Annotated in this window: 61 protein-coding genes (2 of these 61 only partly in view); 33 read left to right on the plus strand and 28 right to left on the minus strand. The window is 71.9% G+C overall.

Features of this window, described 5'->3' with window-relative positions; genetic code table 11:
* Positions 1-494: the end of a glycosyltransferase gene (locus tag LRP67_RS10445; protein WP_231270117.1), read on the plus strand. 604 nt of this gene lie to the left of the window's left edge; 494 of the gene's 1,098 nt are visible here — the last part of the coding sequence; its start codon lies beyond the left edge, outside the window; its stop codon occupies positions 492-494.
* Here the strand turns inward: LRP67_RS10445 and LRP67_RS10450 are convergent.
* Entirely contained in the window at positions 460-1,839 is a 1,380-nt protein-coding gene (locus tag LRP67_RS10450) for a sugar transferase (RefSeq protein WP_231270118.1), read from the minus strand. The two genes, LRP67_RS10445 and LRP67_RS10450, sit on opposite strands and share 35 nt — an antisense overlap.
* Before the next feature lie 281 nt (positions 1,840-2,120).
* On the opposite strand from LRP67_RS10450, the gene LRP67_RS10455 reads away from it, so the two are divergent.
* The 5 genes from LRP67_RS10455 to LRP67_RS10475 all read left to right on the plus strand — a co-directional run bounded on the left by LRP67_RS10455 (position 2,121) and on the right by LRP67_RS10475 (position 7,344).
* Positions 2,121-3,023 (plus strand): aminoglycoside phosphotransferase family protein, encoded by a 903-nt coding sequence (locus tag LRP67_RS10455; protein WP_231270119.1) that lies wholly within the window; start codon positions 2,121-2,123, stop codon positions 3,021-3,023.
* A gap of 56 nt (positions 3,024-3,079) precedes the next feature.
* Positions 3,080-3,730, plus strand: coding sequence for an MOSC domain-containing protein (locus LRP67_RS10460; RefSeq protein WP_231270120.1), 651 nt, complete (start codon positions 3,080-3,082; stop codon positions 3,728-3,730).
* A 109-nt stretch (positions 3,731-3,839) separates the two neighbouring features.
* Complete coding sequence (locus tag LRP67_RS10465; RefSeq protein ID WP_231270121.1) at positions 3,840-5,660, plus strand: long-chain fatty acid--CoA ligase; 1,821 nt, start codon at positions 3,840-3,842, stop codon at positions 5,658-5,660.
* A 43-nt stretch (positions 5,661-5,703) separates the two neighbouring features.
* The gene (hemW, locus tag LRP67_RS10470; protein WP_231270122.1) at positions 5,704-6,915 is read left to right on the plus strand and encodes a radical SAM family heme chaperone HemW; all 1,212 of its coding nucleotides are present in this window, start codon (positions 5,704-5,706) and stop codon (positions 6,913-6,915) included.
* A 9-nt stretch (positions 6,916-6,924) separates the two neighbouring features.
* Entirely contained in the window at positions 6,925-7,344 is a 420-nt protein-coding gene (locus LRP67_RS10475; RefSeq protein ID WP_231270123.1) for a TM2 domain-containing protein, read from the plus strand.
* Positions 7,345-7,523: 179 nt separating this feature from the next.
* On the opposite strand, the gene LRP67_RS10480 is transcribed toward LRP67_RS10475, so the two are convergent.
* The 4 genes from LRP67_RS10480 to LRP67_RS10495 are packed head-to-tail and all read right to left on the minus strand — an operon-like array spanning position 7,524 to position 10,270.
* Positions 7,524-8,372, minus strand: a complete 849-nt coding sequence (locus LRP67_RS10480; RefSeq protein WP_231270124.1) for a DUF3097 domain-containing protein — start codon at positions 8,370-8,372, stop codon at positions 7,524-7,526.
* A gap of 51 nt (positions 8,373-8,423) precedes the next feature.
* The gene (locus tag LRP67_RS10485) at positions 8,424-8,636 is read right to left on the minus strand and encodes a hypothetical protein (protein WP_231270125.1); all 213 of its coding nucleotides are present in this window, start codon (positions 8,634-8,636) and stop codon (positions 8,424-8,426) included.
* Positions 8,637-8,655: 19 nt separating this feature from the next.
* Positions 8,656-9,507: an MBL fold metallo-hydrolase gene (locus LRP67_RS10490; protein WP_231270126.1), complete on the minus strand. Its 852-nt coding sequence runs from the start codon at positions 9,505-9,507 to the stop codon at positions 8,656-8,658.
* A gap of 31 nt (positions 9,508-9,538) precedes the next feature.
* On the minus strand, positions 9,539-10,270 hold the full coding sequence (locus tag LRP67_RS10495; protein ID WP_231270127.1) for a hypothetical protein: 732 nt from the start codon (positions 10,268-10,270) through the stop codon (positions 9,539-9,541).
* Between the two features lie 150 nt (positions 10,271-10,420).
* On the opposite strand from LRP67_RS10495, the gene hrcA reads away from it, so the two are divergent.
* From hrcA to LRP67_RS10510, 3 genes are read left to right on the plus strand one after another with little or no spacing between them, the layout of a single operon-like run.
* A complete protein-coding gene (hrcA, locus tag LRP67_RS10500) occupies positions 10,421-11,446 on the plus strand; it encodes a heat-inducible transcriptional repressor HrcA (RefSeq protein WP_231270128.1) in 1,026 nt (341 codons plus the stop codon).
* A 47-nt stretch (positions 11,447-11,493) separates the two neighbouring features.
* Positions 11,494-12,663, plus strand: a complete 1,170-nt coding sequence (gene dnaJ / locus LRP67_RS10505; protein WP_231270129.1) for a molecular chaperone DnaJ — start codon at positions 11,494-11,496, stop codon at positions 12,661-12,663.
* Position 12,664: 1 nt separating this feature from the next.
* Positions 12,665-13,417 (plus strand): 16S rRNA (uracil(1498)-N(3))-methyltransferase, encoded by a 753-nt coding sequence (locus LRP67_RS10510; protein WP_231270130.1) that lies wholly within the window; start codon positions 12,665-12,667, stop codon positions 13,415-13,417.
* Between the two features lie 57 nt (positions 13,418-13,474).
* Here the strand turns inward: LRP67_RS10510 and LRP67_RS10515 are convergent, their stop codons facing one another.
* Positions 13,475-14,404, minus strand: coding sequence for a Gmad2 immunoglobulin-like domain-containing protein (locus tag LRP67_RS10515; protein WP_231270131.1), 930 nt, complete (start codon positions 14,402-14,404; stop codon positions 13,475-13,477).
* A 209-nt stretch (positions 14,405-14,613) separates the two neighbouring features.
* Here LRP67_RS10515 and LRP67_RS10520 point away from each other — a divergent pair, with 209 nt between their 5' ends.
* Both LRP67_RS10520 and LRP67_RS10525 read left to right on the plus strand, forming a co-directional pair.
* Complete coding sequence (locus tag LRP67_RS10520; protein ID WP_231270132.1) at positions 14,614-14,952, plus strand: HIT domain-containing protein; 339 nt, start codon at positions 14,614-14,616, stop codon at positions 14,950-14,952.
* Positions 14,949-16,154 (plus strand): hypothetical protein, encoded by a 1,206-nt coding sequence (locus LRP67_RS10525; RefSeq protein ID WP_231270133.1) that lies wholly within the window; start codon positions 14,949-14,951, stop codon positions 16,152-16,154. The genes LRP67_RS10520 and LRP67_RS10525 overlap by 4 nt, the downstream gene beginning before the upstream one ends.
* A 40-nt stretch (positions 16,155-16,194) precedes the next feature.
* Here LRP67_RS10525 and LRP67_RS10530 read toward each other — a convergent pair whose 3' ends face one another.
* Together LRP67_RS10530 and LRP67_RS10535 are read right to left on the minus strand one after the other, a co-directional pair.
* Positions 16,195-16,482: a DUF1905 domain-containing protein gene (locus LRP67_RS10530; RefSeq protein WP_231270134.1), complete on the minus strand. Its 288-nt coding sequence runs from the start codon at positions 16,480-16,482 to the stop codon at positions 16,195-16,197.
* Between the two features lie 8 nt (positions 16,483-16,490).
* Positions 16,491-16,769 carry a hypothetical protein gene (locus tag LRP67_RS10535; RefSeq protein ID WP_231244888.1) on the minus strand — a complete coding sequence of 93 codons (279 nt, stop codon included), beginning with the start codon at positions 16,767-16,769 and terminating at the stop codon, positions 16,491-16,493.
* Positions 16,770-16,872: 103 nt separating this feature from the next.
* Here LRP67_RS10535 and LRP67_RS10540 point away from each other — a divergent pair, with 103 nt between their 5' ends.
* The 9 genes from LRP67_RS10540 (at position 16,873) to LRP67_RS10580 (ending at position 25,189) form a co-directional block, all read left to right on the plus strand.
* Positions 16,873-17,892 (plus strand): PhoH family protein, encoded by a 1,020-nt coding sequence (locus LRP67_RS10540; RefSeq protein ID WP_231270135.1) that lies wholly within the window; start codon positions 16,873-16,875, stop codon positions 17,890-17,892.
* Entirely contained in the window at positions 17,889-18,338 is a 450-nt protein-coding gene (gene ybeY / locus LRP67_RS10545) for an rRNA maturation RNase YbeY (RefSeq protein WP_231244890.1), read from the plus strand. The genes LRP67_RS10540 and ybeY overlap by 4 nt, the downstream gene beginning before the upstream one ends.
* Positions 18,335-19,645, plus strand: coding sequence for a hemolysin family protein (locus tag LRP67_RS10550; protein ID WP_231270136.1), 1,311 nt, complete (start codon positions 18,335-18,337; stop codon positions 19,643-19,645). Before ybeY ends, LRP67_RS10550 begins: the two co-directional genes overlap by 4 nt.
* Positions 19,638-19,979, plus strand: coding sequence for a cytidine deaminase (locus LRP67_RS10555; protein WP_231270137.1), 342 nt, complete (start codon positions 19,638-19,640; stop codon positions 19,977-19,979). The genes LRP67_RS10550 and LRP67_RS10555 overlap by 8 nt, the downstream gene beginning before the upstream one ends.
* A gap of 58 nt (positions 19,980-20,037) precedes the next feature.
* Positions 20,038-21,402 (plus strand): FAD-binding oxidoreductase, encoded by a 1,365-nt coding sequence (locus LRP67_RS10560; RefSeq protein WP_231270138.1) that lies wholly within the window; start codon positions 20,038-20,040, stop codon positions 21,400-21,402.
* The gene (locus tag LRP67_RS10565) at positions 21,399-22,667 is read left to right on the plus strand and encodes a cyclopropane-fatty-acyl-phospholipid synthase family protein (RefSeq protein ID WP_231270139.1); all 1,269 of its coding nucleotides are present in this window, start codon (positions 21,399-21,401) and stop codon (positions 22,665-22,667) included. Before LRP67_RS10560 ends, LRP67_RS10565 begins: the two co-directional genes overlap by 4 nt.
* Before the next feature lie 13 nt (positions 22,668-22,680).
* Positions 22,681-23,451 carry a siderophore-interacting protein gene (locus LRP67_RS10570; protein WP_231270140.1) on the plus strand — a complete coding sequence of 257 codons (771 nt, stop codon included), beginning with the start codon at positions 22,681-22,683 and terminating at the stop codon, positions 23,449-23,451.
* The gene (gene era, locus LRP67_RS10575) at positions 23,444-24,388 is read left to right on the plus strand and encodes a GTPase Era (RefSeq protein ID WP_231270141.1); all 945 of its coding nucleotides are present in this window, start codon (positions 23,444-23,446) and stop codon (positions 24,386-24,388) included. The genes LRP67_RS10570 and era overlap by 8 nt, the downstream gene beginning before the upstream one ends.
* A 102-nt stretch (positions 24,389-24,490) precedes the next feature.
* The gene (locus tag LRP67_RS10580; protein WP_231270142.1) at positions 24,491-25,189 is read left to right on the plus strand and encodes a hypothetical protein; all 699 of its coding nucleotides are present in this window, start codon (positions 24,491-24,493) and stop codon (positions 25,187-25,189) included.
* On the opposite strand, the gene LRP67_RS10585 is transcribed toward LRP67_RS10580, so the two are convergent.
* The gene (locus LRP67_RS10585) at positions 25,170-25,829 is read right to left on the minus strand and encodes a response regulator transcription factor (RefSeq protein ID WP_231270143.1); all 660 of its coding nucleotides are present in this window, start codon (positions 25,827-25,829) and stop codon (positions 25,170-25,172) included. The two genes, LRP67_RS10580 and LRP67_RS10585, sit on opposite strands and share 20 nt — an antisense overlap.
* A gap of 209 nt (positions 25,830-26,038) precedes the next feature.
* Between LRP67_RS10585 and LRP67_RS10590 the strand changes: the two genes are divergently transcribed.
* The 3 genes from LRP67_RS10590 to LRP67_RS10600 all read left to right on the plus strand — a co-directional run bounded on the left by LRP67_RS10590 (position 26,039) and on the right by LRP67_RS10600 (position 29,503).
* On the plus strand, positions 26,039-26,677 hold the full coding sequence (locus tag LRP67_RS10590) for a hypothetical protein (protein WP_231270144.1): 639 nt from the start codon (positions 26,039-26,041) through the stop codon (positions 26,675-26,677).
* 226 nt (positions 26,678-26,903) lie between these two features.
* Positions 26,904-28,199 (plus strand): HNH endonuclease signature motif containing protein, encoded by a 1,296-nt coding sequence (locus LRP67_RS10595; protein WP_231270145.1) that lies wholly within the window; start codon positions 26,904-26,906, stop codon positions 28,197-28,199.
* A 122-nt stretch (positions 28,200-28,321) separates the two neighbouring features.
* Positions 28,322-29,503 carry a zinc-dependent alcohol dehydrogenase gene (locus tag LRP67_RS10600; RefSeq protein WP_231270146.1) on the plus strand — a complete coding sequence of 394 codons (1,182 nt, stop codon included), beginning with the start codon at positions 28,322-28,324 and terminating at the stop codon, positions 29,501-29,503.
* 4 nt (positions 29,504-29,507) lie between these two features.
* Here the strand turns inward: LRP67_RS10600 and LRP67_RS10605 are convergent, their stop codons facing one another.
* The 7 genes from LRP67_RS10605 to LRP67_RS10640 form a co-directional block, all read right to left on the minus strand.
* Positions 29,508-30,569, minus strand: a complete 1,062-nt coding sequence (locus LRP67_RS10605) for an NAD-dependent epimerase/dehydratase family protein (RefSeq protein WP_231270147.1) — start codon at positions 30,567-30,569, stop codon at positions 29,508-29,510.
* Between the two features lie 240 nt (positions 30,570-30,809).
* Positions 30,810-31,868: a YihY/virulence factor BrkB family protein gene (locus LRP67_RS10615; protein WP_231270148.1), complete on the minus strand. Its 1,059-nt coding sequence runs from the start codon at positions 31,866-31,868 to the stop codon at positions 30,810-30,812.
* The gene (locus tag LRP67_RS10620) at positions 31,865-32,014 is read right to left on the minus strand and encodes a hypothetical protein (RefSeq protein WP_231270149.1); all 150 of its coding nucleotides are present in this window, start codon (positions 32,012-32,014) and stop codon (positions 31,865-31,867) included. Before LRP67_RS10620 ends, LRP67_RS10615 begins: the two co-directional genes overlap by 4 nt.
* 42 nt (positions 32,015-32,056) lie before the next feature.
* Complete coding sequence (locus LRP67_RS10625) at positions 32,057-32,869, minus strand: septum formation family protein (RefSeq protein ID WP_231270150.1); 813 nt, start codon at positions 32,867-32,869, stop codon at positions 32,057-32,059.
* The gene (locus tag LRP67_RS10630) at positions 32,869-33,684 is read right to left on the minus strand and encodes a septum formation family protein (RefSeq protein ID WP_231270151.1); all 816 of its coding nucleotides are present in this window, start codon (positions 33,682-33,684) and stop codon (positions 32,869-32,871) included. Before LRP67_RS10630 ends, LRP67_RS10625 begins: the two co-directional genes overlap by 1 nt.
* Before the next feature lie 62 nt (positions 33,685-33,746).
* The gene (locus LRP67_RS10635; RefSeq protein WP_231270152.1) at positions 33,747-34,232 is read right to left on the minus strand and encodes a flavodoxin family protein; all 486 of its coding nucleotides are present in this window, start codon (positions 34,230-34,232) and stop codon (positions 33,747-33,749) included.
* Positions 34,233-34,241: 9 nt separating this feature from the next.
* On the minus strand, positions 34,242-34,388 hold the full coding sequence (locus LRP67_RS10640; protein WP_231270153.1) for a DUF1059 domain-containing protein: 147 nt from the start codon (positions 34,386-34,388) through the stop codon (positions 34,242-34,244).
* 112 nt (positions 34,389-34,500) lie between these two features.
* Here LRP67_RS10640 and LRP67_RS10645 point away from each other — a divergent pair, with 112 nt between their 5' ends.
* The 3 genes from LRP67_RS10645 (at position 34,501) to LRP67_RS10655 (ending at position 36,743) form a co-directional block, all read left to right on the plus strand.
* Positions 34,501-35,001 (plus strand): hemerythrin domain-containing protein, encoded by a 501-nt coding sequence (locus tag LRP67_RS10645; protein ID WP_231270154.1) that lies wholly within the window; start codon positions 34,501-34,503, stop codon positions 34,999-35,001.
* 76 nt (positions 35,002-35,077) lie between these two features.
* On the plus strand, positions 35,078-35,353 hold the full coding sequence (locus tag LRP67_RS10650; protein ID WP_231270155.1) for a response regulator transcription factor: 276 nt from the start codon (positions 35,078-35,080) through the stop codon (positions 35,351-35,353).
* Positions 35,354-35,381: 28 nt separating this feature from the next.
* Positions 35,382-36,743: a sodium:proton antiporter gene (locus tag LRP67_RS10655; RefSeq protein ID WP_231270156.1), complete on the plus strand. Its 1,362-nt coding sequence runs from the start codon at positions 35,382-35,384 to the stop codon at positions 36,741-36,743.
* A gap of 3 nt (positions 36,744-36,746) precedes the next feature.
* Here the strand turns inward: LRP67_RS10655 and LRP67_RS10660 are convergent, their stop codons facing one another.
* The 3 genes from LRP67_RS10660 to LRP67_RS10670 all read right to left on the minus strand — a co-directional run bounded on the left by LRP67_RS10660 (position 36,747) and on the right by LRP67_RS10670 (position 38,610).
* Positions 36,747-37,460 carry a sigma-70 family RNA polymerase sigma factor gene (locus LRP67_RS10660; RefSeq protein ID WP_231270157.1) on the minus strand — a complete coding sequence of 238 codons (714 nt, stop codon included), beginning with the start codon at positions 37,458-37,460 and terminating at the stop codon, positions 36,747-36,749.
* Between the two features lie 201 nt (positions 37,461-37,661).
* Complete coding sequence (locus tag LRP67_RS10665; protein WP_231270158.1) at positions 37,662-38,222, minus strand: methyltransferase; 561 nt, start codon at positions 38,220-38,222, stop codon at positions 37,662-37,664.
* A 208-nt stretch (positions 38,223-38,430) separates the two neighbouring features.
* Positions 38,431-38,610, minus strand: a complete 180-nt coding sequence (locus tag LRP67_RS10670) for a hypothetical protein (protein WP_231270159.1) — start codon at positions 38,608-38,610, stop codon at positions 38,431-38,433.
* A 238-nt stretch (positions 38,611-38,848) separates the two neighbouring features.
* On the opposite strand from LRP67_RS10670, the gene leuA reads away from it, so the two are divergent.
* Positions 38,849-40,591, plus strand: a complete 1,743-nt coding sequence (gene leuA / locus LRP67_RS10675; RefSeq protein ID WP_231270160.1) for a 2-isopropylmalate synthase — start codon at positions 38,849-38,851, stop codon at positions 40,589-40,591.
* Between the two features lie 102 nt (positions 40,592-40,693).
* Here the strand turns inward: leuA and LRP67_RS10680 are convergent, their stop codons facing one another.
* The 5 genes from LRP67_RS10680 to LRP67_RS10700 all read right to left on the minus strand — a co-directional run bounded on the left by LRP67_RS10680 (position 40,694) and on the right by LRP67_RS10700 (position 46,206).
* Positions 40,694-42,178 carry an FAD-dependent oxidoreductase gene (locus LRP67_RS10680; protein ID WP_231270161.1) on the minus strand — a complete coding sequence of 495 codons (1,485 nt, stop codon included), beginning with the start codon at positions 42,176-42,178 and terminating at the stop codon, positions 40,694-40,696.
* A 52-nt stretch (positions 42,179-42,230) separates the two neighbouring features.
* Positions 42,231-43,814, minus strand: coding sequence for an NAD(P)/FAD-dependent oxidoreductase (locus LRP67_RS10685; RefSeq protein ID WP_231270162.1), 1,584 nt, complete (start codon positions 43,812-43,814; stop codon positions 42,231-42,233).
* A 7-nt stretch (positions 43,815-43,821) separates the two neighbouring features.
* Entirely contained in the window at positions 43,822-44,262 is a 441-nt protein-coding gene (locus tag LRP67_RS10690; RefSeq protein WP_231270163.1) for an SRPBCC family protein, read from the minus strand.
* Positions 44,259-45,215, minus strand: coding sequence for a TIGR03557 family F420-dependent LLM class oxidoreductase (locus LRP67_RS10695; protein ID WP_231270164.1), 957 nt, complete (start codon positions 45,213-45,215; stop codon positions 44,259-44,261). Before LRP67_RS10695 ends, LRP67_RS10690 begins: the two co-directional genes overlap by 4 nt.
* A gap of 145 nt (positions 45,216-45,360) precedes the next feature.
* Positions 45,361-46,206 carry a sigma-70 family RNA polymerase sigma factor gene (locus LRP67_RS10700; protein WP_231270165.1) on the minus strand — a complete coding sequence of 282 codons (846 nt, stop codon included), beginning with the start codon at positions 46,204-46,206 and terminating at the stop codon, positions 45,361-45,363.
* 172 nt (positions 46,207-46,378) lie between these two features.
* On the opposite strand from LRP67_RS10700, the gene LRP67_RS10705 reads away from it, so the two are divergent.
* The gene (locus tag LRP67_RS10705) at positions 46,379-47,341 is read left to right on the plus strand and encodes an iron-containing redox enzyme family protein (RefSeq protein ID WP_231270166.1); all 963 of its coding nucleotides are present in this window, start codon (positions 46,379-46,381) and stop codon (positions 47,339-47,341) included.
* Positions 47,338-47,553 carry a CDGSH iron-sulfur domain-containing protein gene (locus tag LRP67_RS10710; protein WP_231270167.1) on the plus strand — a complete coding sequence of 72 codons (216 nt, stop codon included), beginning with the start codon at positions 47,338-47,340 and terminating at the stop codon, positions 47,551-47,553. Before LRP67_RS10705 ends, LRP67_RS10710 begins: the two co-directional genes overlap by 4 nt.
* A 2-nt stretch (positions 47,554-47,555) precedes the next feature.
* On the opposite strand, the gene LRP67_RS10715 is transcribed toward LRP67_RS10710, so the two are convergent.
* Entirely contained in the window at positions 47,556-47,723 is a 168-nt protein-coding gene (locus LRP67_RS10715) for a hypothetical protein (RefSeq protein WP_231270168.1), read from the minus strand.
* Between the two features lie 48 nt (positions 47,724-47,771).
* On the opposite strand from LRP67_RS10715, the gene LRP67_RS10720 reads away from it, so the two are divergent.
* The 4 genes from LRP67_RS10720 to LRP67_RS10735 all read left to right on the plus strand — a co-directional run bounded on the left by LRP67_RS10720 (position 47,772) and on the right by LRP67_RS10735 (position 51,847).
* Positions 47,772-48,629 carry an alpha/beta fold hydrolase gene (locus LRP67_RS10720; protein ID WP_231270169.1) on the plus strand — a complete coding sequence of 286 codons (858 nt, stop codon included), beginning with the start codon at positions 47,772-47,774 and terminating at the stop codon, positions 48,627-48,629.
* 16 nt (positions 48,630-48,645) lie between these two features.
* Entirely contained in the window at positions 48,646-49,374 is a 729-nt protein-coding gene (gene recO, locus LRP67_RS10725; RefSeq protein ID WP_231270170.1) for a DNA repair protein RecO, read from the plus strand.
* 9 nt (positions 49,375-49,383) lie between these two features.
* Entirely contained in the window at positions 49,384-50,166 is a 783-nt protein-coding gene (locus tag LRP67_RS10730; protein WP_231270171.1) for an isoprenyl transferase, read from the plus strand.
* Positions 50,167-50,260: 94 nt separating this feature from the next.
* Positions 50,261-51,847 (plus strand): cell wall metabolism sensor histidine kinase WalK, encoded by a 1,587-nt coding sequence (locus tag LRP67_RS10735; protein ID WP_231270172.1) that lies wholly within the window; start codon positions 50,261-50,263, stop codon positions 51,845-51,847.
* Positions 51,848-51,854: 7 nt separating this feature from the next.
* On the opposite strand, the gene LRP67_RS10740 is transcribed toward LRP67_RS10735, so the two are convergent.
* The 3 genes in view from LRP67_RS10740 to LRP67_RS10750 are tightly spaced (each overlapping or abutting the next) and all read right to left on the minus strand, a layout consistent with a single transcriptional unit that may run on beyond the window.
* Positions 51,855-52,259 carry a Fur family transcriptional regulator gene (locus LRP67_RS10740; RefSeq protein WP_231270173.1) on the minus strand — a complete coding sequence of 135 codons (405 nt, stop codon included), beginning with the start codon at positions 52,257-52,259 and terminating at the stop codon, positions 51,855-51,857.
* Positions 52,246-53,250: a metal ABC transporter permease gene (locus LRP67_RS10745; protein ID WP_231270174.1), complete on the minus strand. Its 1,005-nt coding sequence runs from the start codon at positions 53,248-53,250 to the stop codon at positions 52,246-52,248. Before LRP67_RS10745 ends, LRP67_RS10740 begins: the two co-directional genes overlap by 14 nt.
* Positions 53,247-53,767 carry the 3' portion of a metal ABC transporter ATP-binding protein gene (locus LRP67_RS10750; RefSeq protein WP_231270175.1) on the minus strand. Its footprint extends 289 nt past the window's final position, so 521 of the gene's 810 nt are visible here — the last part of the coding sequence; its start codon lies off the right edge, out of view — the gene reads right to left on this strand; its stop codon occupies positions 53,247-53,249. Before LRP67_RS10750 ends, LRP67_RS10745 begins: the two co-directional genes overlap by 4 nt.

The following is a 53,767-nucleotide window of genomic DNA, read 5'->3' on the forward strand; positions in this document are numbered from 1 at the left end:
AGGCGGACCTGCTTGCGGCCTGGGCCTCCGTCCGCGCTCGCGTCCCCGACGCGCGGCTGGTGCTGGTCGGCGACGGCCCGGACCGGCGCCGCCTCGAGGAGTCGGTCCGGCCCGGTGACGGGGTGGACCTGGTGGGTGCGCGGACCGACGTACCGCTCTGGCTGGCCGCCGCGGACGTGGTGGCAGTGCCCTCGCGCTGGGAGGGCATGGCCCTGGTCCCGCTGGAGGCGATGGCCGGTGCCCGTAGCGTCGTGGCCACCGACGTCACCGGCGTGGCCGACAGCGTCCCGTGCGGGGCCGGCGCCGTCGTCGCGCCCGGGAGCCCGCTGGCGCTGGCCGGAGCGGTGGTGACGCGGCTCCTGGACCCCGAGCGCGCGGACGCCGAGGGCCGCGCCGGCCGAGCCCACGTCGAGGCCCACCACGACGCCGCCGCCTCCGCGCGGACGGTGGCCGAGGTGACTACGCGGCTCGCTGCGGCTCCTCCGGTGGGGTGAGAGCGAGGATCCTCGGCGGCGACGACTGAGGCCGGATGACGGCGCGGACGGTTCGGACGATGATCTTGATGTCGCCCCACAGCGACCAGTTCTCGATGTAGTAGTTGTCGAAGCGGACCCGGTCGCTGATCGAGGTGTCGCCGCGCAGGTCGTTGACCTGGGCCCACCCGGTCATGCCGGTGGGCACCCGGTGACGGTCCTCGTAGCGCTCCTGGGACTGGGAGAACTCACGGACGAAGTGGGGCCGCTCGGGCCGCGGGCCGACCAGGCTCATGTCGCCGCGCCACACGTTGACCAGCTGCGGGAGCTCGTCCAGGCTGGTACGCCGGATGAACCGGCCCACCGGGCCGAGCCGCGCATCGTGGTCGATCGACCAGGTGGTGGCCCCCTCATCGTGTGTCGCCGGGCGCAGTGAGCGGAACTTGAACAGCGTGAAGCTGCGCCCGCGCAGGCCGATCCGGGTCTGCCTGAAGATCACCCCGGGCCCGGTCTCGAGGCGGACGGCGAGGGCGAGGACGGCCATGACGGGCGCCAGCAGCACCATCGCGACGGAGGCCACGGTGAGGTCGAGCGCCCGCTTGAGGAGCAGGGTGTGGGCTCGGCGCCCGCTGCGCCGCAGCCGGGTGACAGCGACGTCGCGGATCAGCTCGGTGCGGTGGTGGTCCACGCCCATCATCTCGAAGAAGCGCGGGACGACGAACACCTGGTGGTCGCTCTGCACGGCGTGGCGCACGGCGTCGACCGTGTCCCCGTCGGGCGGCCCCGGGAAGGCGAAGACCACGTCGTTCACGCCGAGGTCTGCCATCGCGTCGCCGAGGGAGCCGACACCGCCCAGGAGCGGGACCGGCAGGTCCCGCGCCCGGAGGTCGGGTCCGCAGTCGATCATGCCGACCGGGGTCAGGCCGTACTCGCGTCGCGACAGGAAGGCCTCGGTCAGCCGCCGTCCCACGACCCCGGCGCCCACGACGATCACCGGGTGGGCGGTACGCCCGCTGCGCCGTGCCACGTGCGTCACCGTGTAGACGACGCCCCGGAGCAGGACGAGGAAGCCGAACACGCAGCCGGCGAAGAGCGCCGTGGGCGCCCAGGCCGGTCGCCCAGCGAGCCCGCCGAGGGGGGCCGCCGCCAGCAGGGTGACCGTCGCGACCAGGCTGGCCAGCGCGAGCCGCGGCAGCTCCTCCAGCACCGACAGCACCAGCCGAGACCGGTGCAGGTCACCGGCCCGGCTGACGACGGTGGCGGCGAGCGCGGCGGCCACCACCGCCATCGCACTGACATGGTCGCGCACGACCAGCGCGGCGAGCGCGACGGCCACCGGGTCCACGAGAGTGAGCAGTGGTCGCATGCTGCGTAACCACGGCAGGCGGTCGATCGTTCGTAAAGGCACGGTGGAATCCCCCCCAGGACTCAAGCCGCAGACCCCCGACGGGCCGCGGGCATGGGCCCCGGCCCCCCGATCCACATCAGGGGCTTGCGTGACTCGAACGGACTACAACACGTAGTCAATTCGGACTAGTACCCAGTCAACGCGGCATCCCGCGTGTTGTCACATCGTGACGCCTTCTGTCCACATCGCGGACGGATGTCCGGTTCGCCCCTGGCCGGCCGGATGGCACCATCGGGAGCATGGCGACGGTGGAGGTGCCCGCGCCCTTGGCCACGCGAGCCCGGCTGAGCCCGTCGTGGGCCGCCTTCGTCCGGGCGCTGCCGCGTCTGGTCGGCGACCTCCTCGACGAGTGGTCATTGACACCGGACGGGGATCCCGAGCACGGTCGATGCGCGCTGGTGCTGCCGGTGCGCACGTCCGCGGGAGCGCCGGCCGTGCTCAAGGTGGGCTGGCCCCACGAGGAGGCCGAGCACGAGGCGCTGGTCCTCCAGCACTGGCACGGCGAGGGTGCGGTCCGCCTGCTGCGGGCCGACCCCCGCCGCTTCGCGCTGCTGCTGGAGCGGTTACACCCGAGCGACCTCGCCGACGTCTGGGACGTCGAGGCCTGCGAGGTCGTCGGCGGCCTCTACCGACGACTCCACGTCCCGGCGCCGCCGCAGCTCCGCACGCTCACGTCGTACGTCGGTCGCTGGACCGAGCGCCTCGCCACCCTGCCCCGCGACGCTCCGGTGCCGCACCGGCTGGTGGGGCAGGCGGTGTCGCTCGGTCGCGCCTTCGTGGCGGACCCCGCCAGCGACGGCACCGTGATCCATGGGGACCTGCACTACGGCAACGTGCTCGCCGCCGACCGCGAGCCGTGGCTGGTCATCGACCCCAAGCCGGTGAGCGGTGACCCGCACTACGAGGTGGCGCCCCTGCTGTGGAACCGCTTCGACGAGCTCACCGGCGAGGTCCGCGGGGGAGTGCGGCGCCGCTTCCACGCCACGGTCGACGCCGCGGGGCTCGACGAGGACCGCGCCCGCAACTGGGTCGTCGTACGGACGCTGCACCAGGTCCTGTGGGCGTTGGAGGAGCGACCCGGGGCCCCTGACCGCGCCTGGCTGACCGCCTGCGTGGCCATCGCCAAGGCCGTGCAGGACTAGGAGCGTTCACCCGCCCGAGCGATGGTGGGCAGTCTTGCGAGGGGGACAATGGGCGCATGGCTCTGCTCCGCTCCCTGAACGTCGGTCGGCCCCGGGAGGCCGCCTGGGCCGGGATCGGGCGGACCTCCATCGACAAGCAGCCCGTCGCCGGCCCGGTCGAGATAGGACGCTACGGCCCGGCCGGGGACCAGGTCTCGGATACGCGACACCACGGCGGACTGGAGAAGGCGGTCTATGCGTTCGCCCGCGAGGACCTCGACGTGTGGGCCGCCGAGCTCGGCCAGGAGATCCGCGACGGACAGTTCGGGGAGAACCTCACCACCGTGGGCATCGACGTCAACGATGCTCAGATCGGCGAGCGCTGGCGCGTCGGCGAGGCGGTCCTCGAGGTCACCACGGTCCGCAACCCCTGCAACGACTTCAAGACGTGGATGGGCCGCTCGGGCTATGACAACACTGCCTGGGTCCGGCGCTTCGCGGCCGTCGGCCGACCCGGGCCCTATCTACGCGTCGTGGTGCCCGGCGTCGCGCAGGCCGGCGACCCGGTCACCGTCGTCCACGAGCCGTCGCACGGGGTGACGGTCTCGACCATGTTCCGCGCGCTCTACACCGACCCGACCCTGCTGCCGGAGCTGCTGCGGGTCGACGGGCTGGTGGCTCAGGCTCGGCGCAAGGCCGACGCCTACGTCGCCCACACGAGCAGGTGATCCGGAGCAGAGATTCCAGGGACGCGGGGCGAGATCCGCTACCAGTCGGTAGTGAAAGTGATCTAGGTTACTCCGAAACCTACCCGTCTCGGCTTCACCCAGGAGTGGCATGCCCGTCAACCACGACACGACCTTCGTCGACAACCTTCCTCAGAACGTGGCGGTGCAGTTCCTCGACCGAGTAGCCGCCAGTCCCGACGCCGAGGCCTTTCGCTACCCCGTGGGCGAGGAGTGGAAGTCGGTCACCTGGCAGCAGTCCGGCGAGCTCGTACGCCGGCTCGCCGCCGGGCTGCTCTCGCTGGGCCTCGAGCCGGAGCAGCGCGTCGGCATCGCGGCCAACACCCGCTACGAGTGGATCCTGGCCGACCTCGCGGTGATGTGCGCCGCCGGCGCGACGACCACCGTCTACCCGAACACCAACGACGAGGACACCGCCTACATCCTCGGCGACGCCGAGTGCCGCGTGGTCTTCGCCGAGGACGACGAGCAGCTGGCCAAGCTGAGGGCTCACAAGAACGAGCTGCCCCACCTCGGCAAGGTCGTGACCTTCGACGGCAAGGCCGACGGCGACTGGGTCATCACGATGGACGCCCTCGCCGAGCTCGGCGACGCCTACCTCGCCGAGCACCCCGACGCGATCGAGACGACCGCCAAGAGCATCGCCCCCGGCCAGCTCGCGACCCTCATCTACACCTCCGGCACGACCGGCCGGCCCAAGGGGGTGCGGCTCAAGCACGAGTCGTGGGTCTACGAGGGCTCCGCGATCAAGGTCCAGAACATCCTCGACGAGTCCGACCTGCAGTTCCTCTGGCTGCCGATGTCGCACTCGTTCGGCAAGGTGCTGCTGTCGGCCCAGCTCGCGTGCGGGTTCGCCTCGGCCATCGACGGACGCGTGGACAAGATCGTCGAGAACTGCGGCATCGTGAAGCCGACGTTCATGGGGGCGGCCCCGCGCATCTTCGAGAAGGCCTACAGCCGGATCCAGACGATGCAGGCGGCCGAGGGCGGCATCAAGGAGAAGATCTTCCACAAGGCGTTCGAGGTCGGGCTCAAGCACGACCGGCTCGTGCGCGAGGGCAAGTCCGTCCCGCCAGGGCTCCGGCTCCAGCACGGACTGTTCGACAAGCTGGTCTTCAGCAAGGTGCGCGAGCGGTTCGGAGGCCGCGTGCGGTTCTTCATCTCCGGCTCCGCGGCCCTCAACCAGGAGATCGCCGAGTGGTTCAACGCCGCGGGCATCGTCATCCTCGAGGGCTACGGCATGACCGAGAACTCCGCCGGCGCGACGGTCAACCACCCCGACGACAACAAGATCGGCACCGTCGGTCGCGCGCTGCCCGGCAGCGAGGTGCGCATCGGCGAGGGCGACGAGGTCCTCCTCCGCGGCCCGCACGTCATGGACGGCTACCACAACCTGCCGCAGGAGACCGCGGGCACGCTCACCGAGGACGGCTGGCTCCGCACCGGCGACAAGGGCAGCCTCGACGAGGACGGCTTCCTCACGATCACCGGCCGGATCAAGGACCTCTTCAAGACCTCGGGGGGCAAGTACATCGCCCCGTCGGCCATCGAGTCGAAGTTCAAGGCGATCTGCCCCTACGTCAGCCAGTTCATGGTCTTCGGCAACGACCGCAACTACGTCGTCGCCCTCGTCACCCTCGACCCCGACGCGATGGAGGGCTGGGCCGCCGAGAACGGCCTGGCCGACAAGCCGTACTCGGAGGTCGTGTCCTCGGAGAAGGCTCACGAGATGGTGGCCGGCTACGTGGAGGAGCTCAACAGCCGCCTCAACCGCTGGGAGACCATCAAGAAGTGGGAGATCCTCGACCACGACCTGAGCATCGAGTCCGGCGAGCTCACCCCGTCGCTGAAGGTCAAGCGCAACGTGGTCGAGAACAACAACTCCGAGCGCATCGCGTCGTTCTACAGCTGATCCGGCCGGCACCGGGTCACCGCCCGGGTGGGAGGATGGCCCGGTGCCGTCCGCCCTTCCTCCCGGTGACCCGGTGCCGCCGGACGGCGCCCTGCCGCAGGAGGCGCTGAGCGGCCTGGGCGAGCATCCCTTCGGCTTCTACGTGCACGTGCCGTTCTGCCGGGTCCGATGCGGCTACTGCGACTTCAACACCTACACGGCCGACGAGCTGGGTCCCGGCGCCTCCCGGGCGACGTACGCCGCCTCGGCGGTGGCGGAGGTACGGCGTGCCCGCCGCATCCTCGGCGCCGGGGACGCGCCGGTCGACACCGTCTTCGTGGGCGGTGGCACCCCGACCCTGCTCCGCCCCGCGGACCTCGGCGCCGTGCTGGACGCGATCGACGAGGAGTTCGGCCTGGAGCCCGGCGCCGAGGTGACCACCGAGGCCAACCCCGACAGCGTCACCCAGGAGTCGCTGGCCGAGCTGCGCGAGCGCGGCTTCACGCGGATCTCGTTCGGCATGCAGTCGGCCGTGCCCCACGTCCTGGCCGTCCTCGACCGCACCCACGACCCGGCGCGGGTGCCGGACGTCGTGGCGTGGGCGCGCGACGCCGGCTTCGAGCAGGTCAGCCTGGACCTCATCTACGGCACGCCGGGGGAGTCGCTGGCCGACTGGGGTCGCAGCCTCGACGAGGCGCTGGCGTGCGAGCCCGACCACGTGTCGGCGTACTCCCTCATCGTCGAGGACGGCACGGCCCTGGCCCGCCGGGTCCGGCGCGGCGAGCTGCCGATGCCCGACGAGGACGACCTCGCCGACAAGTACGACCTCGCCGACGACCGGCTGACCGCCGCGGGGCTCGGCTGGTACGAGGTGTCCAACTGGGCCCGCGACGACGCCGCGCGCTGCCGGCACAACCTCGGCTACTGGACCGACGGTGAGTGGTGGGGCGTGGGTCCGGGCGCCCACTCGCACGTCGGCGGCGTGCGCTGGTGGAACGTCAAGCACCCGGTGGCCTACGCCGACCGGCTGGCCTCGGGGCTGAGCCCCGCGCACGCGCGCGAGGTGCTCGACGACGAGAGCAGGCGCGTCGAGCGGGTGCTGCTCGAGCTGCGCCTGCGCGACGGCCTGGACCCCGGCGTGCTGGACGGGCCCGGACGGGCGGCCGTGCCGCGCCTGGTGGCCGACGGGCTGCTCGAGCCCGGCATCGGCCGGCTCGTGCTCACCCGGCGCGGCAGGCTGCTGGCGGACGCGGTCGTCCGCGACCTGCTGCCCTAGGGTGGCCGCATGACTCAGGGCCGCGAAAACCCCTACGACCCCTACGACCCGGAGCGGCCGCAGAGCGGTGACCCTCAGGGCACGCCGCCGCCTCCTCCGTACGGGCAGCCGCAGCAGCCGCCGTACGGGCAGCAGCCGCCGTACCCGGGCTACCCGATGGCCCCGATGGGGGTGCCTGGGGCGCCGTACGGCGTGCACCCGGGCACCGGGATCCCCTACTCAGACAAGCAGAAGCTCGTCGCCGGCCTCCTGCAGATCCTGGTGCCGTTCGGCGTCGGCCGCTTCTACATCGGCGACACCGGTGTCGGGATCGCCCAGCTCGTGGTCTCGATCATCACCTGCGGCGTGGGCTGCCTGTGGCCGGTCATCGACGGCATCCTGATGCTCGTCCAGGACAGCAAGGACGCCAACGGGCTGATGCTGCGCTGAGGCGCCCCTCGGTGGTCGAGGAGGGACGAAGTCCCGTCTCGAGACCCGGTGACTCGAGAAGGCGCCTGCCCTTCGGTGGTCGAGCAGGGACGAAGTCCCGTCTCGAGACCCGGTGAGTCGAGAAGCCTCGAGGCACTGAGTCCGCGCTTCTCGAGACGGGTCCCTCGGCCCTCGCAGGCTCAGTCAGAGCTGGCGACGAAGTCGATGAGTTCCTCGACGCGGCCGAGGAGAGCGGGCTCCAGGTCGTCGTAGGAGTGCACGCGCGACAGGATGTGCTTCCAGGCGCGGGCGATGTCGGCCTGCTCGGCGGCCGGCCAGCCGAAGTGGCGGCACACGCCCTTCTTCCACTCGACGTCGCGCGGGATCACGGGCCAGGCGGCGACTCCGATACGGTCGGGCTTGACGGCCTGCCACACGTCGACGAAGGGGTGGCCCACCACCAGCACGTGCCGGCCGACGGGGGAGGCGGCGACCTCCGCGGCGATCCGGCTCTCCTTGGAGCCGGGGACCAGGTGGTCGACGAGCACGCCCACGCGGCGCTCAGGGCCCGGCCCGAAGGCGCGCAGGTGGGAGACCAGGTCGTCGACGCCGTCGAGGTACTCGACGACCACGCCCTCCAGGCGCAGGTCGTCGCCCCAGACCTTCTCGACGAGCTCGGCGTCGTGGCGGCCCTCGACGAAGATCCGGCTGGCGCGCGCCACCCGGGCCTTGGCGCCGTGGACCGCGACGGAGCCGGAGGCGGTGCGGGTGGGGGCGGCCGGTGCGCTGATGCGTACGGGGGCCGTGAGGATCACCGGCTTGCCCTCCAGCAGGAAGCCGGGGCCGAGCGGGAAGGTACGCCGCCGGCCGCGCCGGTCCTCCAGGGTGAGGGTGTGCAGGTCCCGGTCGACCGCCACGATCTCGCCGACCCAGTCGGTGGTGACCTCCTCGACCACCGCGCCGAGGTCGGCGGGTGCTTCGACGGCGCGCCCGCGCTTCGGCTTGCGCCAGTCTCCGGACAGGACGTCGGTGCCGTATCGGTCGCTCACCCTCCGACGCTAGACGGGGTGGCCCGCCCGCGGCGGGCTGCCGCGCCGGTGTCAGTCGTCCTGTGACGTGTCCGACTGCGACGAGCCGGTCTCGTCGAGCTGCTCGGCGTCCTTGCCGCCGTCGAGCAGGTCCTCGACGGTCTCGTTGTCGCCGAGGCCCTCGGCCAGCGGGTTGTCCTCGCCGGGCTGCAGGTCCTCGGGGAGCTTGTCGTCGGAGACGCCGGCCTGGGGCCCGTCCTCGGGTTCGTTCTCGGAGTGGCTCATGCTCCGAACGTAACCCGGGTCACGCGAGCGGCAAACGCCGTTCGCCCCGGGTCAGCTGCGCATACCCCCGGCGTACGGCGTGAGTGAGCGCGGCGCGGGGGAAGGGCCACTCCTCGGCCGCCTCCAGCGCGTCCTCGGCACGGACGCCGCGCCCGGCCAGGTCGCGGATGCTCTGGGCGACCAGGCCGACCTGGTTGCGCTGGACCTCCACGTACTCCCGGTCCACCACGGCGCCGTGGCCGGGCACGACCACGCTCGCCGAAGTGGTCAGGCCGAGCAGGATGTCGAGGGTCCACGGCCACTCGAGCGGGTAGCAGTCGTCGCCGTACGCGGGCGGGGCCGACTCCTCGACGAGGTCGCCGGCGAGGAGGACGTCGCAGTCCGGCACCCGCACCACGAGGTCGCCGGCGGTGTGGCCGCGGCCGGGATGGACGAGCTCGACCACCCGGTCGCCGAGGTCGAGCACCACCGCGGAGGAGAAGGTGTGGTCGGCCGGCACGATCTCGGTGGCCAGGACCTCGTCGCGATGCGGGTCGTCGACGTCCTCGCGGTAGCGGTCCTGGGCGCGCTCGCCGGCCAAGACGGTCCGCTCCGCCGCTGCCTCGTGGGCGTGGATCGGGACGGCGCCGTACGCGCGGCGGACCTCGTGGTTGCCGAAGGTGTGGTCGAAGTGCTCGTGGGTGTTGATCGCCGCCGTGACCTCACCCACCCCGAGCGCCTGGACGTCGTCGACGACGCGCGCGGCGGCCTGCGTCGAGGCGTGGGTGTCGACGAGCAGCAGGCCATCCGAGCCGCGGACGAGCGTGACGTTGACGTCGAACCAGTCGTAGCGGGCGACCCAGACACGGTCGGCTACCTCGAGGAAGGGCACTGCGCCACCCTAGGCGCGGGTGCGGCGGACCTCAGCAGAGGCCGGCGCGCAGCTCCTCGCGCAGCAGGTCGCCCAGCTCCTCGGTCGTGGACGCGGCGCGCGAGAAGGACAGCGTGCGGGTGTGCGCGCCGTCGGGGTCGACCCAGTGGACGCCGACGCCGTCGGGGCGCAGGTCGGAGAGTGAGACGCCGACGACCTGCGCCAGGGGGGTGCCACTGGTGCCGGCGACGGCGCGCCTCAGCTCCTGCTGGTGGCACCGGTTGGCGTGCTCGACGCAGCGCTGGAGGTAGCCGCGGTTGAGCCGGTGCGCGGAGGAGCGGAAGTCGGGCAGCGACACCCGGAACCGCTCCTCGCGCTCGCCCCCGGTCCTGGCCAGCAGCGCGAAGCCGACCGACAGGGTGACGACGTCGCGGATCTCGCCGCAGCAGTCGCAGTCCTCGCGGCCGTGGTTGTGCAGCGTGCCTGTGAGCGTGAGCGTCGCGTCGCGGTCGGGGGAGCCGAGGGGGCCGAGCCCGCTCTCGATGGTGAGCTGGGCCCCGGAGCCACGACGGGCCGCCTGGGACAGCGCGGTGCCGGGGACGACGGAGAAGGCCGGGGTGCCGTCCAGGTCCTGCATGCCCAGGTCGGTGGTGCCCGCCACGACGTCCTGGACGCCGTCGACGACGAGGCTCGCCCCCGACGGGCAGGCGAGGACGCTGCGGGCGGCGGCGGCCAGGCGAGCGGGCTGGTCGAGGGCGGCGAGGTACGAGGTGTCCATGGTCATGACGCGCTCCTGAAGTGAGGTAAGGCAACCCTAAGTAGTTTTCCGGACCGGGGTAACCCCCGGTCCACTCAACGGAATGTGTCCGCAGTTCTCCGGGTGGGTAGGATTGGCACTCGGATCAACGGAGTGCCAGACGGGTGGGGAGGCGACATGCAGGAAGAGCGCAGGCTGGCCGTACTCCGCGCGATCGTCGAGGACTACGTCGCCACCGAGGAGCCGGTCGGCTCCAAGGCGCTCGTCGAGCGGCACGGCCTCGGCGTCTCGCCGGCCACGGTCCGCAACGACATGGCCGTGCTGGAGGACGAGGGCTACATCACTCAGCCGCACACCAGTGCCGGCCGCGTGCCGACGGACAAGGGCTACCGGTTGTTCGTCGACCGGCTGACGACGGTCAAGCCGATGAGCGCGGCGGAGCGACGCGCGGTCTCCACCTTCCTCGACGGGGCGGTCGACCTCGACGACGTCGTCCAGCGCTCAGTGCGGGTGCTCTCGCAGCTGACCCGCCAGGTGGCGGTCGTCCAGTACCCCACGCTCTCCCGCTCGACGGTGCGCCACGTCGAGCTGGTGGCGCTCGCCCCGCGGCGACTTCTCGCCGTACTCATCCTCAGCACGGGGCGGGTCGAGCAACGGCTCGTCGAGCTGGGCGCCGACCTGAGCGACGAGGTGCTGGCCGACCTCCGCAAGCGCGTCAACGCGGCCGCCTCCGGCGAGATCATCGCCGACGCCGTCACGGCGCTGCGGGCCCTGGCCGCCGAGCCGCCCACCCCCGACCTCGCCGGGTACGTCGGTCCGGTCACCGAGGCCCTCGCGGAGGCGATGAGCGACCACCGCTCCGACGAGCGGATCGCCGTCGGCGGCGCCGCCAACCTCGCCCGCTACGGCGACAGCTTCGACTCCGCCGTCCGGCCGCTGCTCGAGGCGCTCGAGGAGCATGTCGTGCTGCTCAAGCTGCTCGGCGAGGCCACCAGCGGCGGCATGGTGACCGTCCGCATCGGCGCGGAGGGCCCCTTCGAGCAGCTCGCCTCCACGAGCGTCGTGGCCACCGGCTACGGCCCGGCCGACGACGCCCTCGCCACGCTCGGCGTGGTCGGCCCCACCCGCATGGACTACCCCGGCACGATGACCGCCGTCCGGGCCGTCGCCCGCTACGTCTCACGCATCCTCGACGAGGATTGAGCGCAAGCCGCTCCCTCCCATCCAGCACCAGATTAAGGATCACCACGTTGAGCAAGGACCTGTACGAGCTTCTCGGTGTCGCCCGCGACGCGGACGGCGACACCATCAAGAAGGCCTACCGGCGCCTCGCGCGGCAGTACCACCCCGACGTCAACCCCGAGCCGGAGGCCCAGGAGCGCTTCAAGGAGATCTCCCTGGCCTACGAGGTGCTCTCGGACCCCCAGAAGCGGTCGGCCTACGATCGCGGCGGCGACCCCTTCGGCGGCGGGCAGGCCGGCTTCGGGCAGGGCGCGGGCTTCTCCTTCACCGACATCATGGACGCCTTCTTCGGCGGCCAGCCCGGAGCCGGGCAGGGGCGCGGTCCCCGCTCGCGCGTGCGCCGCGGCCAGGACGCCCTGATCCGGCTGGAGGTCACGCTGGCCGAGGCGGCGTTCGGCGTCGCCCGCGAGCTCAAGGTCGACACCGCGGTGCTGTGCGACGCGTGCCACGGCGAGGGCGCCGCTCCCGGCTCCCACCCCGTGACCTGCGAGACCTGCCGGGGCGCCGGTGAGGTGGCCCATGTGCAGCGCTCGTTCCTGGGCGAGATCCGCACGCTGCGCCCCTGCGCGGCGTGCCGCGGCTTCGGCCAGATCATCTCCGACCCGTGCCGCTCCTGCTCCGGCGACGGCCGGGTCCGCTCGCGGCGCACCCTGACCGTCAAGATCCCCGCCGGGGTCGACAACGGCACCCGGGTCCAGCTCAGCGAGCAGGGCGAGGTCGGCCCCGGCGGCGGACCCGCCGGCGACCTGTACGTCGAGATCCACGTCGCCGAGCACGAGACCTTCACCCGCCACGGCAACGACCTGCACTGCACGGTCTCGGTGCCGATGACCGCAGCCGCACTCGGCACCTCGCTGACCCTCCCCACCCTGGAGGCCGACCTCGAGCAGGGCGCCGACTCCGGCGTGGAGACCTCCTTCGAGCTCGAGATCGGCGCCGGCACGCAGTCGGGAACCCAGCAGGTGCTGCGCGCGCGCGGCGTCCCGGGCCTGCGGGGCGGACGGGGCGACCTGGTCGTGACGGTCCTCGTGGAGACTCCCCAGCGGCTCGACGCCCGCCAGGAGGAGCTGCTGCGCGAGCTCGCCGCGATCCGCGGCGAGGAGTCGCCGACCGGTCAGGTGCCCGCGGAGGCCCAGCGGTCGGTCTTCGGCCGGCTGCGCGACGCCTTCATCCACTGACATGTCGTTGCCGGTCCACCTGGTCCCGTCGCTGGACGGGGTGACGGCCGGTGCCACGGTCACCGTCGAGGGCGACGAGGCACACCACGCCGTCGCCGTGCGCCGTACCCGCGTGGGGGAGCGGGTCGTCATCACCGACGGCCGCGGCCGTTCGGTGACCGGGAGCGTGGCCGAGACCGGCAAGCGGCTGCTGTCGGTGACGGCGGAGGTTGTCCATGACCTGCCCGAGCCCAGCCCCTCGCTCGTGGTGGTCCAGGCACTGCCGAAGGGCGATCGCGGCGAGCTGGCGGTCGAGGTCCTGACCGAGGTCGGAGTCGACCGCGTCGTCCCGTGGGCGGCCTCGCGCAGCGTCGCGGTCTGGAAGGGCGAGCGCGCCGCGAAGTCCCTGTCCCGCTGGCGAGCCACGGCGCGCGAGGCGGCCAAGCAGTCCCGACGCGTCTGGCACCCCGTGGTCACCGAGCTGGCCACCACCGCCGACGTCGCGGCGCTCGTGGCCGGTGTCGACCTGGCCGTCGTGCTCCACGAGGACGCGGCCGTCCCCCTTGCCGGACTCGAGTTCCCTCTCTCCGGCACGGTGCTGGTCGTCGTCGGCCCCGAGGGTGGTCTCAGCGACGACGAGGTCGCCGCGTTCGTCCACGCCGGCGCCGTCAGCGTCCGCCTCGGCGCCGAGGTCCTGCGCACCTCCACCGCCGGCGTCGCCGCCTGCGCGGCGCTGCTGGCGCGTACGCCGCGCTGGGGATGGATACCCGGCTGACCGGGCGAAGTACCGGACGCGAGGGTGCGGACGCCGAGCCCGGCCCAGCGCCCGGGCTCACTTCACCGTGATGGTCTTCGTGTCGACGGTGGGACCGGAGCCCTCGCCGCCCGAGGGGTCGTCGGTGCTCGCCTCGAACGTGTACTCACCCGGCGCCAGCCTGGAGACGTCCACCTCGCTCTGCCACGGGTAGAGCTTGTCCATCCAGCCCTCGGCGGTGGCGAAGCCCTCGAGCACGACCTTCTCGCCCTGCCGGATCCGCCAGGGCACGGTGGCCTCGAAGGAGCTGGCCACGCCGCTCGCGGTGAACTTCCCGCTCACGGTGGCGCCCTCCTCGGGGGAGGTGACGCTGACCAGGCCCAGTACGTCGATCTGCGGCGCCTCGGTGAGGCCGCCGGCGGTGTCGATGCCGAAGAGCGTCGTGGGCTGGCCGTCGAGCTCGACGGTCACGGGGTCGCGCTTCTGCTGCACGCCCTGCAGCGTGTAGATCAGCTGCTGGGCGGCGAGCCGGGCCGCCTGCTGAGTCATGCCGCTGGGGGCCGTGGTGTAAGTGTCGTCGGCGAGCTCGACGACGAAGCCGCCGTCGCCGTAGGAGATGGAGGCGAAGCCGCCCGCGGGGAAGAGCGTGCCGTAGTCGGGGTCCTGGGCGTCGCCTGCCGCCATCAGCGCGGCCGCCTCGGCCAGCGGGTTGTCGGCCCTGACCTTGCGGAACTCCCGGAAGAGCCTCGGGCCCTGCGGGGTGTCGCCGCTGAAGTACACCGGCACGGTGACCGTCTCGGTCGAGCTGGACTCGGTCTCGGACGGCGAGGGCTCCACGCTCGGCTCGGTGCTCGGCTCCGGCGTCGGCGAGCCGGCCGCACTGGAGCTGTCCGATCCGCCCGGGTCGCTGGCGGTGGGCTCCGGATCGTCACCGCAGCCAGCGAGGACGAGGCTGCCGACAAGGCCGGCGAACGAGAGAGCGAGGAAACGGCTCCGAGGTGCAGTCATACGTCCATCCTGTCGGCGACGGCCGGTGATTACACGATGATCGGGCGCGTGTCGGTCTCCGGCGGCAACCTTGCCGCAGGCGGTGTCCGCACGCTTCGCACGGATCGCCACGCTGATGGGACGCGCCAGCAGGCGGGGAGGTTCCCCCACCTGCAGGGGCATCTTCCGTGCGAGCATGGGACACAGGAGCCGGAGAGAGGTGGCGGGTCGTGGACGACTGCCTGTTCTGCAAGATCGTCGCAGGGGAGATCCCCGCCGAGATCGTGCACGCAACCGAGCGCACGGTCGCGTTCCGCGACATCAACGGGCAGGCGCCCACCCATGTGCTGGTGGTCCCACGCGACCACTACGCCAACGCCGCCGAGTTGGCAGCCGGCGACCCAGAGGCCTCCGCCGAGGTGGTGCGTACGGCGGCAGCCGTCGCCGCCGCGGAGGGCCACGACGACTACCGGCTGGTGTTCAACACCGGCGCCGGCGTCGGTCAGAGCGTGTTCCACGCGCACCTGCACCTGCTGGCCGGGCGGCCGATGGCCTGGCCGCCCGGATGAGCCGCCGGCGGACGAGCCTGGTCGCCGCCGGCCTGCTCGCGTTGGTGCTGTCGGCCTGCTCCGGCGCCGACGACCCGGCACCAGAGGTGGCGGGAGAGCCCGCGACGACGGCGGCGGCCAGCGAGGCCCCGCCGCCGGCGCACCATGCCCCGGCGCCCCCCGCGAGGCCCAAGCCGCTGCGTGCCGGCGAGCGGCGGGTCACCATGACGATGCCCGAGACCTACACCCCGTCCGCGCCGACCGGGACCGGCACCGACGACTACCGCTGCTTCCTGCTCGACCCGCGACTCGCCCGCGACAGCTACCTCACCGGCACCAACGTCGTCCCCGGCAACCCCGAGGTGGTGCACCACGTGATCCTGTTCCGCGTGCCGCCCGACCAGGTCGCGGCGGCCGAGGAGAAGGACGCCGAGACCGGGGGGCTGGGCTGGACCTGCTTCGGCGGGACCGGCCTGGAGGGGGAGTTCCAGAACCCCGAGGACGCCCCCTGGCACGGCGCCTGGGCACCGGGCGGCGAGGAGACCATGGTCAAGCGCGGCCACGGTGTCGACCTGCCCCGCGGCTCCCGGGTCGTCATGCAGGTCCACTACAACCTGCTGGCCGGCGCCAGCCCGGACATGAGCTCCACCCAGATCCGGGTGCGCGCGCACGACCCGGGGATCACGCCGCTGCACACGTTCCTGCTGCCGGCGCCCGTCGAGATGCCGTGCCGTCCCGGCCACGACGCCTCGCCGCTGTGCGACCGCGACGCGGCGCTCGCCGACGCCCGCGACCGCTTCGGCTCCGCAGGCGGCGCCCTCGCGCAGGGCCTGCACTTCCTCTGTGGCACCGACGTCGTCCCCTCCGAGGTCACCGAGTGCACCCGCACGCTGGGCCGCGCGATGACCATCCACGCCGTGGCCGGCCACATGCACCTGCTCGGCCGCCGCATCACCATCGAGACCGACCCCGGCACCCCGGACGCCCGCACGGTCATGGACATCCGGCCCTGGAACTTCGACGACCAGGGCTCCCGCCCGATCAAGCCGGTCCACCTCGACGCCTTCGACAGGGTCAAGGTCACCTGCCGCCACGTCCAGTGGCTTCGCGACCGGCTGCCCGCGTTCGAGACCCAGCGCGAGGACCGCTACGTCGTCTGGGGCGAGGGCACCACCGACGAGATGTGCCTCGGCATGCTCTCCGTGGCCTTCGACGACGAGTGACCCGTCACCAACTGCACGAGCTCCCCGCTGGGAGTGGCGCTCAGACGTCGATGGTGAGACGGACGGACACGATGTCGTCCAGGGAGATGGCCTCGGCGCGGCGGACGGCGTCCTTGAGGGGTACGACGTAGCCGCCGTCCTTCGGCCACAGGGAGGTCGTCCAGCGGGTCTCGCCGATCGCCACGGCGACCGGGATCATGCCCCAGCCGTAGGTGACGGCCGACGCGGTCAGCGCGATCTCCTCGCACTCGTCCTCGGGCACGCTCACGAAGTGGTACGGCGCCGGCCCGCGCCACTCCCACACCTGCCCGTCGAACTCGAGCTCCACGGCGCCCCTCATCCCGGCAGCACGGCGTCGACGACGCGGAGCAGCGCGAAGAGGACCGGCAGCCCGAAGACCACGAGCAGGGCCCAGGCGGTGATGCGGTGGCGCCGCTTGCTGGCGTCCAGGGAGCCGGCGAAGTCGAGCAGCGCGCCGTCGGGGACGTGGTGGGTCAGCCCCATCGCCCGGGCGTGCGGCGGCAGGTGCTGCCCGGAGAACCAGTACGGCGGGGTGTCGTCGTCCCCGGCCCAGCCGTCGGCCCAGTCCTCGTCGAGCTCGTCGGGCTCCTGCATGGCTCCACGGTACGTCGATCAACCCGGTGGGCCGACGCACCACGCTCCCGTAGCATGGAGCTCGCTCCGCCCCCGACCGAAAGGCCGCCCGCCCAGGGCACCCATGACTGACAGCAGCACCGACCGGAACCAGACCAGGGACGCCACCCAGACGCGCCACACCGTCGTCGTCCCCAACAGCATCAACATGGTCAGCCTGCTCGGCCCCGGGGACGAGCACCTCGCGCTGATCGAGCGCTCCTTCTCGGCCGACGTCCACGTTCGCGGCAACCGGATCACGATGATCGGCGACCCCGGCGAGGTCGCGCTGGCTGAGCGGCTGCTCGACGAGCTCGTGACGATCATCCGCACCGGTCAGGGCGTCACCGGCGAGACCGTCGAGCGAGCGCTGTCGATGCTGCGCGCCGAGACCACGGAGCGCCCCGCCGACGTGCTGAGCCTCAACATCCTCAGCAACCGCGGCCGCTCGATCCGCCCGAAGACTCTCAACCAGAAGCGCTACGTCGACGCGATCGACAAGCACACGATCACCTTCGGCATCGGCCCGGCCGGCACCGGCAAGACCTACCTGGCGATGGCCAAGGCCGTGCAGGCGCTGCAGTCCAAGAACGTCAACCGGATCATCTTGACGCGTCCCGCCGTGGAGGCCGGCGAGAACCTCGGCTACCTGCCCGGCACGCTCAGCGAGAAGATCGACCCCTACCTGCGGCCGCTCTACGACGCCCTGCACGACATGGTCGACCCCGAGACGATCCCCAAGCTGCTCGCCTCCGGGACGATCGAGGTCGCGCCGCTGGCGTTCATGCGGGGGCGCACGCTCAACGACTCCTTCATCATCCTCGACGAGGCGCAGAACACCACGCCCGAGCAGATGAAGATGTTCCTGACCCGGTTGGGCTTCGGGTCCAAGGTCGTGGTCACCGGCGACGTCACCCAGACCGACCTGCCGGGTGGCATGCGCTCGGGCCTGCGGGTGATCCAGGGCATCCTCGACGACGTCGAGGACATCTCGTTCAACACGCTCACCAGCCACGACGTCGTACGCCACCGCCTGGTCGGCAAGATCGTCGCCGCCTACGACGAGTTCGACGCCCAGGGCGGCCTCCAGTCGGGTCCCCGATGAGCATCGAGGTCCTGAACGAGTCCGGCCACACCCTGGACGTCAAGCGGCTGGCGCAGCTCTCGCGCTTCGTCATGGACCAGATGCGGGTGCATCCGCTGGCAGAGCTGTGCATCAAGGCCGTCGACGAGGACACGATCGCCGAGCTCAACGAGCGCTGGATGGGCAAGGAGGGGCCGACCGACGTGCTCGCCTTCCCCATGGACGAGCTGCGTCCCGGCCTGGTCACCGAGGAGCCCGAGGAGGGCGTGCTCGGCGACCTCATGCTGTGCCCGGCCATCGCCGAGCGACAGGGCGCCGAGGCCGGCCACGGCACCGACGCCGAGATCGAGCTGCTCACTGTGCACGGCATCTTGCACCTGCTCGGCTACGACCACGCGGAGCCGGAGGAGCACGCTGAGATGTTCGGTCTCCAGGACACCCTGCTCGGCCGCTGGCGGGACCAGTGACCTCGGGCGATATCTGGCTGCTGGTCACAGCAGCGGTCCTCGTCCTCCTGGCCGGCCTCTTCACGGCCGCCGACGCGGCGCTGGCGTCGTTCTCCAAGGCGCGCGCCACCGAGCTGCTCGCCGAGCAGCGCCCGGGCGCGCGCGCCCTCGTGGGGATCCTGGAGGACGCCCCGCGCTACCTCAACACCGCACTGCTGCTGCGCCTGCTGTGCGAGATCTCGGCGATCGTGCTGGTCACCCTCCAGATCGACGACCTGGTCGACGGCTCCTGGCTGGCCAGCGTCCTGACCACCGTGGCGGTGATGGGGCTGGTGTCCTTCGTCGTGATCGGCGTCGCGCCGCGCACGCTCGGTCGTCAGCACTCCGAGAGCGTCGCGCTGCTGTCGGCCGGGGCGCTGGGGGTCTTCACCACCGTGCTGGGGCCGCTCCCGCGGCTGCTGATCCTCATCGGCAACGCGATCACCCCCGGACGCGGCTTCCGCGAGGGCCCGTTCTCCTCGGAGACCGAGCTGCGCGAGATGGTCGACATGGCCGAGGCGTCGGCGCTCATTCAGTCCGGCGAGCGCAAGATGATCCACTCGGTGTTCGAGCTCGGTGACACCTCGGTCCGCGAGGTCATGGTCCCGCGCAACGACGTGGTCTACATCGAGCACTACAAGAACCTGCGTCAGACGCTGTCGCTCTTCTTGCGCAGCGGTTTCTCGCGGGTGCCGGTCATCGGCGAGAACCTCGACGACATCCGGGGGTTCGCCTACCTCAAGGACATCGTCCGCCGCGACTTCGAGGCGCCGGAGGTGGAGTTCACCCAGCGCATCGAGGAGGTCATGCGCCCGGTCCACTGGGTGCCGGAGTCCAAGCCGGTCGACGCGCTGCTGCGCGAGATGCAGGCTCGGCGCCAGCACATCGCCGTCGTCGTCGACGAGTACGGCGGCACGGCCGGCCTGATCACGATCGAGGACCTGCTGGAGGAGATCGTCGGCGAGATCACCGACGAGTACGACGACGACGAGATCGAGGTCGAGACCCTGTCCGAGGGCACGGTGCGGGTCTCTTCGCGCTACCCGGTGGACGATCTCGACGAGCTCTTCGGCTTCGACGTCGAGGAGGAGGACGTCGACAGCGTCGGCGGCCTGATGGCCAAGCACCTCGGCCGGGTGCCGATCCCCGGCTCGACCGTCGATGCCCACGGCCTGCGCTTCGTCGCGGAGGACGCCGCTGGTCGACGCAACAAGATCGGCACCGTGCTCATCCACCGGGTCGAGCCCGACCCCATCACCGCCCACGAGCTGGAGACCGCCCATGAGTGACCTGAGCGTCGAGGACGCCAAGCTCGTCACCCTCGCCCGCGCGACGCGCGCGCGCATCGGTGCGGCCGAAGGCGCCGCGGTCCGCGACGGCGACGGCCGCACGTACGCCGCCGCGTCGGTGGCCCTGCCCTCGCTCGAGCTGTCGGCGGTCCAGGCGTGCGTCGCGATGGCCGTCGCCTCGGGCTCGAAGGGGCTCGAGGCCGCGGTCGTGCTCGGCGACGCCGAGGATCTGGCCGACCTCGACCTGGCCGCCCTCCGCGAGCTCGGCGGGCCTGGCGTCGTCGTCCACCGGGGCGACGTGCGCGGCAACATCCTCGCCACGACCCTGGCCTGAGCCGGGCCGGCGGTCGAGACGTCGGCCCTGGGGAGTGTGACCGGAGTAATCTGCGGGGGTGACTTCAGGGAGCGCCTGGGAGCATCACGAGCGGGCGGTGCGCCGGCTCGTGGAGTCGGCTGCCGCGATCCCGCCCGGTCAGCCGGTGCGGCTGGCGAAGCAGACGTCCAACCTGTTCCGCCCGCGGCAGGCCACCACGGCCCCCGGGCTCGACGTCTCCGGCCTGACCGGGGTGATCGAGGTCGACCCCGACGCCCGCACGGCCGAGGTGCAGGGGATGTGCACCTACGAGGACCTCGTCGAGGCCACCTTGCCGCACGGCCTGATCCCCTACGTCGTGCCGCAGCTGCGCACCATCACCCTGGGTGGCGCGGTGACAGGGCTCGGCATCGAGTCGACCAGCTTTCGCAACGGGCTGCCGCACGAGTCCGTGCGGGAGATGGACGTCCTCACCGGGTCCGGCGAGGTCGTCACCTGCCGGCCAGGGGACGACCTGTTCGACGCGTTCCCCAACTCCTACGGCTCTCTCGGCTACGCCACCCGCCTCCAGATCGAGCTCGAGGCGGTGCCGACGTACGTCGCGCTGCGCCACGTGCGCTTCGACGACGCGGCCCTGCTCGCCAAGACCGTCGCCGAGATCGTCGAGACGGGGGAGTACGCCGGCGAGCGGGTCGACGGCCTGGACGGCACGGCGTTCGAGCCCGGCGAGCTCTACCTCACCCTCGCCCGCTGGACGGAGTCCACCGGCGGCGCGACCCCGAGCGACTACGCAGGCCAGCAGATCTACTTCCGCTCGGTGCAGCAGCGCGAGACCGACCTGCTGACGATGTACGACTACCTGTGGCGCTGGGACACCGACTGGTTCTGGTGCTCCGGAGCCTTCGGGGCCCAGCACCCGCTCCTGCGGCGGGTCTGGCCCCGGCGCCTGCGCCGCTCCGACGTCTACCACCGGCTGCTGGGCCTGGACCGGCGCTTCGGCATCGCCGACCGACTCGACCGCCGCGCCGGCCGCCCGATGCGCGAGCGGGTCATCCAGGACGTCGAGGTGCCCGTGGCACGGCTGCCGGAGTTCCTGGAGTGGTTCGACGCCGAGATCGGGATGCGTCCTGTGTGGCTGTGCCCCCTGGTGGCGAAGCGCCCCTGGAGCACCTATCCCCTGGAGCCGGGACAGACCTACGTCAACGTCGGCTTCTGGGGCACCGTCCACGTCGGGCCCGAGGCACCCGGCGGCCCGCTCAATCGCGCGATCGAGGCCAAGGTCCACGACCTCGGCGGCCACAAGTCCCTCTACAGCGAGGCGTTCTACGACGCGGAGACGTTCGATCGCCTCTACGACGGCGCCAACCTCGCCGAGGTGAAACGCCGCTACGACCCGGACGACCGACTGACGACCCTCTTCGACAAGGCAGTGAGGAAACGATGACGACCATCAGGATCGCGGACACGATTGCGGGCCTGCTGCGCGACGGCATGCCCGTCCGCTTCACGGCGTACGACGGCAGCGCCACCGGCCCCGAGGACACCGGCATCACCCTGGAGCTGGTCAACGAGCGGGGCCTGTCGTACCTGCTGACGGCGCCGGGCGACCTGGGCATGGCCCGCGCCTACGTCAAGGGGGACCTCGTGGTGCACGGGGTCCACGAGGGCAACCCCTACGAGCTCATGACCCGGCTCAAGGACCGCACCAAGTTCCGCAAGGTCTCGCCCGGAGAGATCTTCTCGTTGGTGCGCGGCGTCGGCGTCGGCCACCTCAAGCCGCCGGCCCCGCCGCAGCAGGAGCACCTGCCGCGCTGGCGCCGCGCGGTCGAGGGTCTGCGGCACTCGATGGGCCGCGACGCCGAGGTGATCTCCCACCACTACGACGTCTCGAACGCCTTCTACCGGCACGTGCTCGGCCCTTCGATGGCCTACACCTGTGCGGTCTACCCGGAGCCCGGCTCGACGCTCGAGGAGGCGCAGTACGAGAAGTTCGACCTGGTCGCCCGCAAGCTCGACCTCCGGCCCGGGCAGCGGCTGCTGGACGTCGGCTGCGGCTGGGGCGGGATGGTCCGCCACGCAGCCAAGGAGTACGGCGTGAAGGCGCTGGGCGTGACGCTGTCGCGCCAGCAGGCCGACTGGGCCAAGGAGGAGATCGACCGCGAGGGTCTGGGCGACCTCGCCGAGGTGCGTCACCTCGACTACCGCGACGTCCTCGAGAGCGGCTTCGACGCGGTCAGCTCGATCGGGCTCACCGAGCACATCGGGGTGCGCAACTACCCGTCGTACTTCCGCTTCCTGCGCGACCGGCTCAAGCCGGAGGGCCGGCTGCTCAACCACTCGATCACGCGCCACCACAACCGCCGCGAGGAGACCGGCGCCTTCATCGACCGCTACGTCTTCCCCGACGGGGAGCTGATCGGCTCCGGCGCGATCATCAAGGAGGCCCAGGACGCCGGCCTGGAGGTGATGCACTCGGAGAACCTCCGCAAGCACTACGCCATGACGCTGCGCGACTGGAACCGCAACCTGGTCGACAACTGGGACGCCTGCGTCGCGGAGGTCGGCATCGGCACCGCGCGCGTATGGGGCCTCTACATCGCGAGCTCGCGGCTGGGCTTCGAGTGGAACGAGATCCAGCTCCACCAGGTGCTCGCCGTCCGCACGGCCGACGACGGTTCCGACGGATTCCCGCTCCGCCCCACTTGGTGACTAGCCTGAACGGGTGAGCACCCGGGCCAGGACCTACGACGCGCAGGTGCTGCGCCGCACCCCGCTCTCGGAGCACCTCGTGCGGCTGGTCCTCGGCGGGCCGGGTCTGGCCGAGTTCGTCTCGACCGGCATCCCCGACGAGTGGGTGGGGCTGGTCGTCCCCGGCCAGTTCCAGAGCCGCTACTACACCGTGCGCGGGTGGGACGGCTCCGAGCTCACCCTCGACGTGGTGCTCCACGCCACGGGCCTGGTGACCGAGTGGGCGGCGGGGGAGTGCGTGGGCGAGACCGTGACGCTGACCGAGCCCAAGGGCGGCTTCGCCATGCCGCCGGACGCCTCCTGGCTGATCCTGGTGGGCGACCTGACGGCGATGCCGGCGATGGCGCGGATCCTGGAGTCGGTGTCGGTCCCGGCTGACGTATGGGCCGAGGTGCCCGACGACCTGGGCGACTACCTGCCGAGGGTGGCATCGGTGCACTGGCTCGACGCACCTCATGACGGCGAGAGCCGACTGGCCTCGGTGGTCGAGAGCATCACGTGGCCGCCGGGGGAGGGCTACTTCTGGATGGCGGGCGAGTCCGCCCAGATGCGCGCCATCCGCAAGCACCTCATGCGAGAGCGTCGGATGCCGGCGACGGCGTACGACGTCATGGGCTACTGGCGCGGCGTCACCGCGCGGCAGCCGCGGGCGGTAGACCCGGGGCCTATCTGGCGCGCCGGCAAGGCCGCCGGCAGGACCGATGAGCAGATCTGGGCCGACTACGACGAGGCGAGCGATGGCTGAGCAGCACGATGAGACCCCACAGGCCGAGCACCGGAGTGGGTTCGTGTCGTTCGTCGGGCGGCCCAACGCGGGCAAGTCGACGCTGACGAACGCGCTGGTGGGGAGCAAGGTCGTCATCACCAGCTCGAAGCCGCAGACCACGAGAACCGTCGTACGCGGCATCGTGCACCGTCCCGACGCCCAGCTGATCCTCGTCGACACCCCCGGCCTGCACCGCCCGCGCACGCTGCTCGGCGAGCGTCTCAACGACCTGGTGAAGACCACGCTCGGCGAGGTCGACGTGGTCGCGGTGTGCCTGCCGGCCAACGAGAAGATCGGGCCCGGCGACCGGTTCATCGTCCGGGAGATGGCCAAGGTCAAGCGCACCACCAAGGTCGCCATCGCCACCAAGACGGACCTAGCCACCGCCGAGCAGATCGGCGAGCACCTGCTCGACATCCAGCGGCTCGGCGCCGAGGCCGGCGTTGACTGGGCCGAGATCGTCCCGGTCTCCGCCCAAGCGGGCGACCAGGTGGGCCTGCTCGCCGACCTGCTGGTCGGGCTGCTCCCGGTGGGCCCGCAGCTCTATCCCGACGGCGACCTCAGCGACGCCCCCGAGGAGGCGATCGTCGCCGAGCTGATCCGCGAGGCCGCGCTTGAGGGGGTGCGCGACGAGCTGCCGCACTCCATCGCCGTCGTCGTCGAGGAGATGGGCCTGCGCGAGGGACGAGACGCCGACAAGCCCCTGCTCGACATCCACGCCAACCTCTACGTCGAGCGGGACTCCCAGAAGGGGATCATGATCGGCCACAAGGGCGCCCGGCTCCGCGACGTCGGGAAGGCGGCCCGGCTGCAGATCGAGGCGCTCTTCGGCACCCCGGTCTACCTCGACCTGCACATCAAGATCGCCAAGGACTGGCAGCGCGACCCGCGCCAGCTGCGCAAGCTCGGGTTCTGAGCGCCGCGCTCGACACCGCCTTGACAGGCGGCCGCATGACGCCGGGGACTCGCGGGTACCTGCGGCTCACTGTCAGTCCGTTCGCGTGCGGGAGCTGTGCCGGTGGAACCCATTTCCGAGACCGTCAGGGCGATCGAGGAGCTCGGACCCTTCGTCGCCGAGGGCGAGCTGCTGGAGGTCCTGGGCGACCTGAGCCGCCAGGTGGAGGCGGTCGCCCCGCGCTGCGTGGGGATGAGCGTCTCGTCCCGCGAGTACGGCGTGACCTTCACCTTCGTGGCCTCCGCTCTGCAGGTGGCGTTCCTCGACGCCGTGCAGTTCCTCGACGGCGGACCGTGCGTGGAGTCCGTGGAGCGGGGGGAGGTGGTGGGCTACCGGGTCGAGAGGGCGACCGACGAGCAGAGCTGGGCGCTGTTCGCACGCACCGCCTCGGCCACCGGCGTCGCCTCCACCCTGACCCTGCCGCTGGTTCGGTCCGGCGCCATCGAGGGCACGGTCAACCTGTACGGCTCGACGGCGGACGCCTTCGACGGGCGCCACGAGCGCCTGGCCGGGGTGTTCGAGACCTCGGCGCAGCGACTCGTGACCAACGCCGACCTCTCCTTCAGCACCCGGCAGCTGGCCGAGGCGGCACCGCAGCTGCTGGAGGCTGAGTCGATGCTCGACCAGTCGGCCACGGTGGTCGCCGCACTGCAGCGGGTCGACGCCACGACGGCGCGCGACCGGATCCGCACGGCGGCGCGCCGTGCCGGCATCAGCCCCACCCAGCTCGCGGAGGCGCTGGTCATTCTCGGTCAGCGCTGACCGGTCGCCTCGGTGCGGGTGCGAACCCGTGCTGCAGCGCCCACACGACCGCCTGGGAGCGGCGGGACACGCCCATCTTGCGGTAGGCCGAGCGGATGTGGCTCTTGATCGAGTTGATGCTCAGGAAGGCCCGTCCCGCGATCTCGCGGTTGGAGAGCCCTTGCGCGATGAGCGCGACGACCTCGGCCTCGCGGGCGGTCAGCTCCTCCTCCTGCCCGGGCCAGGTGCCGCTGCCGTCGGCCCCGAGGTGCGGGCCGGGGGCGGGAACCACCTGCTCCCCGGCCGCGATCCGCTCGAGGGCCGTGACCAGCTCCTCGGCCGGCGCCCCCTTGGAGACGTACCCGTCGATCCCTTGGGCGAGCGCGGCCTCCACGAGGTGCGGGCTGGTGTGCCAGCTGTAGAGCACGACCTTGGCCCCGGTGTGGAGATGCAGTGCGCCGAGGTCGAGCTGCGGCCCCTCCGCGCGGGCGAAGGTGTCGACCAGTACCACGTCGGGAGCGCTCTCCACCTCAGAGCTGGTGGTGGCTTCGATCAGCGCGACGCGGCCGGCGTACGGTGCCAGCACGGACTGCAACCCGAGAAGGACCAGCTCGTAGTCGTTGACGAGCGCGACCCGCACGGGACCAGGTCCCACGGCCATTGCAGAGATCTCTGGGGTTCGTCGATTGTCCAGGAGCAGTGAGCCCCTGACCCGGAGGTGCGGCGTCAACCTCATGGCCAACGTATTGCAAAGGGGCCTCACTTGCATACGGCGCCCGGTGGTGAGCGGGCAACCACCCCTGGGGGTGGTCTCAGCCACCCCTTGGGGTGGTACCCCACTCCTAGAGAAGAGTGGCGAAGGAGGCGGTCATGTCCGGCAACGTGGCGGTGGTGACGGTGGCGGCCGGGGATCATCCCGGCCTGGAGCTGCACCACAAGGCCCTGAGCATCTGCAGAAGGCCCCCCGATCAACACGTCGTCGTCGCGGTCGACGCCCATGACCTGATCAGCTGGCAACCGCCGCGCGGCGTCGCCTCGCGCGTCGTCCCGCTGTCGCCGGCCCCCGAGGGCGTCCCGTATGCCGCCGCGATGAACGCGGGCGGGGGCGTCGCTCTGGCCGCCGGTGCGGATGTGCTGGTGTTCCTCGACCTGGCCTGCGTTCCCGGTGAGGAGATGGTGGCGGCCTACGAGCGCGCCGCGTGCCAGGACCCGGCCCATCTGTGGACCGGTCCGGCGTCCCGCCTGGGGCCGCCCCCCGACGCCGGCTACGACCTCTGCCGCCTCGACGACCACGTCGAGGGGGCCGGTGAGGGAGCCGGCGAGGGGGACCGCCGGCTGTGGCCGCGACTCTCGCTCGCCCTCCATCGCAAGGCCTGGGCCCACCTCCACGGCTTCGACGAGAATCTGATCGGACACTCACCCGTCCCCGACCTGCTGCACCGCGCCGCCACCGCCGACCTCTACCTCCGCGAGGCTCCCGAGGCCCGCGGCTACCTCCTTCCCACCTGACCCACCGGTGGTCGAGGTGCGAGGAGCGCCAGCGACGAGCCTCGAGACCTGGTGACCCAACAAGCCGCCCGGGGTACGACGGTCGGGCGGCGGGGGTCTCGAGGCTCAGGCGCCAGGGCGCCTTCACACCTCGACCACCGAAGGGGGTCGAGAAAGTGCTCAGAACCCTGTGGACAAAGGACATTCTCGGCCTTCGACTGTCGGTGGCGGGTGCTTGAGTAGACCCATGATCACCCCCGGACCCGACCAGAGCAGGCAGCTGCTCGACGGTGTCCGCGCCGAGACCCAAGCAGCCACCGACGCCGAGCTGCGACGGGTCCACCTCGTCCACGACTGGTGCTCGCTGCATGAGACCCATGACGAAGACGACGCCGCGTTCGGCGACCACGGCATCCCGCTCGCCGGACCCGGCGCACCCTGGGTGTCGGAGTTCGCGGTCATGGAGCTCGGCGCCGCGCTGGGGATGTCCACCGACTCCGCCAAGCGCTACGTCGGCGCCGCCCTCGAGATCCGATACCGCCTCCCCAGGATCTGGGCCCGCGTCGAGGCCGGTCAGCTCGGGTTCTGGAAGGCCCGGTGGATCGCCGAGCACACCATGTGCCTACCCGCGGCGGGTGCGGCGTTCGTGGACCAGCAGGTGGCCTACTGCGCGCACAAGGTCTCCTACGCCGAGGTCGAACGACAGATCACCACCGCGATGGCCAGGTTCGACCCCGAGCAGGCCGAGAAGCTACGCCGCCAAGCCGCCGACGGACGCAAACTCGACATCCACACCCACGACATGTCCCTCGAAGGCACCATCGACGTGTCCGGGACCCTCGATGCCCAAGACGCCCTCGACCTCGACACCGCGATCAACCGCCTCGCCGCGCACCGGAAGGCCGCCGGGTCCACCGAGTCGTTGGACGTACGACGCGCCCAGGCCGCCGGTGACCTCGCCCGCGGGCAAGACACGCTTGCCTTCGGTGATGAGGACAGCGAGGGGGGTTTCGAGGCTCGCTGCGCTCGCACCTCAACCACCGAGGGCATCAAGATCACCCGAGTGATCGACCTGCACGTCCACCAGGCCGGGGTGTTCGGGGACCCGAACGCCACCATCGGCCGGACCGGCCGGAAGCCGGTGCTCCTCGAGACCATCCGCGAGTGGTGCGGGGCACCCGACACCGTCATCAACCTCAAACCCGTCAGAGACCTCGCTGAGCACGTCCACGTCGCCGGCTACGAGCACCCGGCCCGGCTGGTCGAGCAGGACGACCTCATCGACCACCACTGCGTGTTCCCCTGGTGCACCCGACCAGCCGAGCGGTGCGACCACGACCACGTCACCCCCTACCAACGCGGCGGACCGACCTGCTCGTGCAACTCCGCACCCCTGTGCCGAGGACACCACCGCCTGAAGACCCACGGCCGCTGGACCTACGACGTCCTCGACCGCGGCACCTACCTGTGGCACTCACCCCACGGCCACACCTACCGCCGCGACCACACCGGCACCGAGCCGGTCCTGCGCCAGAGACCCTGAGCGCCCCACACCCCGCCACCGGCGGGGCCGAAGGCCTGTCCGGGCCCGATCGTGGGCATGGCGGGGCCGTCTGTCGGGTACCGGCATGACTCGTCCGCGAAACCCCGAACGAGGAGAAGTTGATGAAGGCAGTGACGTGGCAGGGCCCGAAGGACATGCGGGTGGAGGACGTTCCCGACCCGCAGATCGTCGACCCGACCGACGCGGTGATTCGCGTGACCACGACCGGCCTGTGCGGGTCCGACCTGCATCTCTACGAGCCGCTGGCGCCGTTCATGACGCCGGGTGACGTCGTGGGGCACGAGCCCATGGGCATCGTCGAGGAGGTCGGACCGGAGGTGCGCGACCTCAAGGTCGGGGACCGGGTCGTGGTGCCCTTCAACGTCAGCTGCGGCTCGTGCTGGACCTGCTCGCGCGGGCTGCACAGCCAGTGCGAGACCACGCAGAACCGCAAGCACGGCACGGGCGCCAGCCTGCTCGGCTACAGCAAGCTCTACGGCCAGGTGCCGGGCGGCCAGGCGGAGTTCCTCAGGGTGCAGTTCGCCGACTTCCTGCCGGTGAAGGTCCCAGAGGGTCCCTCGGACGACCGATTCGTCTACCTCTCCGACGTCCTGCCCACCGCGTGGCAGGGCGTGCGGTACGCCGACGTGCCCGACGGCGGCACGCTCCTGGTGCTGGGCGCGGGCCCCATCGGCGACATGGCGACGCGGATCGCGCTGCACGAGGGCAAGCGGGTCATCGTGGCCGACCGCGTCCCCGAGCGGCTGGCTCGCGTGGCGGCGCTGGGGGCGGAGACGATCGACATCGACCGGGTCGACAACCTGGGGACCGAGGTACGTGACCGGACCGACGGGCGAGGAGCCGACTCGGTGATCGACGCCGTCGGCATGGAGGCCCACGGCAACCCGGTGGCGGAGAAGCTGATCAAGGCCGTCGGGCTGCTGCCCGACAAGCTCGCCGAGCCGCTCATGCTGAAGGCCGGGTTCGACCGGCTGGCCGCCCTGCACAGCGCGATCGACGCCGTGCGACGTGGCGGGACGGTCTCGGTGTCCGGCGTCTACGGCGGCGCGGCCGACCCGATGCCGCTGTTCCAGATGTTCGACAAGCAGCTCCAGCTGCGCATGGGACAGGCCAACGTCCGGCGCTGGACCGACGACATCATGCCGCTGCTCGTCGACGACAGCGACCCGCTCGGCACCGAGGGCTTCGCCACGCACCGGCTGCCGCTGAGCGACGCACCGGAGGCCTACGCCAAGTTCCGGGCCAAGGAGGACGGGATGATCAAGGTGGTCTTCACACCCTGACCGGTCACGTCTCGGGGCGACGCGCGACCGGACCGACCCGCAGGCTGCGCCGCAGCGACCGCGCCACCGTGCGCGGGCGCAGCGGCGCCGTCGCGTCAAAGGCGCGCTCGCGCATGCCGGCGATGACCTCCTCGAGCACCGCGGGCGCGTCGGTCCGCGGCTCCCAGCCGAGGACGTCGTGCGCCCGGGTCGGGTCCAGCAGGGGGACGTGGTAGGCCAGGTCGATCCATCCCGGGTCGACCGGCTGCAGCCGGGCCTGCCAGGACAGCGACGCCGCGCGCCTTACGACGGAGGCCGGCACCTGCACGTGGCGGGCGCCCAGCGCGTGGGAGAGGTGCTCCACCGTGATCGCGGTGGGCGCCGCCAGGTTGAACGCGCCGGCGGCCGTCGACGACAGCACGCGCACCAGGGCGTCGGCCACGTCGTCGGCGTGCACCATGGGGATCGACAGCGCGCGGTCGAGCGGGAGGACCGGCACGGCGCGCAGCGCGAACGACGGCACGAGGGCCGGCAGCCCATAGCGCAGCAGAGCGCTGCCCGCGCTGCGCTGGCCCACGATGCCCGGCCGCATCCGCGCCACGACGAGGTCGGGGTGGTCGGCCTCGATGCGGTCCAGCAGGCGCTCGGCAGCGACCTTGTGCGCGCTGTACGGCGACCCGGGGATCCCTTCGGTCGGGTAGCTCTCCCGCACCGGGTCCGGGCCGCTGCGCGGGGAGTAGGCACCGACCGACGACAGGTGCACGAGATGCGGGACGCCGGACGCCGCGGTGGCTTCGGCGACCCGACGGGTGCCGCCGACGCCGAGCCGCTCGAGGTGGTCGAGATCGTGCGAGGGCTGGAAGCCCCAGGCCAGGTGGACGACCGCGTCGGCGCCGCGGAAGGTCTGCCTCAGCAGAGGAGCGCAGTCCTCGGTGAGGTCCGCCCGCACCCACGTGACCGGGTCCGTGCCGACGGGCCCGCCGGCCGGACGCCGTACGACGCCGACGAGGTCGTGGCCTTGCCCGGAGAGGGCGCGGAGCAGTGCGGAGCCGATGTTTCCGGAGGCGCCGGTGATGACGATGCGCATGCCGACCGGTGCCCCGGGCGTGCGGCTCCATGCGCCGGCATACGGCTCCCGGCACGGGGTACCGGCGCCGCCACCCGGCGCTGCCGATCTGCGGCGACGACGACCGGCTGCAGGGAATGATCACCGACCGTGACATCGTCGTCCGGTGCGTGACCGACGGCGCCGATCCCAGCGCCATCTCCGTGCAGGAGTACGGCGGGAAGAAGCCGGTCACGATCGGGGCCGACGACTCGTGGCGACTCAGTGGTCCCCGTGGCGCCGTCCGTGCCGCACCCGCAGTGCGCGGCCGCGGCGGATGTCGTCGAGCTCCTTCTTGCGGGACTTCTCGATGTTGCGGGTGTCGCGCGGCGGTAGCTGGATCTCCTCCTCGGCGGCGATGCCCGACTGCAGCTCGCGGCCGCGCTCCAGCTCGGCGTCAAGCTCGGCGCCGAACAGCAGCGCCAGGTTCGTCAGCCACAGCCACAGCAGGAACGCGATGACGCCGCCCAGCGTGCCGTAGGTCTTGTCGTAGGACGAGAAGTTGGCGACGTAGAAGCCGAAGGCGGCCGACAGGATGATCCAGGTGACGATCGCGAGCACGGCGCCCACGCTGACCCAGCGGAACTTCGGCTGCTTGACGTTGGGCGTGGCGTAGTAGAGCAGCGCCACGATCAGTACGACCACCACCAGCAGGACGGGCCACTTCGCGATGTTCCAGATCGTCACGACGGTGGAGCCCAGCCCGATCGCGTCGCCGACGGCCTGGGCGACCGGACCGGTCATGATGAGGGCGAGCAGCACGAGGGCGACCAGGATCACGAGGACGACGGTGAGCAGCAGCATGGCCGGACGCAGCTTCCACACCGGCCGGCCCTCGGGCATCTCGTAGATCCGGTTCATGGCGCGCCCGAACGCGACGACGTACCCGCTGGCCGACCACAGGGCGCCAGCCAGGCCGAGGACGAGCGCCAGTCCGGCGCCCTGCGACCCACTCAGCTCGAGCAGCGGGTCCCGCACGCTGTCGACCACGGAGGCCCCACCCAGGTCGCCCACGATGTCGAGCACCGTCTTGACGGCCTTGGGGCCCTGGTCGACCAGGCCCAGCACCGAGGTGAGGGCGACGACGGCCGGGAACAGCGCCAGTACGGAGTAGTAGGTCAGCGCGGCCGCGAGGTCGGTGCACTCGTCGTCGGTGAACTCACGGACGGTCTTGCGCGCCACGTAGAGCCACGAGTGCTTGCTGATGTCCGTGGGGGAGTCGACCTTGCCGTCGTCGTCCGGATCGGCCTCGGCGGACGCGGCCCGGTCGCCGGTGGTCATGGCACGACGCTCATCTGGGAGATGCCGCCAGGCTGGTCGCCGTAGTCGGTGTCCTCACCCTCGCGCAGCCCGATGAACAGCAGGATGGCACCCACCACGATGAAGACGACAACACCCCAGATGGCAAGAATTCGGCGGCGATCCATGCCCTTCCGGTACCCGCAGGCACCACGGCCATGCCGGAATGTTCAGTCCGGAGCCCAGCAGCGGCCGTAGGTCTGGCCGGCCTGCCACTGCTCGCGGGTGGGCCACTCGTAGCCCCACTGGTAGTTGAGCGCGTCGTCGGCGACCTCGCGTCCGGCGTCCTCGCACGGGGCCTGGCCGCGCTCGCGCACGACTGCCGCGCCCGGGTAGCGGCCGGAGCCGAGGTCGACGATGCGGATCGCGCGCCAGGAGTGGGGGGCCGAGCACAGCACCCGCTCGAACTCGGGGGAGTCGGGCTGCGCGGTCCCGCACATGCCCCACCGGTTGCGACCCTGCGGGGTGTCCAGCACCCCCGCGAGCCGGCCCGTCAGCGGCGCGAGCCGGTCCTGCCCGGCGACGGCGATCACGTCGCAGCGGTACCAGGACGCGCCGGCGTCGGCCTGGGCCAGCGTGGGGGTGAACCACACCGGGCGCAGCATGCTGAGCCGTACGTCGTCCCGGGTGCCGCCCACCAGCCCGCCCAGGCGGCGCTGGCAGGTCGCGGCGATGTCGGCCAGCACCCGGTCGGAGTCGACGGCGAGCAGGTGGCCGTCGACGAGCGTGTCCAGTCGGCCGACGAGGTAGGTCATCGCGGTGTGCTCCTCGGAGCACGCGACCTTCTGGGCCTGGCTGGTCGCGGCCAGGGCCGCCTCGAACGTCATCTGGTAGCAGGCGCCCTGGGCCGGAGTGGGCACGGCGGTCGCCGTCGCCTTGGGGGTCGGCGTCGGGTCGGCGCCGGGATCGGTCTCGTCGCCGCTGCACCCCGCGCTCAGCGCGAGCAGCAGGGCGACGACGGCGCAGCTCAGGGCACGGCGCATCAGTCGGGGGTCTTCGCCCAGCAGACCGAGCGCCGATTGCCGGCCTCCCACTCGGCCTCGTGGAACCAGGTGTAGGCGAAGTCGTAGTTCACGGGGTAGTTGAGCCAGGCGCCGACGGCGGTGGAGCAGAAGTCGCGGGTCTTCACCTCGACCACCCGGTCGCCGGGGTAGGGCTCCTCGGGCTCGCCGAGCTTGATCGTGCTCACCGCGCGCCAGTCGTGCGGCTCGTGGCACGGGGTCCTCGGGGCGCCGGTGACGGACGGCCCGGCGACACAGACCATCCAGCGGTCCTGGGGCCGCCCGAGAAGCAGTCCCTCGGCGGTCGTGGGCAGGTTGACGAAGCGATCGCTCTGCTCGCCGCCGCCCACCACGTCGCAGCGGTACCACCGCGCGCCGTCCTCCCACGCCTTCTCCGAGGGCCGGAACCAGGCCCAGCTGACGACCGTGCGCATCACCATGCTCTCGTCGGCGCCCAGGAACTTCAGGAACTTCGCCGAGCAGGTGCGGTAGGCGAACTCTCCGAGGGACCGGTCGTCGCGTGCCACGTCCTCGAACTCCTCCGGCAGCTCGCCGACGGCGTAGGTCTGGGCGGTGTGGCGCTCGGTGCAGTCGACGGTGCGGGTCGCGTTGCTGGCCTGCTGCACGTCCTCGGGGCTCAGCACCCGGCAGGCGCCGAGCTCGGGCGCCTCGACGGAGTCGACCTGGTCGGGGTCGGTGTCGCCGCCCTGGGCGGTCTCGCCGCAGGCGCTCAGCAGCAGCGCGACGACCACCCCCAGCGTCGCTAGGGGCGCGAGTCGACGCGGGCGGTGCGACAACGCGGGGCCCCTTCCCGGACGACGGCGGCGGACCCCCGATGCTACCTCCGGGGCGCCGCGCATCAGGTGGCGAGCAGCGCCGCGAGCGTCCCGCCGAGCTCGTACGCCGCCGCGCGCTCCGCCTCGCCGACCTCGCCCATCACCTCCAGCACCTCCGCGGACCTGACCCACGGCAGGGCCCCGGCGATCGTCGTCACCGAGCGCACGGCGCCGGTCGTGTCGTAGCGCCCGTGCACCCAGAGCCCGTAGGGCCGCCGGCCGCCGCCGGCGGACGCGGCCGACCCGTCGTCGCCGAGCGCCCCACCGGCCTCGAGGAAGATGCGGTCGAAGAAGTGCTTGAGCGCCCCTGACATGTACCCGAAGTTGGCCGGCGTCCCCAGCAGGTACCCGTCGGCCGCGAGCACGTCGTCGGCGCGCGCCTCGAGAGCCTCGCGGACCACGACCTCGACGCCCTCGATCGCGTCGTCGTGGGCGCCGGCGAGCACGGCGCTGGTCAGCGACCGCACCGTGTCGGTCGGGGAGTGGTGGACGACCAGCAGTCGCGCCATGGGGTGACGTCAGGTCGCCATGAACAGGATCATTTCGCGGTCGTACTCGCGGCCAGGGTGGGCCTGGGCGAGGTGCGCCTGGGTCCGCTCGACGAGCTCGTCCTCGTCGGCGCCGGTGATGGTGGTGCCGCACGGGCACGACAGTCGCGTCTTCATGGACCCACTGTGCCATCGCATGCGCCCCCCACGAGCCCTGCCACGGCGGCATGTCCCCGTCCGTCCCCGGGTACCTGGGGACGCCACCCGCCCGACTTCGTGAGGAACCGCCATGTCGACCGACGCCATCGTCCTGCTCAAGAACGACCACAAGGAGATCCTGCGGACCTTCGCCGCCTTCGAGAAGGCGGGGGAGCAGGCTCACGCCGAGAAGGGCCGACTCGTCCAGAAGATGATCGAGCTGCTCACCGCGCACACCTACATCGAGAACGAGATCATGTACCCGCGCGTCCGTGAGCTCCTGCCCGAGGTCGAGGACGACGTCCTGGAGTCCTACGAGGAGCACCACGTCGCCGACGTGCTGGTGATGGAGCTCGCCGCGATGAAGCCGGACGCCGAGCGGTTCACCGCCAAGACCACCGTCCTCATCGAGAACGTGCGCCACCACATCGAGGAGGAGGAGGAGGAGTGGTTCCCGAAGGTCCGCGAGGGCCTCGGACGCAAGGTGCTGCAGGAGATGGGCGCGGACATGATCGAGGCGAAGAAGAAGGCGCCCCGCTCCCCGACGCAGCCGAGCGCGCTCAAGAAGACGATCGACGCGGTGATCGCCTGAGGCGGAGGCCATTACCACCCGAACGGGTGAGCCCACCTGGTATCGAGGGCGGGCCCGGTGCTGACAGGGTTGGAGTGTGAGCAGCACCGAGAGCGGCACGGCGCCGGAGGGCACGGAGGTTCCCTCGACGTCCACGACCAACCTGTCCGCACGAGAGTCCGAGATCGTCGCCCTGATCGTCCAGGGCCTCTCCCACCAGGAGATCGCCGAGACCGCCTTCCTGAGCATCAACTCCGTCAAGACCTACATCCGCACCGCCTACCGCAAGATGGGCGTGACGCGGAGGTCGCAGGCGGTGGGGTGGGCGATCCAGCACGGCTTCGCACCGGAGGTCCCGGCCGACGACGACTGACCGGGGGAGTCCGTAGGGTGAGCCCCCGATGACGGACGCCCTGACCTACCTCGTCGCGGGCCTGTGCCTGCTGCTGGCCGTCGTTCTCCCCCAGGCACTGCGCTCGCTGGCCATCTCCGCTCCGATGGTCCTGGTGGGCATCGGGCTGGTGATCGGGCTCTTCCCGCTCTCCGGCGGGTTCGCGCTGGATCCGGTGGACGATGAGCTGGTCATCCTGCACGTCACCGAGCTCACCGTCCTCGTGGCGCTGATGGGCGTCGGGCTGGCCCTGGACCGGCCACTGCGCCCGCGTCAGTTGCGCACCTGGGGCCACTGGTCCCCGACCTGGCGCCTGCTCGTGATCGCCATGCCGATCACGATCGGCGCCATCGCGGTGCTCGGCTGGTGGGCAGCCGGTCTTGCTCCGGCCGCGGCGCTGCTCCTCGGGGCGGCGCTGGCGCCGACCGACCCGGTGCTGGCCTCGGACGTGCAGGTGGGCGGCCCGATGCTGGCCGACGACCTCGAAGAGCTCGAGCAGGGCCTGGCTGAGGAGAACAGCGACACCGTGGAGCGCCTGGACGAGGTCCGCTTCGCGCTGACGTCGGAGGCGGGGCTCAACGACGGGCTGGCCTTCCCGTTCGTCTACCTGGCGATCCTGGTCGCGGCCGGTGGCTTCGGCCTGGCGGAGTTCGGCGAGTGGGTCGGCTGGTACCTCGTCGGCAAGGTCACCCTCGGCGTAGCGGTCGGCGTGGGCGCCGGCTGGCTGCTGGGCAAGGTGGCCTTCCGCTCGTCTCGTCCCTCGCTCCGGCTCGCCGAGCAGGGGGAGCCGCTGCTGGCGCTCGCCGCACTCCTGGCGTCGTACGGCGCCGCGGAGCTGGTGGGCGGCTACGGGTTCCTCGCGGTCTTCACCTGCGCGATGGCCATGCGCGCCTCCGAGCGCCACCACGACTACCACCGCGCCATGCACGAGGTCGTCGAGCGCCTCGAGCGCCTGCTCACCCTCGCCGTGCTGCTCTTCCTCGGGATCGCGACGACCCGGGGGCTGCTGAACGAGCTCACCTGGGCCGGGGTGCTCGTGGGCGTGGCGGTGATCTTCGTGATCCGTCCGCTCGCGGGGCTGGCGTCGCTCTCGCTGCGGCTGCGCGCGAAGGACCGCCCCGGCGGCCTGGACAAGCACGACCGGCTGGCGGTCGCGTTCTTCGGGGTACGCGGGGTCGGCTCGCTGTACTACCTGGCCTACGCCGCAGGGGAGGCCGAGTTCGACGAGCTGCGCTGGCTGTGGTCGACGGTGGGCTTCACCATCGTGCTCTCGGTGCTCGTGCACGGCGTCACCGCCAAGCCGGTCCTGGCACGGATCGACCGGCGCCGCGGGGCGGAGGGCCCAGGGCTGGCCGGGCAGCAACCGACGTAGCGGTCAGGCCACGGCCTGCAGGTCGACGCCCAGCTCGGTGCGTAGCCGGGCGATGAGCCGGGTCAGCCTGCGCGAGATCGTCATCTGCGTGACGCCGATGGCCTCACCGATCTGCTGCTGGGTCATCCCCTGCGCGTAGGTCATCGCGAGCAGCCGCACCTCGTCGCGCGAGAGGTGCCTGAGGACGGGCGCAAGGAGCGCGCGCGCCTCGGCGGCGTCCTGCGCGCCCGAGTCGTCGACCGTCAGGAAGTCCGAGAGCGACTCCATGCTGTCGGCCTCGACCGCCTGGTCGATCGAGATCGGCTGGAAGCAGACGGCCGCACTCAGCGCCTCGGTGACGTCGTCGATGTCGAGGTCGAGGCGCTCCGCGATCTCGCGGGGCGTCGGCGGCCGCCCGTCGACGGTGCCCTGCTTGTGCTCGGCGATCACCCGCGACTGGATCTCCTGGATCCGGCGCGGCGGACGGATGGTCCAGCCGTGGTCGCGGAAGTAGCGCTTCACCTCGCCGGTCATGGTCGGCACGGCGTAGGAGAGGAAGTCCCGGTCCATCGTGTGGTCGAAGCGCTGTGCGGCCCGCACCAGGGCCAGGCAGGCGACCTGCTCGAGGTCCTCGACCGGCACGCCGCGGTTCTGGTAGCGCCGCGCGATGGCGTGCGCCACCTGGATGTTGAGGACGACGATCTGCTCGATCACCGCCTCCCGCTCGCGCTCGTCCAAGTCAGGGAAGGTCGCGAAGAGCCGAGCCGTTTCCTGGCTTCGGAATTCCCTCGGGACCGTGCGCCCCAGTGCGGTGATCGTCATGACTCCCTCGATCTTGTGTCTTACGAGAGTGAACCCGTGTGCTTGCTGCCCGACACACCCCCGAGGGTGAGTGCTCCCGGAGGGGCCCACCCGCAGGGGTGAGGGGCGGTCGTTGGTCTAGGCGACGCGGTCGAACCTGGCGACGACTCCTCGCTCTCCGTCGCGGATCTCGATCAGCCGCAGGCTGTCGGCGCACCCCTCCGAGGAGAGACGCTGCGCCTGCTCGGAGGAGCCGAGCTGGATCAGCACGTGCCCTCCGTCGGCGACCCGCTCGGCCGCGACCGCGAGGCAGAGCCGAGCCACGCTCAGGCCGTCCTCGCCGCCATCGATGGCCAGGAGCGGGTCCTCGGGGAAGCGCTGGGTCTCGGCCGCGGGTACCCAGGGCGGGTCGGCGATCACGACCCCGAACTGCTCTGACGGCACGACCTCGGCGAGGTCGCCGCAGTGCACCTCGACGTCGTCGGCCAGGCCGGCCATGGAGGCGTTGACCTGGGTCAGCTCACAGGCCGCCGGGTTGAGGTCCACACAGACGAGCGGGCGGTTGGCCAGCCACACGGCCAGGAGCCCGATGTGACCGGCTCCGGCGCACAGTTCGAGGACTCGACCCACGGGGGCGTCGGGGATCAGCTCGGCCGCCCACTGCGACTGCATCGTGGTCCAGGCTCGCGGGGTCAGCACACGATCGTCGTATTCGATCGTGAGTTGGCTGAAGTCCATACGCTGCCGCCCCGTCATGATCGGCCGGTGCCCCAAGGCCCAGCTCGCATGCAGCGGCCCGTCAACCGCTCCGTCGCCATCTCAGGGACGGCGGCGCAGCATCGATACGCCGGCCCACACTGCGAGCGGGACACCGATCAGCAGGACCGCCGCCACCATCCAGTCGCCGTCAGACATCGGCCGGGACGTCCGCCGCGACCGCGACCGGCATGCTCATCGCCGGCCGGTTGAGCCGACGCTCCGAGCCGATCACGGCGAGACGTGCCGACAGGTAGCCGCCGACGACCCCGACAAGAACGGCGGCGGCGACGGCGAGGGTCAGGACGAGGGGCCAGTCGAGTGTGGTCACGTGCATCCTTCCAAGTGGTGAGTGCTGGCTTCCTGCCCTCGTAGCGACGCCGTCAAACCACCCTCTTATGGGTTCCACCCGATCGGGTGAAGCTGCGGTTGCGGTACAGTCCTGGCGTCATGACGATGCGCCAGCTTCTCCTTCGCTGCCGCAGCGAGGTCTGAGCCAGAGCCGGACCCCCTCGCTGCGGAGTGAGGCGTGCGACCGGCCGACATCGGCACCACACCCGCGAGGAACCATGACCCACACCCAGCACCGCAACCCCCAGCAGCCCAGCCCCATGCCGTTCGGGCGCTACGAGCCGTTCACCCCCGTCGCGCTCGCCGACCGCACCTGGCCGGACCGGGCCATCACCCAGGCGCCGCGCTGGTGCGCGGTCGACCTGCGTGACGGCAACCAGGCGCTCATCGACCCGATGTCGCCATCGCGCAAGAGGACGATGTTCGAGCTCTTGGTGGCCATGGGCTACAAGGAGATCGAGGTCGGGTTCCCGAGCGCGAGCCAGACGGACTTCGACTTCGTCCGCCAGCTCATCGAGGAGGACCTGATCCCCGACGACGTGGTGATCCAGGTCCTCACCCAGGCGCGCGAGGAGCTCATCGGGCGCACCTACGAGGCCATCGCCGGGGCGAAGCAGGCCATCGTCCACCTGTACAACTCCACCTCCACGCTGCAGCGGCGCGTGGTGTTCGGGCTGGACATGGACGGCATCACCGACATCGCCGTCCAGGGCGCCCGGCTGTGCAAGAAGTACGAGGAGACGATCCCGCAGACGCAGGTGTTCTACGAGTACAGCCCCGAGTCCTACACGGGCACCGAGCTCGAGTTCGCCGTGCGCGTCTGCAACGAGGTGCTGGAGGTCTTCGGGCCCACGGCCGACAAGCCGGTGATCATCAACCTGCCGGCGACCGTCGAGATGGCCACGCCCAATGTCTACGCCGACTCCATCGAGTGGATGAACCGCCACCTCGCCCACCGCGAGCACGTCGTCCTGTCACTGCACCCCCACAACGACCGCGGCACGGCCGTCGCCGCGGCGGAGCTGGGCTACCTCGCCGGCGCCGACCGCATCGAGGGCTGCCTGTTCGGCAACGGCGAGCGCACCGGCAACGTCTGCCTCGTCACGCTGGGGCTCAACCTGTTCAGCCAGGGCGTCGACCCGCAGATCGACTTCTCCGACATCGACGAGATCCGACGCACGGTGGAGTACTGCAACCAGCTGCCGGTCGCCGAGCGCCACCCCTACGGCGGTGACCTGGTCTACACCGCCTTCTCCGGATCACACCAGGACGCCATCAAGAAGGGCTTCGAGGCCATGGAGCGCGACGCGGCCGCCGCCGGCGTGAGCGTCGACGAGCAGCCGTGGGCGGTGCCTTACCTGCCGATCGACCCCAAGGACGTGGGCCGCAGCTACGAGGCGGTCATCCGGGTCAACAGCCAGTCCGGCAAGGGCGGGGTGGCCTACATCCTCAAGGCCGAGCACAAGCTCGACCTGCCGCGACGCGCGCAGATCGAGTTCAGCCGAGTGATCCAGCAGCGCACCGACGCCGAGGGCGGCGAGGTGTCTCCCGACGAGATCTGGGGCGTGTTCCGCAGCGAGTACCTCGACCGCGAGGCGCCGCTGCGGCTCAACTCGGTGCACACCAGCTCCGCCGAGGGCGAGAAGGACGCGCTGAGCGTGAACGTCTACGTCGACGGCGAGGTCCGCACCCTGGAGGGGTCCGGCAACGGCCCGATCGCGGCGTTCGTCAACGCGATCAACGAGCTGCCCCGCACCGGGCTCGGCGGTGGCTTCGACGTCCGGGTGCTCGACTACCACGAGCATGCGCTCTCCTCGGGCGGCGACGCCATGGCCGCGGCGTACGTCGAGTGCGCGGTCGGCGACCAGGTCCTCTGGGGCGTCGGCGTCGACGCCAACATCGTGACCGCCTCGCTGAAGGCGGTCGTGAGCGCGGTCAACCGCGGCGCCACCACCCTCTGACCGCTGACCCGTCAGAAGTCTGTGACGGGTCAGCGGGGGGTGGCCCGCAGCCCGTCGGCGGCCACACCACCAGGCGCTCTCGCCACCACCTGTCCGCAGCGGCTAGGCCCTACGGAGCCCGCAGACCGCGGGTCCCTCGACGACCTCGCCGTCCGGACCGAAGCGCGACCCGTGCAGGGGGCAGTCCCAGGTGCGCTCGGCGTCGTTGAAGCGCACGATGCCGCCCAGGTGCGTGCAGACCGCCGACACCCGGGCCGTGTGACCGTTCACGGTCGCCTCGGCGGTGGGGGCGCCGAGGTGGTCGTAGCGGACCCGGCCCGTGCCCTCCTGGGGACCCTCGCTCGCCGGGCGGAGCGGGCGCACCCAGCCGCGGGCCATCTCGAAGCCGACCTCGCCGTTGATCCGCAGGTGCTCCGGCGCGCCGGAGACCTCGTGGCGGCTCCACGTGCGCATCACCCGCGCCCACTCGATGTGTCCGCCGAGGATCTCGGCGGCGAGGGCCAGCGCGGCCGCGACCCCGTTGGTCATGCCCCACTTGGAGTAGCCGCCGGCGACCAGGATGCGCTCCTGACGGGGGACCAGCGGTCCGACGTAAGGCAGCGCGTGTGCCGGCACGTAGTCCTGCGCCGACCAGGCGTGGGTCTCCCGGGCGCCGGGGTAGTGCTCGGCGGTCCACCGGCGCAGGGAGTCGAAGCGGGTGGACTCGGGGGCACCCCGGCCGGTGGTGTGCCCCGCGCCGCCGACGAGCAGCAGCGAGCCGTCCGCGGTGGGGACGTCGCGCAGCGAGCGGGACGGCGCGTCCGCGGAGAGGTACATGCCGTCGACGCGCGGCTGGTCGGTGGCGAACGCGATGCCGTAGGAGCGCGCCGGGTGGGCGCGCGCGAAGAAACCGCCGCGGTCCAGGATCGGCATGTTGGTCGCCACGACGAGGCGGTCGGCGACCATCGTGCCGGACTCGGTCTCGACCCGGACCCGGTCCTCCGAGCGGACCTTGAGCACCCGCGCACCCTCCACGATTCGGACCCCGTGTGCCGTCGCCTGCTCGGCCAGGGCGTGCAGCAGCTCCATCGGGTCCAGCTGCAGCTGGTTGTCCAGGCGCACGGCCCCGGCGGTGGGGAAGGGGAGGTCGAGCTCGTCCTGCCAGGTCGCGTCCAAGCCGGCTCGCCGGGCCAGCGTGAGCTCACGCCGTGCGGCGGTCCGGCCGCGGCTGCCGTGGGCGTAGGTGTAGGCCGGGCGGCGCTGCACGTCGACCTGGTGGTCGTCGCAGAAGCGGGCCACCCATGCCTGCGCCTCGGTGTTGGCGACGACGTAGTCGACCACGACGTCGGCGGCGTGCCGCTGGGCGATCTGTGAGAGCTGGGTCCCCTGGAGGAGGCTGACCTTGGCCGTCGAGCGGCCGGTGGTGCCGTGCCCGACGTGCTCGGCCTCGAGGAGCGTCACCGACCGTCCGGCACGCCCCAGCAGCAGGGCCGTCATGAGACCGGTGATGCCTCCGCCGACCACCACCACGTCCGCGTGGCCCTCCACGGGCTGCTGCTCGAGGTCACGCGCGGGGTGCCGGTCCTGCCACAGGGAGACGAGTGCCATGGCCTCCGGTCCCCGGGCCCGCGCAAATGATGCAGCGCCGCGGCCGTCGCGGTCAGCGGCGAAGGCGGCGCAGGCGGTGGTGGAGGAGGGCGGCGCGGGCGGCGTTCATGCCGGGGGCGCCGTGCACGCCGCCGCCGGGGTGGGCTGAGGCGGAGCCGAGGTAGAGCCCGGCGATTCCGGTCTCGGGTCGTCCACGCAGGCCGGGCACGGGACGCAGGAAGAGCTCCTGGTGCAGCTGCGAGGTGCCACCGTTGATGGCGCCGCCCACCAGGTTGGCGTTGCGGCGCTCCAGCTCGTGCGGCCCCAGCACCCGTCGGGCGCGGATGCGCACCTCGAAGCCGGGGGCGAGCCGCTCGATGCGGTCCTGGATCCGGTCCGCGAAGCGCTCCAGGTCCGAGGCGTCCCACTCGCCGCGCACCTCCTCGCCGACGTCGCGCACCATGCGGCCCGGCTGTGGCACGTGCGTGTAGGCCCACAGCGACTCGGTGCCGGCGGGGGAGCGGGTGGGGTCCGAGGTGGTCATCTGGCCCGCGAGCAGGAAGGGTGCCGCCGGCAGCACACCCGCCGCGACCTGGCCGGTGGCCTCGTTCATCTGCGCGACCGAGTCGGCCACATGGAAGGTGCCGGGCGCGTACGGCGGGGCGCTGGCCCACGGGACCGGCCCGTCGAGCGCCCAGTCGACCTTGACCGTGCCGGGGTCCAGCTGGAAGTCGCGCATCCCGCGGCTCACCCGCTCGGGGAGGTCGACCCCGGGGACGAGGCCGCCGAAGAGGCGCGACGCGATCACGTCGGCGACCACCGCGCGCCCGGCGTCGTGACGGCGCCCGTCGGTGGTCAGCGCTGCGACCGCGCGGCCGTGCTCGACGACGACCCGCTCCACCTCCGCATCGCACCGGATCTCGCCGCCCTTGGACTCGAGCCGACGCGCGAGTGCCTCGGTGAGCCGCCCGGCGCCACCCTCGGGCACCGGGAAGCCCACGGTCTGCCCGAGCATCGTCATCAGGATCCCGAAGGCCCCCGAGCCCGAGCCGTCCAGCGGCAGGTCCGCGTGGCCGGCGTTGCCCGCGATCAGCAGCCCAGGAGCGGCGCCGCCGAAGCGGTGGCGCAGGTCGGCAGCGGGTGTGAGCAGGGTCCGGACCAGCTCCAGACCACCGGCCGCCCGCAGCCGGGTCAGCATGGAGACCCCGGCCCGCACCGGGGGGAATGGCGTGAGCAGTCCGTCGATGAGCGGGCCGCCGATGCGGTCCCAGCTCTCGCAGAGGTCCAGCCACAGCCGGCCGTCTCCTGCGTGCTGCTCGTCCATGAGCGCAGCCGTCACCTGGCGGTCGCGGTGCAGCACCGCCCACCGCCCGTCGGGCGTCGGGTGGCCGAGGACGGCCGGAGCATGCCGCCACCGCAGGCCGTGCTCCTCCAGGCGGAACGACGCGATGCCGCTCGACGCGGCAGCCAGTGGGTAGAACGCGCTGAAGGTGTCGTGCACGAAGTCGGGGTCGAGCTCGCGGTCGCTGCGGACGGCGCCGCCCACGGTCGGCTGTGCCTCGAGGACCAGCACCGACCAGCCGGCGTCGATCAGCCGGTTGGCGGCGACCAGCCCGTTGGGGCCGGCGCCGACGACGATCGCGTCGTGCCGGCTCACGGTCGGCTCATCGGGCAGCCCGGCGCTCGCACAGGTAGGCGAGGCGCCGCAGCGACTCGACGTTGCGCCAGGCCAGCAGGGGGTCCTGCAGCGGCTTGGGGATGAGTACGGCGGGCCCGCTGACGGCGTTCTCCTCCATCACGATGCGGGTCTCTGCGCCGACGGGCTCGAGGTGCAGCGTCACGTCGGCCTCGCCGGTGGGCCAGGCGCGGGCGCGCATGCGCAGCATCCGCAGCGGTCGACACTCCTCGACCTCGGTGTTGTCGTCGATGAGGGCGGGCCACGCGCCGACCGAGTGGTGCAGCCGCGCTCCGACCTCGGGCCAGGTGTCGTCGACGTCGCGCATGCGCGAGGCCCCCACGACCCACAGCGGGTAGAGCCAGCCGTCGCTGAGGACGTCCCAGACCTGCTCGGGCGTGGCGTGGACCGTGCGCTCGGTGGTGCTCATCCATCACTCCTCAGGGTGGGAAGGACATCGCGGCCGTAGGCCTCGATCATGTCGCGGAAGTGCGGTCCCATGTTGGCGACGTAGACCTCGTCGAAGCCGGCGTCGCGATACTCGCGCAGCTGGGCGAGGTGCGGCTCCAGGTCGGGGCCGGCGACCACGCTCTCGGCCGTGGCCTCCCGGGTGACCAGAGTGGACGCCTGCTCGAAGTGGCGCACGGAGGGCAGCACCTGGGAGAGCTCGCCGGGCAGTCCGGAGTTGGCCCACAGCCGGTGGGCGTGGTCGATGCCCTCGTCCTCGGTCTCGGCCCAGGCGACCTTGCAGCCGGCCTGCGCCGGCTTGCCGCCGGTCGCGTCCTTGAAACGGTGCACCATCTCCGCGTCGGGCGTGGTGGACATGAAGCCGTCGGCGAACCGGGACAGGTCGTCGACCGCCTTGGGGCCGAAGCCGCTGACGTAGACGGGCGGAGGGCTGTCGGGTCGCGTGTAGATCCGCGCGTTGCTGACCTCGTAGTGCGTGCCGCGCGTGGTCACGAAGTCTCCCTCCCACAGGCGCCGGATGAGCGCCACGGCCTCCTCGAGCATCTCCATGCGCACGTCGTACGACGGCCAGGCGTCGCCGAGCACGTGCTCGTTGAGGGCCTCGCCGGTGCCGACGCCGAGCACGAACCGCCCGTTGAGCATCACCGACGCGGTGGCCGCGGCCTGGGCGATCACCGCGGGGTGGAGGCGCACGGTGGGGCAGGTGACCGCCGTCGTGACGGGCAGCGAGCACGCCTGCGACAGGGCCCCGATGACGCTCCAGACGAACGGGCTCTGGCCCTGCTCGTCGTTCCAGGGGTGGAAGTGGTCGCTGATCCACAGGGCCTCGAAGCCGGCGCGCTCGGCGGCGACCGCCTGCTCGACCAGCTCGGCGGGGGTGTACTCCTCGCAGGAGAGGAAGTAGCCGATCTTCATGTCGCGGGGTACTCCTCGCTCTTCAGCGTGGCGCAGGACTCGGTGGGCGACGGCGTGAGGGTGCAGGACAGCACGAGCGCGCGCAGGTCGGTCATGGCGCTACGGTGCCCACGTCGGTGGCCGTCATGCAGGCCACCCGGCCGGCTCAGGCGCTCGCGCGGCGTGCGGGCGGGGAGAGCTCGGCTCCGATCTCGTGACGCAGGGTGCCGAGGATCCGGCTGAGCAGGCGGGAGACCTGCATCTGGGTCACGCCGAGGTCCCGGCCGATCTCCTCCTGGGTGAGGTCGTCGAAGAAGCGCAGGTGCAGGACGCGCCGGTCGCGCTCGGACAGCCGGCGTACGACGGGCGCCAGAGTGAGGCGGGCCTCGCTGGCGCTGATCTCGCGGTCGGTGGCCGGCAGCAGGTCGCCGATGCTCGTCGCGGAGTCGGCGGTGACGGGCTGGTCCAGCGAGGCGGGCTGGAAGGAGCCGAAGGCCTCGAGCGCCTCGCGGTACTCGCCGTCGGTGATGCCGAGCCGCTCCACGATCTCGCGGGACGTCGGCGTGCGGCCCAGCTCACCCTCGAGCGACTCGATGGCCTGGTTGACGCGCCACTGGAGCTCCTGGACGCGCCGCGGCGGTCGGACGGTCCAGCCCCGGTCGCGGAAGTAGCGCAGCAGCTCCCCGCGGATGGTGGGGACCGCGAAGGTGAGCAGGTCGTTGCGGGTATGGGGGTCGAACCGGCGGACGGCCTTGGTCAGCCCCTCGTAGGCGACCTGCCGCAGATCCTCGCGGTCGACGCCGCGGTCGTAGTAGCGCGAGGCCACGGACTCCGCGACGCCGCGGTTGATCACGATGACCTCGTCGAGCAGAGCCCGGCTCTCGACGGGGTCGGTGGACTCGGCGGCGGCCTCCAGCAGCGCCGCGGTGCGCTCGCTGCGCTCGGCCCTGGTGAGCCCGCGGTCGCCGTCGAGGCGCCGGGGTCCGCGCCGGGCGGTGGGTGCAGCTGTCATCAGGCGCCTCCTTCCCGAGATGAGGCTCGTTCCTCATCCCTTGTGACGCTAGGACGGCTGCGCCGAGCCCTCGTCCACCCCAAGGGGTGCTTGGGGGAAATCACCCCGAGGGGTGGCGGATGCCATGCGTTCGTAGGTTTTCGGGCCCCTCCCGGGCGGGTACTGAGCGGGCATGATGCTTCCCAAGCCGCGCGGTCCGCTGAGCGCGGCGGTGTTCGAGTCGATGCGCGCCATCCCCGCCGAGCCCGTGGCCCGCGCGCACCCGGAGGCCGACGGGCCCGAGGACGCCGCCATCACGCTGTGGGCCCTGTACGAGCTGGCCTACCGCGGCTTCGACGACGTCGACGACACCGCGGAGTGGGACCCCGACCTGCTCGCCGTGCGGCGTGCGCTCGAGGTGGACCTCGAGGCCCGGCTGCGCACGCGCTGGGAGTCCTACACGAGCCCGCACGAGCCCCGCGACGACTTCGCGGACGACTTCTTCGCGTTCATCGGTGGCCACGACGGACGCTCGCTCGCACGCTTCGTGCAGACCGAGGCCGACGAGCAGCAGGTCCTGGACCTCTTCCGCCTGCGCTCGGTCTACCACCTCAAGGAGGCTGACCCCACGGCCTTCGTCGTGCCCCGGCTGCCGACCGCACCCAAGGCGGCGCTGATGGAGCTGCAGTACGACGAGTACGGCTCCGGCGACCCCAACCGCCTGCACTCGCACCTGTTCGTGAGCGGGATGGAGGCCATCGGCCTGCGCTCCGAGTACGGCGCCTACGTCGACGACGTGCCGGTGGAGGTCCTCGAGCAGAACAACGCGATGTCGCTGCTGGGCCTGCACCGCCGCCTGCGCGGCGCCGCGCTGGGGCACCTCGCGGCCTTCGAGGCGACCAGCTCGGTGCCTTCGCGCCAGATGGCCCAGGGACTCGACCGGCTGGGGATGGCCCGCGAGATGATCGACTACTACGACGAGCACGTCGAGGCCGACGCGGTGCACGAGCAGCTCGCGGTGCGCGCCATCTGCGGCGCGCTGTTGGCCGTAGAGCCGGAGCTGCGCGACGACGTCTACTTCGGCGCGTTCGCATGCCTGGACCTGGAGGACCGGCTCGCCGAGACCCTGCTCGCCCGCTGGGGGGTCGGGACATGAGCGACGTACCCAACTATGAGCACGCCGACGTCGTGCTCTGCCCCGGCGGCCCGATGCTCCTGAGGGGCAAGCACGTCATCCAGGACTCCGCGGGCGAGCTGCACGAGACCACGCGCCGGGTGACCGCGCTGTGCCGATGCGACAAGTCCGCACGCAAGCCGTGGTGCGACGGCACCCACAAGCTGCTGCCCGAGAAGCTGGCCCCGTCCTAGCGCTACTCCTCGTCGCGCAGGTCCAGGTCGTCCTCGCCGCGCCGCTCCGCGCGGTTGACCTGCTCCTCCGGGGAGACGTCGAGGCGCTCCTCGACGTCGGCTGGGTCGAGGTTCTCGCCGGCGGGGGTGCCGCCGAGGTCGATCGGTCGATCCTGTCCGTGAGTGCTCATGGCTCGCGGTACCCGGGCCGCGGCCCGGACATGCTTTAGCCTGCGGGCATGCTCGTCTCCGAACGCATCGGCCAGCTCTTCATCGACGGCGACCATGGCCGGGACCGGCTGGAGTACACCGAGTACGGCGCCGGCGACGCCTGGGTGGTCCTGCTGCACGGACAGCTGATGCCGCGTCGCATGCAGCAGCCGCTCGCGCGGGCGCTGGCCGCCGAGGGCCTGCACGTGGTCACCCTCGACCTGCTCGGCCACGGTCGCTCCGACCGTCCGGCGGACCCGCTCGTCTACTCGACGACCGCCTTCGCCGAGCAGGTCGTGGCGCTGCTCGACCACCTCGGGGCACCGCAGGCCGTCATCGGCGGGACCTCGCTGGGCGCCAACGTCTCGCTCGAGGTCGCGGTGATCGCCCCCGATCGCGTGCGCGGCCTGATGTGCGAGATGCCCGTCCTGGACAACGCGCTCGAGGCCGGGATCCTCGCGTTCGGGCCGGTGCTGTTCTCCGCGCGGTTCCTGCCGTTCACGATCACCGCCGTACGTCGGCTGACCCGGCCGGTCCCGCGGGGGATCGTGCCGTTCTGGGCCGGCATCGTCCTGGACACGCTGGACCAGCGGGCCGACGCCATGGCGGCGGTGGTGCACGGGCTGTTCTTCGGGCGGATCGCACCGCCCTCGCGGCAGCGGCGCGGGATCCGGGTGCCCGCCCTGGTGGTCGGGCATCCGGCCGACCCGATCCACCCCGCGGCCGACGCCGCGATGCTGGCCGAGGAGCTGCCGCAGGCCACCTTCGTCCGGGCCGAGAGCATCCTGGAGTGGCGGCTGCGGCCGGAGCGGTTGAACGCCGAGGCGGCCGCCTTCGCACTCCGCTGCTGGAAGACGCCGCGTCGCAGCCGCCGCACGGCCACCTAGCGGGCAGAATGGGAGGGTGCCTCTCTACCGCGACGAGGCGATCGTCCTGCGCACCCACAAGCTGGGGGAGGCCGACCGCATCATCACCCTGCTGACCCGCAGCAACGGGCGCGTGCGCGCCGTCGCCAAGGGGGTACGCCGCACGACGTCGCGGTTCGGCTCCCGGCTCGAGCCGTTCACCCACGTCGACCTGCAGCTCGCGGAGGGGCGCAACCTCGACACGATCACCCAGGCCGAGACCAAGTCCGCGTTCTCCTCGGGTCTAGGCGCCGACTACGAGCGCTACACCGCGGGCACCGCGATGCTCGAGACAGCCGAGCGGCTGGTCTCGGAGGAGAAGCAGCCCTCGCTGCAGCAGTTCCTGCTGCTGGTGGGCGGCCTGCGGGCGATGGCGGCCGGCGAGCACCGGCCGGGACAGATCCTCGACTCCTACCTTCTCCGCTCGCTCGCGGTGGCCGGCTACGCACCGTCGTTCGACGCGTGCGCCCACTGCGGGATCGAGGGCCCGCACAAGTGGTTCAACCCGTCGATGGGCGGGATGCTGTGCACGACCTGCCGGCTGCCGGGCTCGGCCAACCCCTCGCCCCAGGTGATCGCGACGATGAGTGCCCTGCTTACCGGGGACTGGCCGGTCGTCGAGGCGGCGGATGCCCGGCAGCTTCGCGAGGCCAGCGGTCTGGTGTCGGCGTTCTTGCAGTGGCACCTCGAACGAGGCCTGCGCTCGCTGGAGCACGTCGAGCGATAGCGTCGCCCCGTGAAGCGAGCCGTCCGCAAGCCGACCCCGCACCCGTCGGGCGCGCGGCCACCCACGATCCCAAAGGACCTGGTCCCGGCACACGTGGCGATCGTCATGGACGGCAACGGCCGGTGGGCCAAGGAGCGCGGGCTGCCGCGCACCAAGGGCCACGAGCAGGGCGAGAGCTCGCTCTTCGACGTGGTCGAGGGGGCGATCGAGATCGGCGTGAAGGCGGTCTCGGCCTATGCCTTCTCGACCGAGAACTGGTCGCGCTCGCCCGACGAGGTCAAGTTCCTCATGGGCTTCAACCGCGACGTGATCCGGCGGCGGCGCGACGAGATGCACGAGCTCGGCGTCCGCGTGCGGTGGGCCGGCCGGGCGCCGCGGCTGTGGAAGTCGGTGATCCGCGAGCTGCAGGTCGCCGAGGAGCTCACGAAGGACAACGACGTGCTGACGCTCACGATGTGCGTCAACTACGGCGGCCGCGCGGAGCTCGCCGACACCGCCCGCCGGATCGCCCAGGAGGTGGCGGCCGGGCGGCTCAAGGCCGACAAGGTCGACGAGCGGACCTTCGCCCGCCACCTCTACGTGCCCGAGCAGTCCGACGCCGACCTGGTCTGGCGCACCTCGGGCGAGCAGCGGCTGTCCAACTTCATGCTCTGGCAGGCGGCCTACAGCGAGCTGGTCTTCACCGACATCCTCTGGCCCGACGTCGACCGCCGCTCCCTGTGGCAGGCGATCGAGATCTACGCCGGCCGGGACCGCCGCTACGGTGGCGCCGAGCCGAACTTCACCTCCTAGTCCGCTCGGGCTCGGCCCGGTGCGCACGTCGTGCTGGCTGGCGACGGCGACTCTCTGCCAGGGTGTGCCAGAGGCCGAGCGGAGGGAGCCGTGCATGGCGGTGCGCGAGATCGGGACGGGGCGCGGTGACCTGACCAGCCCGTCCACAGCGCCCGACGCCTTCGCCCGACCGGCGGTGTCCCAATCGCTGTGCGCCCTGCTCTTCGCCCTGGACCTGGGACTGCGCTTCCTCGGAGACGTCGACAGCGGCCCCTGGCCCCGGGTCGGCGCCGGCCTGCTGGTGGTCGTGACGCTGGCGGCGTTCGTGCTGCCGTGGGACCGGCTGCCCGCGGCGAGCCCCGCGGCTCTGGCGGTCGCCGACCTGCTGGTCATCGGGCTGTTCCGGCTCGACGCGCAGGGCGGCGGCTCGGCCGTGCTGATGGTGCTGCCGGGGCTCTACCTCGGCCGCTACTTCGGGCGCCGCGGAGTCGTGGTCACCGCGGTGGCGGCAGTCCTGCTCGTCGGGGTCCCGAACTTCCTCTACTTCGGCCTCGACGGTCCCAACGTCTCCCGCATGGTCCTCTCGGTCCTGGTCGCGGTCGTGGCCGCGATGGCGATGGCCTTGGCGGTCAGCCGCCTGCAGCACGAACGGCGGGTCTCCGCGGCCATCCTCGACAGCGTCGACGTGGGGTTGGTGCTGCTGGACGCGGAGGGCGCCTACCAGGCCTACAACCGCAGGCACGGCGACTTCATGCGCCTGGCCTACCCCGAGGGGCACGCCGGGATGGCCGGCCAGCTCGGCCTCGTCTACGACGCCGACGGGAGCACGGAGGTCCCCACCCAGGACATGCCCTCGACGCTCGCCTCCATGGGGGAGGAGTTCGACGACCTCCGGATCTGGGTGGGCGACGACCCGGTGTCACGGCGGGCGCTGTCGGTCTCGGCACGGGCGGTGCGCGACGCGTCGGGCGACTTGGCGGGTGCGGCGCTCGCCTACACCGACGTCACGGAGCTCATGCGCGCGCTGACGGTCAAGGACGAGTTCATCAGCTTGGTCTCGCACGAGCTGCGCACCCCGCTCACCTCCATCCACGGGTACGCGATGCTGTTGCTCGAGCGCCACGACCTCGACCCCCAGGTCCGCTCCCAGCTCGAGGTCGTGGTCCGCAACACCGAGCGGCTGCAGCGCCTCGTCGAGGACCTTCTGCACACCGGCCAGATCGACGACGAAGCGATGTACTTCCGGCGGGTCGAGTGCGACCTGGTGCAGATCGTCCGGCAGGCCGTCCAGGCCGCCGAGCCCCACGCCCGCGATCGCGGCGTCACCCTCGGCCTGCGGACACCGCAGCGGCTGATGCTCAGGGTGGACCCGCAGCGGATCGCCCAGGTCCTCGACAACCTGCTGTCCAACGCGATCAAGTACACCGAGCCGGGAGGCCGGGTCACCGTCGCCCTCGGCACCGACGTCAACCGGGTCGAGATCGCCGTCACCGACACCGGCGTCGGCATCGACGCCGCCGACCGGGATCGCCTCTTCACGCGCTTCTTCCGGTCGCAGCACGCCGAGGAGCAGTCGATCCAGGGCGTGGGACTCGGGCTCAGCATCGCCCGCAGCATCGTCGAGGGCCACGGTGGCCGCATCGACGTCGACAGCGAGATCGGCCGCGGCAGCACCTTCCGGGTGCGGCTGCCCCTCTCCTAGTGGGCGGCTAGCGGCACGACGCGCAGGTGCCGAAGATCTCCAGGGTGTGGCTGACGTCGGCGAAGCCGTGCTCGTCGGCGATCGCTCGGGTCCAGCGCTCCACCGCCGGTCCCTCGACCTCCACGGTGGCCCCGCAGCCGCGGCAGACCAGATGGTGGTGGTGCGCATCGGAGCACCGGCGGTAGATCGCCTCGCCGTCCTCGGTGCGGAGCAGGTCGACCTCGCCGGTCTCCACCATGCGCTGCAGCGTGCGGTAGACCGTGGCCAGGCCGACCGGCTCGCCCAGGCGTCCGAGCAGCTCGTGGATCTCCTGGGCGGAGCGGAAGTCGTCGAAGGAGGCCATCGCCGCGGCGACCGCGAGCCGCTGCTTGGTGGGCCGCAAGGTCGGCGGCGCCGGGTCAGTGCTCGTCATAGTGCCTTCCGTGGGGTGCGTGCCGGTGGCCGTCGTGGACGTAGTCGATGTGGTCGCCGTGCGGGACGGCGGCATGGCCGCAGTCGGGGCCGTGGTCGTGCGGGTGCTCGTCGGTGACCTCGTGCTCGATCGGGTCGAGGCCCGCGAACGGCTCCTTCAGGCGAGCCCGGCGGCGCAGCCACAGGCCGATCGGCCAGGTGACGACGAAGCCGGCGAGCGAGAGCAGCACGATCGTGGGGCCGGGGGCGACCGTGGCGCGGTAGGAGGCGAAGGCCGCGAGGACCAGCCCGCCGACCGAGGCCAGCGTCCCGAGCAGCATGGCCGCGCCGAGCGTGGTACGGAAGGACCGGGTCAGCTGCTGGGAGGTCGCCACGGGGATCACCATCAGTGCCGAGACCAGCAGCAGACCGACGGTGCGCATGGCCACGGTCACGGTGACGGCGGCCAGCACCGCGACCATCACGTTGTAGACCCGCACGTTGAGCCCGGCCACGCGCGCGAACTCCTGGTCCTGTGACACCGCGAACAGCTGCGGGGCCAGGCCGACGCAGACGACCACCACCAGGGCGGCCAACCCGACCGTGACCAGCACGTCGCCCGGCGAGATCGTGGTGATCGAGCCGAACAGGTACTGCTGCAGCCCCGCGGCCGACTGGCCCGCGAGACCGGTCACCAGCACTCCGCCGGCCAGACCGCCGTAGAAGAGGAGGGCGAGCGCGACGTCGCCGTTGGTGTGGCCCCGCTCGCGGATCACCTCGATCAGGATGGCGCCCAGGACCGCCACCACCACCGCGGTCCACGTCGGGGAGGTCCCCGTCAGCAGTCCGATCGCGACGCCGGTGACGGCGACGTGACCGATCCCGTCGCCCATCAGCGCGAGGCGGCGCTGGACCAGGTAGGTGCCGACCGCCGGGGCCGCGAGCCCCGTGAACAGCGCCGCGAGCAGGGCGCGCTGCATGAACGGGAGCGAGAACAGCTCGGCCGGGCTCATGGCGTGCCCTCCAGGGGAGAGGCGACGTGGGGCGTGTGGTCGTGGCGCTCCGCCTCCGCGTGGTGGTGGTGATGGTGGTCGGTGTGCGGCTCGGCGAGCCACGGGTCGTGCACCTCGTGGTCGGTGAGCGGCGCGCCGTCGTAGGCGATGCGGCCGTCGCGCATCACCACGGCCCGGTCGACCAGTGGCGCCAGGGGGCCCAGCTCGTGGGTGACCAGCACGATGGTGGCGCCGCGGGCCTTGAGCTCACCCAGGGCCTGCGCCAGGGCCAGCTGGTTCGGGACGTCGACGCCGGCCGTCGGCTCGTCGAGGAAGATCAGCTCCGGCTCGCTGGCCAGCGCCCGCGCGATGAGCGTGCGCTGCTGCTGCCCGCCCGAGAGCTGACCGACACCGTCGCGCCGCCGGTCGCTGAGCCCGACCACCTCGAGGGCGTCGTCGATCGCCGCGCGGTCGGCGCGCGAGAGCGGGCGCAGCAGCCGGCGGTGGTTGAGGCGGCCCGAGGCGACCACCTCCCAGA

The organism is Nocardioides sp. cx-169 (assembly GCF_021083605.1).
Taxonomy (GTDB): Bacteria; Actinomycetota; Actinomycetes; order Propionibacteriales; family Nocardioidaceae; genus Nocardioides.

What these genes read in the sequence shown, in the direction of transcription:
- LRP67_RS10450 (WP_231270118.1), bottom strand. Translation starts at nt 1,839, where the DNA reads ATGCGACCACTGCTCACTCTCGTGGACCCGGTGGCCGTCGCGCTCGCC.
- LRP67_RS10455 (WP_231270119.1), top strand. Translation starts at nt 2,121, where the DNA reads ATGGCGACGGTGGAGGTGCCCGCGCCCTTGGCCACGCGAGCCCGGCTG.
- LRP67_RS10460 (WP_231270120.1), top strand. Translation starts at nt 3,080, where the DNA reads ATGGCTCTGCTCCGCTCCCTGAACGTCGGTCGGCCCCGGGAGGCCGCC.
- LRP67_RS10465 (WP_231270121.1), top strand. Translation starts at nt 3,840, where the DNA reads ATGCCCGTCAACCACGACACGACCTTCGTCGACAACCTTCCTCAGAAC.
- LRP67_RS10475 (WP_231270123.1), top strand. Translation starts at nt 6,925, where the DNA reads ATGACTCAGGGCCGCGAAAACCCCTACGACCCCTACGACCCGGAGCGG.
- LRP67_RS10485 (WP_231270125.1), bottom strand. Translation starts at nt 8,636, where the DNA reads ATGAGCCACTCCGAGAACGAACCCGAGGACGGGCCCCAGGCCGGCGTC.
- LRP67_RS10495 (WP_231270127.1), bottom strand. Translation starts at nt 10,270, where the DNA reads ATGACCATGGACACCTCGTACCTCGCCGCCCTCGACCAGCCCGCTCGC.
- hrcA (WP_231270128.1), top strand. Translation starts at nt 10,421, where the DNA reads ATGCAGGAAGAGCGCAGGCTGGCCGTACTCCGCGCGATCGTCGAGGAC.
- LRP67_RS10510 (WP_231270130.1), top strand. Translation starts at nt 12,665, where the DNA reads ATGTCGTTGCCGGTCCACCTGGTCCCGTCGCTGGACGGGGTGACGGCC.
- LRP67_RS10515 (WP_231270131.1), bottom strand. Translation starts at nt 14,404, where the DNA reads ATGACTGCACCTCGGAGCCGTTTCCTCGCTCTCTCGTTCGCCGGCCTT.
- LRP67_RS10525 (WP_231270133.1), top strand. Translation starts at nt 14,949, where the DNA reads ATGAGCCGCCGGCGGACGAGCCTGGTCGCCGCCGGCCTGCTCGCGTTG.
- LRP67_RS10535 (WP_231244888.1), bottom strand. Translation starts at nt 16,769, where the DNA reads ATGCAGGAGCCCGACGAGCTCGACGAGGACTGGGCCGACGGCTGGGCC.
- LRP67_RS10540 (WP_231270135.1), top strand. Translation starts at nt 16,873, where the DNA reads ATGACTGACAGCAGCACCGACCGGAACCAGACCAGGGACGCCACCCAG.
- ybeY (WP_231244890.1), top strand. Translation starts at nt 17,889, where the DNA reads ATGAGCATCGAGGTCCTGAACGAGTCCGGCCACACCCTGGACGTCAAG.
- LRP67_RS10555 (WP_231270137.1), top strand. Translation starts at nt 19,638, where the DNA reads ATGAGTGACCTGAGCGTCGAGGACGCCAAGCTCGTCACCCTCGCCCGC.
- LRP67_RS10565 (WP_231270139.1), top strand. Translation starts at nt 21,399, where the DNA reads ATGACGACCATCAGGATCGCGGACACGATTGCGGGCCTGCTGCGCGAC.
- era (WP_231270141.1), top strand. Translation starts at nt 23,444, where the DNA reads ATGGCTGAGCAGCACGATGAGACCCCACAGGCCGAGCACCGGAGTGGG.
- LRP67_RS10585 (WP_231270143.1), bottom strand. Translation starts at nt 25,829, where the DNA reads ATGGCCGTGGGACCTGGTCCCGTGCGGGTCGCGCTCGTCAACGACTAC.
- LRP67_RS10590 (WP_231270144.1), top strand. Translation starts at nt 26,039, where the DNA reads ATGTCCGGCAACGTGGCGGTGGTGACGGTGGCGGCCGGGGATCATCCC.
- LRP67_RS10595 (WP_231270145.1), top strand. Translation starts at nt 26,904, where the DNA reads ATGATCACCCCCGGACCCGACCAGAGCAGGCAGCTGCTCGACGGTGTC.
- LRP67_RS10600 (WP_231270146.1), top strand. Translation starts at nt 28,322, where the DNA reads ATGAAGGCAGTGACGTGGCAGGGCCCGAAGGACATGCGGGTGGAGGAC.
- LRP67_RS10605 (WP_231270147.1), bottom strand. Translation starts at nt 30,569, where the DNA reads ATGCGCATCGTCATCACCGGCGCCTCCGGAAACATCGGCTCCGCACTG.
- LRP67_RS10615 (WP_231270148.1), bottom strand. Translation starts at nt 31,868, where the DNA reads ATGACCACCGGCGACCGGGCCGCGTCCGCCGAGGCCGATCCGGACGAC.
- LRP67_RS10620 (WP_231270149.1), bottom strand. Translation starts at nt 32,014, where the DNA reads ATGGATCGCCGCCGAATTCTTGCCATCTGGGGTGTTGTCGTCTTCATC.
- LRP67_RS10625 (WP_231270150.1), bottom strand. Translation starts at nt 32,869, where the DNA reads ATGCGCCGTGCCCTGAGCTGCGCCGTCGTCGCCCTGCTGCTCGCGCTG.
- LRP67_RS10635 (WP_231270152.1), bottom strand. Translation starts at nt 34,232, where the DNA reads ATGGCGCGACTGCTGGTCGTCCACCACTCCCCGACCGACACGGTGCGG.
- LRP67_RS10640 (WP_231270153.1), bottom strand. Translation starts at nt 34,388, where the DNA reads ATGAAGACGCGACTGTCGTGCCCGTGCGGCACCACCATCACCGGCGCC.
- LRP67_RS10645 (WP_231270154.1), top strand. Translation starts at nt 34,501, where the DNA reads ATGTCGACCGACGCCATCGTCCTGCTCAAGAACGACCACAAGGAGATC.
- LRP67_RS10655 (WP_231270156.1), top strand. Translation starts at nt 35,382, where the DNA reads ATGACGGACGCCCTGACCTACCTCGTCGCGGGCCTGTGCCTGCTGCTG.
- leuA (WP_231270160.1), top strand. Translation starts at nt 38,849, where the DNA reads ATGACCCACACCCAGCACCGCAACCCCCAGCAGCCCAGCCCCATGCCG.
- LRP67_RS10680 (WP_231270161.1), bottom strand. Translation starts at nt 42,178, where the DNA reads ATGGCACTCGTCTCCCTGTGGCAGGACCGGCACCCCGCGCGTGACCTC.
- LRP67_RS10690 (WP_231270163.1), bottom strand. Translation starts at nt 44,262, where the DNA reads ATGAGCACCACCGAGCGCACGGTCCACGCCACGCCCGAGCAGGTCTGG.
- LRP67_RS10695 (WP_231270164.1), bottom strand. Translation starts at nt 45,215, where the DNA reads ATGAAGATCGGCTACTTCCTCTCCTGCGAGGAGTACACCCCCGCCGAG.
- LRP67_RS10700 (WP_231270165.1), bottom strand. Translation starts at nt 46,206, where the DNA reads ATGACAGCTGCACCCACCGCCCGGCGCGGACCCCGGCGCCTCGACGGC.
- LRP67_RS10705 (WP_231270166.1), top strand. Translation starts at nt 46,379, where the DNA reads ATGATGCTTCCCAAGCCGCGCGGTCCGCTGAGCGCGGCGGTGTTCGAG.
- LRP67_RS10710 (WP_231270167.1), top strand. Translation starts at nt 47,338, where the DNA reads ATGAGCGACGTACCCAACTATGAGCACGCCGACGTCGTGCTCTGCCCC.
- LRP67_RS10715 (WP_231270168.1), bottom strand. Translation starts at nt 47,723, where the DNA reads ATGAGCACTCACGGACAGGATCGACCGATCGACCTCGGCGGCACCCCC.
- LRP67_RS10720 (WP_231270169.1), top strand. Translation starts at nt 47,772, where the DNA reads ATGCTCGTCTCCGAACGCATCGGCCAGCTCTTCATCGACGGCGACCAT.
- LRP67_RS10735 (WP_231270172.1), top strand. Translation starts at nt 50,261, where the DNA reads ATGGCGGTGCGCGAGATCGGGACGGGGCGCGGTGACCTGACCAGCCCG.
- LRP67_RS10740 (WP_231270173.1), bottom strand. Translation starts at nt 52,259, where the DNA reads ATGACGAGCACTGACCCGGCGCCGCCGACCTTGCGGCCCACCAAGCAG.
- LRP67_RS10745 (WP_231270174.1), bottom strand. Translation starts at nt 53,250, where the DNA reads ATGAGCCCGGCCGAGCTGTTCTCGCTCCCGTTCATGCAGCGCGCCCTG.